Below are 57,671 nucleotides of genomic sequence, written 5' to 3'. Positions count from 1 at the left end.
GCTCGCGATCTGAGTCAGTAACAATGACGTCTCAGCGCCTCAAGATCGTTAAAATCGCCAGGCCTTCTGCGCCTGGCGACATCGCTGTAGCCCCATCTCCTCGGGCGGGCGGGCGGGATACCTTGCCCAAGGCGTAACCCCCTCAGTGCGAGTTTTCGCGACTGTTCTCCAGCGTCTCTAGCAACGCGATCTGCATGCGCGTGTGCACGCGGATAAACCAGCGCCACAACAACGCCACCACCACCGCAGCTACCACGGCAATCACCAGCAGCAATTCGCTGGTGGGCAGAATGCTGGCGGACAATGCCGACAACAGCAGGAAAATCACCAGCAGCGACAACAGCGGGATCACTTCGGCGATCACACGGCGCACGCGCTGGGTATGTCGCCCGGCCATTTCCGGCTTCACGCCCATCTCTGCCAGCAGCATCGAGAGTGCCTTTAGCTTGCGGTACGCAGCGATCAGGAATGGCAGTGACAGCAACAAAGCAGCCCCCCATATGACGGCCTTCTGCTGGCTGACATCGCTGACCCACTCACTGAGCCAATTGCCGATACGCCCTGCAAAGTAGCCGCCACTGAAGAAGATGGCGATCACCAGCGCCAGGTTCACCCCAACCTGCAACAGGATACGCCGGATCATCGCCGCCAGCATGGCACTCTCGCCCTGCGGCTGGATGTTGCGTAACCACTCGCCATACAACGACAACACGCGTGCGAGGCGGGCGGGCACCACATTGCCCAGTTTCTGCGACAACGGGTCAGCCGCGCGGATCAGATAGGGTGTCAGCAACGTGGTGATTGCCGATACCGCCACCGCCACCGGGTAAAGGAAGTCGCTGGTCACCTGCAGGGTCATGCCCAGCGCGGCAATGATGAAGGAGAACTCGCCGATCTGCGAAAGCCCCATGCCCACACGCAAAGACGTACGCCCGTCATTGCCGGCAATGAACGCCCCCATGCCGCAAGACAGCATTTTGCCCAGCACCACCGCCAGGGTGATGACAACGATAGGCCAGGCATAGTCGATCAGTACCTGAGGGTCGATCATCAGGCCGATGGCGACAAAGAAGATGGCACTGAACAGGTCGCGTACAGGCTCGATCAGGCGTTCGATCTTCAGCAACTGGCGTGATTCGGCCATGATCGCGCCAATCAGGAAAGCGCCTAACACCATGCTGTACTCCAGCTTCACAACCAGCAGGCAGAAGCCGAAACACAGGCCCAGAACAGTGATCAGCAACATTTCGTTGCTTTCGAACTTGGCGACATAGGCCAGTAACCGCGGTACCAGCAAAATACCGATGACCAAGGCGACAATCATGAACAGCGACAGCTTGCCGACAGTGGAGAACACTTCGCCCGAACTGACCGTGCCGCTGACCGCGATGCCCGACAGCAGGGCAATGATACCGATACCCAGAATGTCCTCGACGATCAGCACGCCGAAGATCAGCTGGGCAAAGCGCTCGTTCTTCATCTTCAAGTCGTTGAGCGCCTTGACGATGATGGTGGTGGAGGAAATGGCCAGAATGGCGCCCAGGAACAGTGAATCCATGGTGCTCCAGCCAAACCAGCGGCCAATCTCGAAACCGATCCAGATCATCAGGACGATTTCCAGGAACGCTGCGATGAACGCCGTGGCACCGACCTTGAACAGCTTGCGCAAGCTGAACTCGAGCCCCAGGCAGAACATCAGGAAGATCACCCCCAGTTCGGCGAGGGTCTTGATGGTGTCTTCGTCATGAATCAGGCCGAACGGCGGAGTGTGCGGGCCAATGATGAAGCCGGCGACAATGTAGCCCAGCACCACCGGCTGCTTGAAACGGTGAAAAAGAATGGTGACCACGCCAGCGACCAGCATGATGACTGCCAGGTCCTGGATGAAGCTGATGGCATGCATGGCGTGATACTCCTTTTCTCGTCTTGTGAATGCCTGGGCAGACCGCTCCTCTGCCGAGGCAAACCTGAGCGAGCAGCAAGTACATACTGTATTGAATCTGGGAACACCCATGTTGCATGGGCGTACTCAGGTTAACATCGCGCTCCGCCGCAAAAAGCCAGTGCAATATGCAGAAACAGATCGGCTGGAAAAGCGCCGCTGATGGCATGATCAGCGTGACGATGATGCGCCAGCCAACGTCCCGTATCAGCAAGGCACATTCAAAAGAGGGGAACAGCAGTGTCAGCAGATAACGCCCTCCATTCGCCCGATTCAGCGCAACCTCACCGTGAGCACACTATGGAACCTGGAAACGCCCAGCTGAGCATGACCGTCCTGATGACCCCGGACATGGCCAACTTTTCTGGCAACGTACATGGCGGCACCCTGCTCAAGTACCTCGACGAAGTGGCTTATGCATGCGCCAGCCGTTATGCCGGCAGTTATGTGGTGACCCTGTCGGTCGACCAGGTGATCTTCCGTGAACCCGTGCACGTGGGTGAACTGGTGACCTTCCTGGCGTCGGTCAACTACACCGGCAACACTTCGATGGAAGTTGGCATCAAAGTCGTGACCGAGAACATTCGCGAGCGCTCGGTGCGCCATTCCAACAGCTGCTTCTTCACCATGGTCGCGGTCGACGACAACCGCCGCCCGGTGCCGGTGCCACCACGCCAGCCGCACAGCAGCGAAGAAAAGCGCCGCTTCCTGCAAGGCCAGCAGCGCCGGCAGATCCGCCAGGAACTGGAAAAGCGCTATCAGGACTTGAAAACCGACGCCATTTAAAGCGCCAGTAACTGCGCTTCGAAGCGCACCCGTGGGTGCGCAATGCGGTCCTGGGCCCGTACCAACTGCAATTCGTAGCTGGCGCAGGCCTGGGTTTCCAGCAGCACTTCATGCACTGCCGCAGCCGTGAATTCGAATGCCTGCACCCAGCTGTCGCCGAGCAGCACACGCGCCAGGAACAAGCCTGAGGTCAGGTCACCCACCCCCACCGGCTGACGCGGAAACGCCAGCAGTGGGCGGCGCAAGTGCCAGCTGTGCTCGGCGGTCACCAGCAACATTTCGAACTGTTCTTCGGCCCGCCCGGGGTACGCCAGGTGCTTGACCAGTACAACCTGCGGCCCACGCTGCAGCAGGCTGCGCGCCATGTTCACGCAATCCTCCAGCGACTGGGCGCGGCGCCCACAGAAGCTGTCCAGCTCCAACTGGTTGGGGCACAGGATGTCCGCTGTGGCTGCAGCCTCGTCAAGCAGAAACTCACTGACTTCGGGCGGCACGATGCAGCCCTTTTCCGGGTGCCCCATGACCGGGTCGCACAGGTATAACGCTTTTGGGTTTACCGCCTTGATCCGCTCGACGCCGGCCAGGATCGCTCGCCCTTGTTCGGCACTGCCCAGGTAGCCGGAAAGCACTGCATCGCAGTGGCCCAGCTCGCCGATATTGGAAATGCCTTCCACCAACGCAGGAATTTGCGCTGGGGCAAGCACTTCACCCGCCCACTGGCCATACTGTGTGTGATTGGAGAACTGCACGGTATTGAGTGGCCAGGCATTGACCCCGATACGCTGCATGGGGAATACCGCGGCGCTGTTGCCGGCGTGGCCGAACACCACGTGGGACTGAATGGCGAGCAGGTGCGGGGTACGTTTCATGCGGGAGGTTTCCAAAGCTGTTTCTAGGATTGTGCGCAGCGCAGTATGAACTCGATTGCTACCTGTACGACAGGCCAGGAACGCAGTTAAGCTGGATCTACCTGTTTGGAGCATATGCAAATGTTGACCCTGGAGAACCTCTTCGTCCTGATGCTGGTAGCCACGGCAGGCGCCTGGTTGTGGCACAACCATGGGTTGCGTGAAAAGGCCCTGGAACGGGTCAAACAGCATTGCGCCAAACTCGACCTGGAGTTGCTTGACGATGCCGTAGCGCTCAAGCGCATCGCCTTTGTCCGGGATGCCAATGGCCGCAAGCGCCTGGCACGCGTCTATGCCTTCGAATTCACCGTCACGGGTGAGCAACGTCACCCCGGCACCGCGACCCAGTTCGGCGCCCACAGTGTGCAGATCGAGCTGGCGCCCTACCCGTTCGAAATCAAGACCCCACCGCGCGCCGACAACGTCATAGAGATGCAGCAATGGCGCCAGGAGCATAACCGCTGGCGCAACTGATCAACTGACGCGACATTCATCCAACCCGGCTTGCAATGCGGGTTGCGGTTGCGGCTGATCGAAAATCAGCTCGATACGCGTGTCCTTCCGCCAGTCGCTGGGCTCCCAAGCGGGCATATCCCCATTCAGCCCATTGAATGACCACCATCCCTCCATGCTGTGGATAACTCCCTTGGCCCGTCGCCATGGCCAAGCACACAAGAAAGCCTTTAGCCGCTGTGGATAAAACTGTTGGCCGGGGTGCCACCGCCAGCCAATACTCCAACCACCCTCCCCCTGCTGGGCAAGGCAAATCGGTTGACTCGGGTCAGCCCACAGTGCTGCTGGATCGATTCCAGGATTGTCGACAATCCTGTTTTTCAAGAATGGGCTGTCAACAATCTGTGGGGATACCGTCGGGAGGCCGGACAAAGGCAACTGCCCCTGCACGGTCCACATGATCTTCTTTTCTTTAAATTTATTACTTATCAACAACTTATGTATTTCATCCACAGCCTCTGACTTATTGAAAACCACGCTTTCAGAGGCGTTGAAAGCCTGCTGTTGAGCCTCTGGCAGAGGCTCGTTTCGAGCCATGGCCTGGGCATCCACAACCATCATGAGTGGCTGAATTGTCAGCACTCCAACCCAAGGCGCTTGTTGCAGCTGAGCCAGCAGCTGCAAGGGATGGCCCAGGCCGGAAGGTTCGATAAACAGCCGGTCAGGCCGCGATTTGCGCAGCAGTCGTCCCAGGCCCACCTGGAACGGCATGCCGTTGACGCAGCACAGGCAGCCCCCTGCGACCTCGCCGATGGCGATGCCGTCTTCGTCACGGCTGAGTAAGGCCGCATCCAGGCCGACAAGGCCGAACTCGTTGATCAATACCGCCCAGCGCTCGTTGGCTGGGCGCTGAGCCAGCAAGTGACGGATCAGCGTGGTCTTGCCAGCACCAAGCGGGCCGGCAATTACATGGGTGGGAATGTTCTGCAGCATGGGGTGGCTTCAGGCGGCGGTGATGCCTCACTATGCGCCGTCAGGCCAGCCAGTCAAGGCTGAGCAGCAAACGCCCCCGCTGCGTAGAAGGGGACCGATGCACCAGGCCTGCCCCTTCGTTACCCTGCCATTTTTCGCCTTTAAGTACCGCAACCTCGGCGGCCTGCAGGTGTTGGATGTTATCCACAGGTGGCTGAGCTGTGTGTAACTCTCCACGACAGCTATCCCGCTCTTGCAACCACTCACTACCTGGGCCGACGTAAGTGGTGAGCAAGCGCAACGGTACGTTATCCACATGGAAGCGTGGGCACATCGGAGCGTTCAACACGCGCAAGCGCAAACCGACCCGTCGTGCGCCAACCAGACAGGTATAAGCCGCCACCAACCACGTCACATCAGCAACGAAAGCTTCATACCCATGCAAATCCGCCGCTTCACGCAGCAGATCTGGCAATACCGGCTTCTGCTCCTCGTTCACATCAATCACCCGCTGATCAGCCAAGGGCTGGCCAAGGCTGATCACCAGTGCGGCAAAGTCCTCCAGTTGTGCCGGCAAGCGCCGCCGCCAGACGGCCAGGTTCACGCCATCCTGCAGCACTTCGGCCAGCACTTGAGGCGTCTCGCCAAACACCTGAAAGATATCCACAGGTCGGTGAGCCAGGTTCATGCTGCCGCTTCCTCATGCCATGGGCCAAATGGGTCAGGTAAACGCAGCCAGCCCATGTGACCCAAGCCCATTTCTTGATCCGTCAACAGGCATGCATCCAGGGCTGTGGATAATTTTTCGACGTCGATATTCTGCCCAATAAACACCAACTCCTGCCGGCAGTCACCGGTGTCGGTGGTCCAGTGTTTCAAGATCGCATTCGTGTTATCCACATCCTGTGGCCACTGCTCGCGTGGCACGAAGCGCCACCAGCGGCCAGCCAGACCATGGCGCATCATGCCGCCCGCTTGCGACCAGCTGCCAGCTTCCTGATATTTGCTGGCCAACCAGAAAAACCCTTTGGAACGCAGCAGCCTTCCGTTTTCCCAGTCCTTGTGGATAAAGTCGTAAAAGCGCTGTGGATGAAGCGGGCGTCGGGCCTGCCAGGTCATGGCCGCGATTCCGTACTCTTCGGTTTCTGGTACATGTTCACCGCGCAGCTCCTGCAACCAGCCTGGTGCCTGGGCCGCTTGATCGAAGTCGAACAGCCCGGTGTTGAGGATCCGTGCCAGCGGCACTTGGCCCATGACCATGGGTACGATCTGCGCCCGGGCATTGAGGCTGCGCAAAATGGCGATGAGTTCTTCGCGCTCATGTTGGCTGATCAGGTCGATCTTGCTCAGCAGCAGTACATCTGCGAACTCGACCTGTTCGATCAGCAAATCACTGATCGACCGCTCGTCTTCTTCGCCCAACGTTTCACCACGGCTGGCCAGGCTCTCTGCTGCTTGATAGTCGCGCAGGAAGTTCAAGCCATCGACCACGGTGACCATGGTGTCCAGTCGCGCCATATCGGACAGACTGCGACCCAGCTCGTCACGGAAAGTGAAGGTCTCAGCCACTGGCAGTGGCTCAGAGATACCGGTGGATTCGATCAACAAATAATCGAAACGTCCCTCTTCGGCCAGCCGTGCAACCTCCTCAAGCAGGTCTTCGCGCAACGTGCAGCAAATGCAGCCGTTGCTCATCTCGACCAGTTTCTCCTCAGCGCGGTTGAGGCTGACATTGCGCTGCACCTCACTGGCATCGATGTTGATTTCACTCATATCGTTGACGATTACCGCCACCCGCAGGTTGTCGCGGTTGCGCAGCACATGGTTGAGCAGCGTGCTCTTGCCGGCGCCCAAAAAGCCGGACAGCACGGTGACGGGAAGACGATTGGACATGGCGAACCCCTTCAGGCAGACGCATTCGAAGCGATGCATTGCACAATGTTATAAAGTAACAATACAATTTCGCCAAGTGGTTCTCGACGGACGAGTGCTCACAGGGGATGAAAAATGAATCTGCCACGCGTCATGGCATTGCTGGTGCTCACCATGCCTGCCTCGCTGTTGGCCATGCCGCAAAACGGTGCATTGGCCCTTTGTACGCGAAGCGCGACGCTGCTCGCTTGCCAGGACGGCAAAGGCAACTACTACAGCGTGCGCACCGAAGGCAGCACGTTCTACCTTCGCGGCTATGACTTCAGCAGCCGCCGACTATGGGCGCAAACCAACAGCCGCTATGGCACGTTGACTTTTTTTACCGGCCTGGCCAGCAACGGTGAGGCCTGGGTGGGTTACAGCCGCCGAGTAGGCTGGACCACCTTGAACCGCGTATCGAGTTCCAGCGGGGAGCGCTTCAAGCTGCATTGCAGCTTGATCGAGGGCTGCCGTTGATGCCTTCTTTTGTTTTGAAGGCTTTGCCTCTACTGCCGCCTATTCGCACATCAGCTTCGAGCGCTTGCTGAAACGCCTGCCTTGATCAGCCTTTTTCAGGCCGAAAAGCTATGCGGTAACCGCGTCGAGGCTAGGATTGAAAATGAAATGTTCCACGTGGAACTATTCGTTTCCCTACCGACTTCTGGAACTGGCCATGCTCGGCTGCTCGAACGGCAACTGAGGCTGCATGCCCACGACGCGGTTGTCACCAGCCAGTGGCAATGGGACTTCAGCTGCGCGGTTTGACCGTCCCGCAGTCATTGCCTAGCCACACCGCACGCGTGTTCATGCTGCCTTGCTGCTGCACACCCGAAGCGTTGAACGTGCCACTGACCTGGGTGGTGAATTCCCGATCACTGAGAAATGTAGCCTGGCCACTACCCTGTGCCTTCGGGCAGCTGAACTGGAATTTCCACACGTTACCGGTACGGTCGGTAATCTTCTGAGTGCAGCCCGATTTCGGGTCCTGCAGCGGAATATCATTCGTTGCCACCTGTTCTGGTGTCAGGCACGAACGCACACCCTTGCCACCTACACTGACCCCTTGTTTGGCCAACACCCCCTCCATCATTGCGCGCTGCTCTGGCGGCAGGTTCTTCAACTGGCCAAGCATGAATTCCATGTCGGGTAGCGGCTTGCCATCGACCTGCATGTTGCTGGTGGTCAGCTCCCACAACCCCGGTTGCAGCATCTGGGCTTGCACCAGCGGACTGCTCATGCCTAGGGCCAACGCCAACAGTGGCAGACGAATCTTCATGGACGAACGCTCCTGGAAAAAAACCGGTCAAACGGGCCGGACTGAGCCTTAGACGCCAAATCCGCCTGCGGGTTGCAGGCGGACCGGGAACGTGTTCTGTTACCTCAAGTGTACTCGGCAAGCAGGATGCATATGGATTACCACAGCCCCTACTTCTTTGGTTACCTACTCGGCATGATCCATCTGCTGGGTATAGTCGCCGCACTGCATGCGCTGTTCACCGTGCGGACAGCTCAGGGAGCCATTGCGTGGGCGATGCCCTTGCTCTTCATCCCCTACCTCACCTTGATCCCCTACCTGATCTTCGGCGCCCGCTCGTTCTACGCCTACATCAAGGCTCGGCGTCAGGCCAACCAGGAAATGCACGTGGCCATGGCCAACCTCAACTGGCGACCTTGGGTTGAAGAAGCCCTTACCGCCCGCGAGTCCGAAAGCTACGCAGCGTTGCGGGCGATGCCCAAGCTGGGTCGCATGCCATGCCTGGCAAATAACCAGGTAAAACTGCTGATCAATGGCAAGGCCACCTTCGATGCCATATTCGCAGCCATCGAAAAAGCACGCGATGTGGTATTGGTGCAGTTCTTCATCATTCATGACGACACCCTCGGCAAGGCACTGCAGCAACTCTTGCTACGCAAAGCCGCCGAAGGCGTGCAGGTGTTCGTGCTGTACGACCGTGTCGGCAGCCACGCCTTGCCGGCCAGCTACAGCCAGATGCTGCGTGACGGCGGCGTGCAGATCCATGCATTCGCCACCCGTCGCGGCTGGTTCAACCGCTTCCAGGTGAACTTCCGCAACCATCGCAAGATTGTGGTGGTGGATGGCTTGCTCGGCTTCATTGGCGGTCACAACGTGGGAGACGAGTATTTGGGTGAACACCCACAGCTTTCACCCTGGCGTGACACCCACGTACAGATCAGCGGGCCGGTACTGGCCTGCCTGCAAGAGTCGTTCGCCGAGGACTGGTATTGGGCCACGCGCCAGCTCCCGCCGCTGATCCTGCCCGATACGTACCCGGACAACGGTGTGCTGTGTCAGGCCTTGGCCAGCGGCCCGGCAGACCCACAAGAAACCTGCTCGCTGTTCTTCCTTGAGGCGATTCATTCGGCCACCCGCAGGGTGTGGATCACCAGCCCCTACTTCATCCCTGACGAGGCCGTGTTCGCCGCCTTGCGGCTGGCGGTACTACGAGGAGTCGATGTGCGGGTGCTCATCCCGTCACGGCCGGACCACCGCATCGTCTACGCCGCCTCCAGCCTGTTTGCCTTCGAAGCGGTGCGCGCGGGGGTACGTATGTTCCGTTACCAACCCGGGTTTCTGCATCAGAAGGTGGTGCTGGTGGATGATGACGTCAGCGCGATTGGGAGTGCCAACCTGGACAACCGCTCGTTCCGTCTGAACTTCGAGATTACCCTGCTGACAGTCGATCGCGGCTTCGCCGACCAGGTCGAGCACATGCTCCACGAAGACTTCGAACACGCGCGGGAAATTACTGCAGAAGACACCCAAGACACCCATCGACTACAGCAATTGGGGATGCGGATTGCGCGGCTGATATCGCCGATTCTTTAGGCTGAGTACACCCGTTCAAAGCGGCCTTCTCGCGCTAAAGGCCGCTCCTGCAAAGCTGCGACACTTACGATTTCAGCGGTACAAATCTTCCCGCGTCCAAGGCAGGTCATGATGCCCGTCGGCGTATGGCTTCACGGCCAATATCTGGTGCAGGTTGATCCAGCCCTTCTGAAAGGCGTAGGCACACCCGGCCAAGTACAAACGCCAGATCCGCAGGGTCTTCTCAGGCACCAGCGCGGCCGCCTTGTGCAACTGGTTCTCCAGGTTCTCGCTCCAGTGGTGCAAGGTTTTAGCGTAGTGCAGGCGCAGGCTCTCCACGTCCACCACCTCCAGCCCGGCTTCACAGATACTGGCGCTGATCATCGACAGGTGCGGCAGTTCGCCGTGGGGGAATACATAACGATCGATGAACTCACCCGCCCCGCGCCCGACCGGTCGGCCATCGACGTGCTTGGCAGTGATGCCGTGGTTCATCACCAGCCCCCCTTCCCTCACCGCCCCGAACAGCTTCTGGCAGTACAGCGCCAGGTTGGCATGCCCGACATGCTCGAACATACCCACGCTGACAACCTTGTCGAAGCGACCATCCTGGGGTAGATCGCGGTAATCGAGAATCTGCAGGTCGACCTTGTCGGCAAGCCCTTCCGCTTGCACACGCTTGCGGCCGAGCTTCAATTGCTCCTTGCTCAGGGTAATGCCGAACACCTTGGCGCCATATTCACGGGCAGCGAACCGCGCCAGCCCGCCCCAGCCACAGCCAACATCGAGCAGGTAGTCACCGGCATCCAGGCGCAGTTTGCGGCACAGGTGGTCGAACTTGTCCTGCTGCGCCTGGTCGAGCGTATTGTCCGGCTCACGGAAGTAGGCGCAAGAATAGGCCATGTCCTGGTCCAGCCAAAGCTGGTAGAACGCGTTGGACACGTCATAGTGGTAGGAGATGGCTTTGGCGTCGGTGCTCTTGTCATGAGACACACGTGGCGGCGGCGTTTCATCCTCATCCGCCAGCAGCGCTTCGCTCAGCTCGTCGCACACGCGGATGGCCTCACCGATATCGCCTTCCAGCTCCAGCTTGCCTTCGACGAATGCGGTGCCTAGCTGGTCCATGCTTGGGTGGGTCAACTGGCTGATCAGCTGCGGCTCCTTCACCAGAATGGTGACCTGAGGACTAGGCCCAAGATCAAACTGGTTACCGTCCCACAGCTTCAGCCTCAGCGGCAGATGCAAGCTCTGCAATGCAGGTGGAAGTTGAGCAAGCATGAAACACCCCTCCTGTCCGTAATTGGCCACGACGCCTAATATTTCGAACGTCACCGGATCAGAGTAGTTCATCTGTAGGATGTTTCCTCTAAGCAAGACCTTGGTCTAGAACCAACTGATCTTATCCACACAGCAGATTGTATACAATCACTGCATCTCAGCTTAACCTTGTGCCCTCTCGCGCTTCTACATCCTGGAGTTGAACCCATGAAATCCTATGACGTGGTGATCATCGGCGGTGGCCCTGGCGGCTACAACGCAGCCATCCGTGCTGGCCAGTTGGGCCTGAGCGTTGCCTGCGTGGAAGGCCGCTCGACCTTGGGCGGTACCTGCCTGAACGTCGGCTGCATGCCATCCAAGGCGCTGCTGCATGCTTCGGAGCTTTACGAAGCTGCCAGCGGTGACGAGTTCGCCCACCTCGGTATCGAAGTAAAGCCCACCCTCAACCTCGCCCAGATGATGAAACAGAAGGACGAGAGCGTGACAGGCCTGACCAAGGGCATCGAATACCTGTTTCGCAAGAACAAGGTCGAGTGGATCAAAGGCTGGGGCCGCCTGGATGGCATCGGCAAGGTCGTGGTCAAGGCCGAAGACGGTAGCGAAACCGCGTTGCAGGCCAAGGACATCGTCATTGCCACCGGCTCTGAGCCCACCCCTCTGCCAGGTGTGACCGTCGACAACCAGCGCATCATCGACTCGACCGGCGCGCTGTCGCTGCCGCAAGTGCCCAAGCACCTGGTCGTCATCGGTGCTGGCGTGATCGGTCTTGAGCTGGGTTCGGTCTGGCGCCGCCTGGGTAGCCAGGTCACTGTCATCGAATACCTGGACCGCATCTGCCCAGGCACTGACACGGAAACGGCCAAGACCCTGCAGAAGGCGCTCGCCAAGCAAGGCATGGTGTTCAAGCTGGGCAGTAAAGTGACTCAGGCTACCGCAGGTGCCGATGGCGTCAGCCTGACGCTGGAGCCTGCCGCCGGTGGTACCGCAGAATCGCTGCAAGCCGATTACGTGTTGGTGGCTATCGGCCGCCGCCCTTATACAAAAGGGCTGAACCTGGAAAGCGTGGGCCTGGAAGCCGACAAGCGCGGCATGCTCAGCAACGAGCACCACCGTACCTCAGTGCCGGGTGTCTGGGTGATTGGCGACGTCACTTCGGGCCCAATGCTGGCGCACAAGGCCGAAGACGAAGCGGTGGCCTGTATCGAACGCATCGCCGGCAAGCCCCACGAGGTCAACTACAACCTCATCCCTGGCGTGATCTATACCCGCCCGGAGATGGCCACCGTGGGCAAGACTGAAGAGCAGCTCAAGGCCGAAGGGCGTGCCTACAAGGTTGGCAAGTTCCCCTTCACCGCCAACAGCCGTGCCAAGATCAACCACGAGACCGAAGGCTTCGCCAAGGTCATCGCCGATGCCGAAACCGATGAAGTACTGGGTGTGCACCTGGTGGGCCCAAGCGTCAGCGAGATGATTGGTGAGTTCTGCGTGGCTATGGAGTTCTCGGCCTCGGCAGAAGATATCGCCCTCACCTGCCACCCTCACCCGACGCGCTCCGAGGCCCTGCGCCAGGCGGCGATGAATGTGGATGGCATGGCCATGCAAATCTGACGAGCCCCATTCGCTGCGTCAGGCCATGCCCTTGCCTTCGGCATTCGCTTTGCGGGCATACAGGGATAGAGCCGCCTTCAATTCCGGCCGGCTCTATCTTCAGGTATCAAGTCACAGCCAAGCCTTGATCTGCGCGCTCACTGCATCGGTGGAGATACCGTAGCGGTCATGCAGCGTCGGCAGAGCGCCGGCATCGAGGAAGGCATCGGGCAAGGCGATCTGGCGGAATGTCGGCGTTACCCCGTTGCGCAGCAGCAGGCCCGCCACCGCTTCGCCCAGGCCGCCGATGATCGAATGGTTTTCGGCGGTGACCACCAACCGTCCGGACTTGCGTGCCTCAGCCAGAATCGTCTGTTCGTCCAGTGGCTTGATGGTGGGTACGTGCAGTACTGCCACATCGACGCCATCCTTCTGCAACTGCGCTGCGGCCTCTAGCGAACGCATGGTCATCAGACCGGTGGAAATGATCAGCACGTCCTTTCCGGTGCGCAGGGTCTTGGCCTTGCCGATCTCGAACTTGTAGCCATATTCGTCCAATACCAGCGGCACGTTGCCGCGCAGCAGGCGCATGTACACCGGTCCCTGATGGGCGGCGATGGCAGGCACCGCCTGCTCGATCTCCAGAGCGTCGCATGGGTCGACGATCATCAGGTTCGGCATGGCGCGGAAGATTGCCAGATCATCCGTTGCCTGGTGGCTGGGGCCGTAACCGGTGGTCAAGCCCGGCAACCCGCAGACGATCTTGACGTTGAGGTTCTCCTCGGCGATGGCCATGCAGATAAAATCATAGGCCCTGCGCGAGGCGAATACCGCGTACGTGGTGGCGAACGGCACGCAGCCTTCGCGTGCCATGCCAGCGGCTGCACTCATCAGCAATTGCTCGGCCATACCCATCTGATAAAAACGGTCCGGGTGCGCCTTCGCGAAAATGTGCAGGTCGGTGTACTTGGACAGGTCCGCCGACAGGCCGACGATGTCCGAACGCTGTTCGGCCAGTGCCGCCAACGCATGGCCGAATGGCGCTGAACGGGTGGCCTGGCCCTCGGCAGCGATCGAAGCGATCATGGCCGAGGTTGTCAGGCGCTTCTTGCCGGTTTCGGTAGTGTTTACGCGGCTCATACAGTTCTCCCGACCTGAAGGTTTTGCAATGCCAGATCCCACTCGTTTTCATCGACGCGGATGAAGTGGGTTTTTTCACGTGACTCGAGAAAGTCCACACCCTTGCCCATCTTGGTATCGCAGATGATGACCCGCGGCTGTGCCCCTTGATGGTTGCGTGCGGCGTCGAACGCGGCGACCAGGGCGCCGATGTCGTTGCCGTCCACGCGCTGGGTAAACCAGCCAAACGCCTGCCAACGGTCAACGATGGGCTCGAAGGCCAGCACTTCGCTGGAGTAGCCGTCGGCTTGCTGGTTGTTGACGTCGACGATTGCGATGAGGTTGTTCAGTTTCCAATGTGAGGCCGACATCGCGGCTTCCCAGGTTGAACCCTCGTTCAATTCGCCGTCCGAGAGCAGGTTGTAGACAAACGAATCCGAGTTCTTGCGTTTCAGGCCCAGGCAGGCGCCGACCGCTATGCCCAAGCCGTGGCCGAGCGACCCCCCGGTTATTTCCATGCCCGGCGTGTAAGCGGCCATGCCCGACATCGGCAGGCGGCTGTCGTCCGAACCATAGGTTTCCAGTTCCTCCAGGGGGATCACGCCGGCTTCGATCAGCGCTGCATACAGGGCGATGGCGTAGTGACCGATGGACAGGTAAAAGCGGTCGCGTTGCTCCCATTCGGGGTTGTGGGGCTGATAGCGCAGCGCATGGAAGTACGACACGGCCAGCAAGTCAGCGGCGCCGAGGGCCTGGCCGACATAACCCTGGCCCTGGACCTGCCCCATGCGCAGGGCATGGCGGCGAATGTAGTACGCGCGTTCGGCGAGCGCCGAGAGCGAAGTGTCGGGTGCGTTGACAGTCATGGTGACTACTCCAGCGAGTTAACGATTGACCGATGCGGCGGGAATGCGCAGGACCAGCGTGGCCCCCGCGAGCAGCACTGCGGTGATCAGGTACATGCCGATGGCACTGGAACCGGTGGAAGTGGTGATCCAGCCGATCAGGTAAGGCGAGCAGAACCCGGCAAGGTTGGCGAAACTGTTGATACCGGCGATACCTGCTGCGGCTGACACGCCGCCGAGCAGCGTAGTGGGCAGCATCCAGAACAGTGAGGAAGCCGAGAGCACGCCAGCTGCTGCAAGGCACAGGCTGAGTACCGACAGCAGCAGGTTGCCACCCAGCAGCGCCGCCAGCGTCAGGCCGATGGCACCTGCGATCATCGGGGCAACCAGGTGCCAGCGACGTTCGCGATGCTTGTCGCCACTACGGCCCATCAGCAGCATGGCGGCGATGGCGCACATGTAAGGCAGGCTGGTCAGCATGCCGATGTGCAGTGGGTCCGATACCCCGGCATTGCGGATCAGGGTCGGCAGCCAGAAGGTGATCGCGTACTGGCCCATTACGACACAGAAGTAGATGCAGGCCAGCAGCCATAGGCGGCGATCACGGATGAATTCCCGAGGTGAGGCATGAGTGACCTTGTGGGCGTTGTCCTCGGCGAGCTCCTTGGTAACCAGGTCCTTTTCTTCATCGGTCAGCCAAGTGGCCTGATGCACGCCATCTTTGAGATAGCTCAGTACCAACAAGCCGACGATGACGGTTGGAATTGCCTCGATGACGAACATCCATTGCCAGCCCGCCCAGCCATGAAAACCTGCGAACTGATTCATGATCCAGCCTGACAGTGGGCCGCCAATCATCCCCGACAATGGAATCGCGACGAACCACAGCACGGTCATCTTTGCGCGACGGTAGGAAGGGAACCAGTAGGTCAGGTACAACAACAGGCCAGGAGCCAGACCCGCCTCAGCGATGCCAAGCAGAAAGCGCAGGGCATAAAACTGCCAGGCGGTTTCAACGAAGGCAAAGAGGCCGGAAATGATCCCCCAGGAAATCATGATCCGGGCGATCCAGCGGCGTGCGCCGACCCTGTGCAGGATCAGATTGCTGGGCACTTCGCAAAGAAAGTAGCCAATGAAGAACATGCCGGCGCCCAGGCCATAAACGGCCTCGCTTAGGGACAGGTCGCTCATCATCTGCAACTTGGCGAAGCCCACGTTTACCCGGTCCAGATAGGCACACAGGTAGCACAGCATCAGGAACGGCATCAGTCGCCAGGCAGTCTTGCGGTATGCGTTGGAGCGCACGGCCGAAACCGCGTCCAATGACAGGGTGGTAATCATGATGGTCTGATCTCTTGTTTTTATCGATTCAGAACAGCGTCAGCCGCGCGGGCTGACGCAATGTGCATCAGTGAATGAGCATGCCGCCGTTTACATCCAGGGTGATTCCGGTCAGGTAAGTCGACAGATCGCTGGCCAGAAACAATGCGGCGTTAGCGACGTCTTGCGCTTCGCCCAGACGACCCAGTGGAATACCGTCGATGATTGCGTGGCGACGATCGTCCTGCATCAAACCGCCAGTGATGTCCGTGTGAATCAGACCCGGGGCGATGGCGTTCACGCGCACGTTATCCGGCCCCAGCTCTCGTGCCATGGCCTTGGCCAGGCCCAGTACCCCCGCTTTCGCTGCGCTGTAGTGCGGGCCACCGAAAATGCCACCACCACGCTGCGCCGATACCGAGGACATGCAGACAATGCTGCCCGAACGTTGCTCCCGCATCAGGGGAATGACGGCCTGAGACATCAGTAGCGTGCCGCGCAGGCTGACGTCGAGTACCTTGTCGTAGTCGCTGTGCGTGATGTCCAGGGTCTTGAGGGGTTGGGTGATGCCAGCGTTGTTGACCAGCACGTCGATGCGGCCAAAGTGCTCGATGATCTGCGCAACGGCCTGATTTACCTGTGCCTGATCGGCGACGTTGGCGGCCAGGCCGAGATGCCCTTCGCCAAGAGACGCTGCGGCATCGCGGGCAGCGGCTTCATCCAGATCGAGGATCACCACGCGGGCACCTTGAGCAGCGAATGTGGCCGCAGTTGCCCGGCCGATCCCGCGTGCCGATGCGGCGCCAGTGATGATTGCGACTTTGCCTTGAAGAAGCATGGGTGTGACCTCTGATTGTTTTTATAGGGTCGATTCAGCGGAATCGATGGGCCTACTTTGGTCTCGGCCCAGGCCCTGAGCAATAACGCAAAAATCATTGGGTGCTGAAAAAAATTCAGCACTCGTCACCCTGATTGCTAAATGATTGAATGGAGGTCCCAATAAAAATATGCGCTACGAGCGAAGTGACTGATATGCGATCTGTTGACGATACCGCGCCGGCCCTTCCACCCCTGAGAGCGATTCAGGCCTTTGAGCAAACTGCTCGTTTCGGTAATGTTGCCCGCGCGGCGGAAGTGCTGGACCTCACCCCTTCGGCTGTCAGTCATCAATTGGCCAAGCTCGAAGCAATGATTGGTCGACAACTGTTCTTTCGCGCGGCGCGCGGCGTCAGCCTGACTCCCGTTGGCGAGCAGTATCTGAAAGACGTTTCCGGCATTCTGCACAGTCTTTCCGTCGCCACGGAACGGGCCAGCAGCGACGTCAGCCTCGATTGCCTGCGTTTGCATTCGTCACCGAGTTTCGGCCTGCTCTGGCTAATGCCAAGGCTGGAAGCATTTCGGATGGCGCACCCGGATATCCAGATCAACTTGTCGTGCTCCTATGAATCTCTGCATTTCAGTCGCGACAAGATTGACGTAGACATTCGCCATGGCGAACCCAATTGGCCTAGCTACGAGGTGCGCACTTTAGGCAATGAGGCATTTGCCGTGCTGGCCTCACCGAAACTGCTGGCCCGGCATAGGATCGACGACGCGTCGGATCTACTGCGTCGGGACTTGATTCTCTCCGAGGCCACATTGCTGAAATGGCCGGCCTGGTTCGCTCGACACGGCCTCGCCCGCCCGGAAAAGCCCTACGCGTTGAGCTTCGATCGTTCCTACATGTCCCTGGAGGCCGCCAGTCACGGGCTGGGTTTTGCGCTCGAAAGCACGTTATTAGCGCAGAAGTACCTTGCGGCCGGAACACTGGTGGAAGTCGTGCCACACATCTTCAGCGCGCCTGTGGCGGCCCATCATCTGGTATTCCCGAAAGCGCATTCCGGGTTCGAACGGGTCAGGCGTTTCTTGGCGTGGATGGAGAGAGAGCTCGGGCATGGCTTCGTGTTTTAAGCATGCTGATGATCGCGTGCATGTTGACGTCATTGCCCAAAAGCCAGCGTCGAACGAGTGAGGCAACTTCAAGGAGCAGGAACATTGCAGGCGGCGGCGCGGTGGACTCACCGCCTCCTGCGACAGTTTTAGTTATCCTGCGTCAGCTTTAATTCTCTAAATCCACAAGCTGTGAATTTAGAGAATTAAAACTGTCGCATCGGGCCACGAATTCTGTGGCTTGCAGCCTCATTTAAAGAAAATGCAAAACTGTCGCGACCTTGAAAAATGCCGATTCGGGCAGATGCGCTAGAGAATTAAATCTGTCGCAGCCAGAAACGACGCTGCCTCCACGGAATCCAGTATACCCGACGGCTGTTCAGCCGCCGGGTCATAGGATCATCGACGAGGGATGAAATAGGCAACGCGACCGATGGTCATCAACCAGACGTGGGTTGAGCTGTCGACCGGGGTGTCACCTGGAAATAGCAACATGGTGTGCATGGGCTGATTCTCCGATCAGGGGAGAGGTTCAAAACCGGGATTGGCTTGTGCCTGTCCTGACTACGTATTTAGGGGTATCGATCATCAAGTTGACGAATTCAACGAAAAAAAGCCCAAGCTGAAAACCAGTCACTTCATAGAAGCTCCTGGCCTCACGTAGCGACCAAGCCAAGGCCAGACGTGACCCTAGCGAGTACCTAAATTTGAGGGCAGAATCACCAGCTTTGCCTACGTTGCACTGGGTTGAGGGGGATGGTTTGGGAGCAGAGCTAGATCGGCTAAAGGATCGTAAAAGGAGCAGAGCGTTAATCGAAGACCTCTACCTCGACGCGAACCGAGTTTACGTAATCCACTACTCCTGTGAATCGTTTTACGAGAACGACACCGGGGAGTCGAAACGTGTGACATCCATTGCCACACGAAACCTTAAAACCGGCCAGACCAAATCGTGGTCCATCCATAAAGAAGCAGAGCTCAGCAAACAGCTCTCTAGCATGCAAGCAGAACTAGATAAATTCGAAAAGTCGATGCTGAAAGGCTTTTTCCAATGGCTTGATAAGCACAAGGATTGCCGGTTCCTGCACTGGAATATGCGAGACGAAAATTTCGGGTTCTTTGCGCTTGAGCATCGGTTCCGGGTGCTCGGCGGCAAGCCCGTAGAGCTGCCGGATGACAAGAAGGTCGATCTTGCGCGTGAGCTGGTTGCGCTATATGGAAGAAGCTATGCCCCGCATGCCGATAGCAAAGGAAGGAAAGGCAGGATTATGGCATTAGCTGAACTCAACGGTGCTAGCGATCAGGACGCCCTGCCGGGCGCTGATGAGGCTGCAGCATTTGTGAATGCTGAATACATCAAAATGCATCAATCTACCCTAAGAAAGCTCGATATGTTTGCAAATTTCTTCGAACGTACACATGAGAAGTCCTTGAAGACAAAATCGAAATGGTACGAGCGGAACGGGGTGCACCCTGTTGTATTGATTGAAATCATCAAAGACCACCCGATCTACACGACCATTATCGTACTGAGCGCCCTTGCTTTAGCCACCGTCAATTTCAGCCGTTTCTTGGCGCTTTTCCATTAGCTGCCTGCTGCGAAGGGCTGCTTCATAGCATAAGCACCATTTCATGCAACGCGTCTGACAGACGCTGACTGGGATGCAGATACGAGAAAGCCCGCCATGGAAGGCGGGCTGTCAGGGGTCTCCAAGGGGAGGCGATGCGCCAACGAAGTCTCGGAGCCAGCCGTCACAGCATAATACTCAAGCTTACAGATTGAAAGCTCGGCCGAAAACGCCGCTATCTTGACATCACTCTGCAAAGGAATACTCTCGTAAGCCGAATTTCGATGGCTACGGGCATGCGCTGGAAGAACCTACAAATTAACGGCCGAGAGCTTTGCATGGCGCATCTGCAGCCAACGGTGCGAACCTACCAGCTCCCCGTCTGCGACGTGAGCGTTGAGTTCACGTTCGGCTTCCACTGCTTCACCGACAATAAAGAAAACGGCCCACTGCTCCGGCATCCTCGCACCAACGAAGAGCGCTACTTTTGCGCGACACGCTATGACCAGTCCAAGCAGCTGCTGGAGTTCATCGATAAGCGCTTCATCGATGCCAAAGTCAGGACTCACTTCGGTGGCGTGAATAACAGCCGGTATTTCTGTCTGGACACTCACGAGTACGCGATTTTCTTCGAAATCCGCAAACCTGCAAACCAAGACAATTTCCTGAGGCTCAACGTGGTTTCGGCCTATGAGGTCGACCAGTGGGGACGTTCCAGCATGCCCAGCAAAGGCTCGCTCCTCAACGTTCGATACGTCCTGGAGAAGCGAAATCTGGGAATCAAGATCTAGCCGCGACCAGCGCCCAAAACCCTCAGAAGACAGACGCAAAAAAGCCCTGTAGGCGAGAGCCTCAGGGCTTTTTGCTGAATCACAATATCGGCCTAGCCTTTTGAATCCCGCTCACTGGCTGGGAGGAATTTGCCTAAGCATCTTCCCGGCGTCGCTACCCCTCGTACAAGGTTCCGGTCTGCAGCGATGGATTCATAGTATCCAAGCGTGACTGTCACGTCAAAATGTTTTGCGGTTGTGACACGTCACGTTTTTGAGTTTCATGCGAAGCCAGTGCGATGATCGAAATGTGTCTACGCGCGCTGATGCCCTACTACTGCAGGGCTTCGACGGTGGGTCTGCACTGGTTAAGTGAGCGGAAAAAAATCAGATCCGAGCAGAAAAACGAAATTTCTGCGAATGCTCTTGAAGCCGCGAGGCGCTCACCACTGCCTGACATCACGAAGCCGAGCATAAAGCGATTTGCTTGCAGATTGCTGCTTCGCAGACGTTGCATCCTGCTTTCTGTTCGCGCTTCTTGCTCAGCCCCGCAGGTGCGAGAGCTTCCTCATCGAGCCAGCCTAATACCCCGTTCTGCCAAACCGACCCATCGCTCGAAAGACCATTCTGGCGTGAACGCCAGGTGCTCATCCAGCAGAGGAAGCCATGCTTCGCAACAGGGCTGCTAAGCAGCCAAATCAGCAATGCCTATCAAAAGTAGAAATCGCTAGCCCTGGCCTCCCTGATTCGTTGATCTCGCGTCGCCTCTACTTGCTCGAGCGGCTGCAATGAGCATGTCTGCTCCTTGTAGCGATAAACGCCCTCTGCGGGTTCAGCGACCACCACCCCTCCTTTAGCCAACAGCGCCAGTCGTGTGCCAACAGGTAACCCGGTCATAGCGCAGTCCTCAGGCCCGAGGTGGAAGGACGCATACACCAATGACTCGTGCGAAACCCACCGTAACTTGCTGTTGACCACTTCTGAAAACGACAGAAGAATCACGGCGGTATAGATCACCCCCATCACGCACGATCCATGCAGCCACCGGCGCCGTCGCCAGGCTGAGCTGGGTACGAATAAATTCCAACAAATAGCGGTGTCGCGATTACGCCTCATCTGCTGCCTGAAAGTCGGCGCCGTCATGCCGAACACCAATGCACCGATCAACATCACCATCGGCATCAGCACGCTCGTTGCAAAGTACCAAATGTAAACCAAATAGATGAATGTCAGGGTTTTCTGTGCACCGGGAAACTGCCCTGGCTCGATACGCGTCTGACCGAGGATAAAAGCGTCAGCTTGTGCGCTGGCTACGAGCCCCGCCGCTACTGTCAGCAATGCGGCCAGTACCGTCAACCAACCCTTGTGCCGTGCATAGCGCTCTACCAGCCGTAGCAAACGCACAGCCAGCACTGTTGACCCCAGGCTAAGCAACGCAAACAGCCATTTCGCCAACGATTTATTGACTGTGCTGCCCAGCCACTGAAACATCATCATGACTAGCAAGACAACCAAACAAGTCGTGACCAGCGCGCCCAGATACTCGTCAAAGCCCCAGTTTTTCACGCTGAAATTCAGCTTCCAGCGAAAGTGCCGGTTCTTAGTTCGGACGAATAGCGGCCGATGGATACTACGATCCAACCAATAGACGCCCGCTGCGAACAGCACATAGAGCGCAACATATCCCCACATCAGCCTCGGTTCCCTCTCCTGCAAGCGCATCGTGCCCTAGCACATGAATGGGTCATCTTAAATCAACGCTGACTCGCCGTCTGGACGCGGTGATAGAGGTAGCGAGAGCAAAATTGTTCTGTGCGAAAGAAGGCCAGACCGCCAGGGTCGAGGTGACCGCGGTTACGGTGCAGACGATGACCGAGGTCGCCAGGTGGGCGAAGCATCTAGCTTGAACATGATCAGGTCGAAGCTAACACTTTATTTCTGGCTGCTTCGCCTCTCTGTATCGATGCGTTTCCGATACGAAATCGACAAATGCCACCGCTGCAGCGACAGCAAGCCGTGCATGCCTAGGCTGCAGCCCGCGGTGCTGGCCATCCTTCCCATGCCCAGTACCGTACAACCCTCTTAACTGCGTGAGATTGCTGGTTAACTGGGTGAGGTTGCGAAGTACATTCTTGATGTTTTCAGCACCTTTGGCTGCATCACTCACACCATCGGGAACCAGCTGTAAGGCCTTGGTCACCTTCTTCGTCAGGTTTCCAAGGTCATCGGCCTTGGTGAACGGAATTTCTCTTATCGTGAGGATGGATTTACAGCAGCTTTCGATAAGCTCTTTGGCCGTCCCGATCGCCAATTCTGGATCTGACTCGACGGCATATTCCATGCGCTCAATCTGCTTAGCCATCCATCCGGCGCTGAGAGCCTCGACAACTACTTTCGCTCGCATGACAGACCTGCCTGCGTTTGCCTCTGCCGCATCGCTGCTGATCAATCGGTAGGAGAAGCGAGGGCGACCAGCGATCTGCTGCTCTTGGTACAACTCCCAGCCGGCGCCATGCAGCTGATCGTTGAAATGCTCAACAAGCTTGATTGCCTCTTCACGTTGTGGGCGAACGACTGGGTGTACCGTTTCGCAGAGAAACCGGAGAAACGCCTCAGCGCTCCCATCAAAGAGGTTGAATCGGGGGTCGCTGAAGATCCAATCATCCTCCCAATCGTCGTTGTTATAGCGGTGCTGCCAAATGTCGCCGGCGGCATCTTTGTAGCGACTATCGGTGGACGGAAGATTTTCAAGCTCGTACAGCCGACTGAGAAACTCAACATCGTTGAGCTCCCCATGCCACTTAACATTCTCCAGACGTAGGCCATCTGCAATGTTCTGCCGCACTGATTTCGGCAGACTGGAAGATTTCCCGGATCGCCAATCAGCATGGAATTCACGGGCGGGGATGATCAGCGCCGAATAGGCAACGTCTTGCTCGTGCTCACTCACCATCCTCAGCGCAGTCGTGATTTTTTCCTGAAGCGAGGCCCGCTTAAGCCCGAGCTTGGCGTATTCCAATGCAGGAATGGTGAAGTGGATCTCCCAGTAGTTGGTTCCGCCATTCCAATTGTCGTTGCCTGTCATTTCCGCTGTCGCAGGATGGCCGCGGACAATCTCAGCCGCCTCATCAGCCCCCTCTGCCCGCAAAACAGCGTACACCGTCGCCAGAAGCGGCTCGATTTCGGTTTGCTTCATACGGCTTCCAATCCAGATACCTGAGATTCATCGTAGCTAGCACGACGGGCTATCTTCCATCCAAAATTGTTGCGTCGGTGAAAAGGCGAGCCCCGATTCACCGCGAACCTGAATTGCATGTCGCTCACTCGGATTCTAGAGCCATACCCGAATGGACGGTCTGCTCAACCATATCCCGTGCGAACACTTCGATCATCTCAATCAGCTTGGCATGTTTCGGAAACTCTCGTTTCAGCCAGCCGCTGGGCACGTAGTGATGGTCTAGGTGAACTGCGGTGCTCTGGCCCTCGCTACTCGCGCACAGCATCACGTTCATCTCCGTCTCATCACCAGCCATTGCGGCAGGTACGAAAACGACTCCCGCCTCGTCTATGCCGAATGAGCGGCGCCACTCAGGGAAGCGCTTGCCGTCAGGGTTAGACGCAGCGAACCATCGGATATCGTTCATTCATAATTCTCATTGGTAATCAACGTTGGAGGCAGCAGCTCCGGGCTCCGTAGCCACTGCCGGTGCTACTGCCAGGAGCTACACCGGTTCATTCAGAGTATCGATGATGCCATACCGCCAGCAGATGGGTGTACGCGACATGATAGTCATTCAGGCGCCGATGACAGTGAATCACTAATGTACAAAAGCGTAACGATACTCTTGTTATGCGCTACACTCTCGCGCATTTCCGAAACAGTTTACCCTTTGAGCGAATCAATCCGTGGAATACCTCTCTGAAATCCTGAAGATCCTGGATGGGGCTCTAAAGGCGAATGCCAGCATGGCGTCAAACTATGCGGGCCTTCTCGCTGACAAGCTGGAGAGCGACGGCGACAAGCGCCAAGCGCGCATGATTCGCGAGCGCCTTGCGCGCGCACCGGCAGCACTCGCCAGTGCCCAAGATGCCGCCAATGGCTTCAGCTTTTCCAACCTGCCCACCGATGGCGAAAGCCACCTGCACACCGTTGACGTCAGTCGACCTGAGCTGGAGAAAGAGTCTCTGCTGCTCTCAAGTGCAGTGGCCGGGCGAGTCCACGAGTTCCTGGCCAACATTCGCCGGTACGATGACCTGGCCCGTGTAGGTGCTGCCATGTCCAGCCGTCTCCTGACCTATGGTCCTCCCGGTACCGGGAAAACCAGGCTAGCGCGGTATATAGCTGCGCATCTCGAACTGCCCTTGCTGACCGTGCGCTGCGACACCTTGGTCAGTAGCTTGTTGGGTCAAACCAGCCGAAATCTGCGCCGCGTGTTCGAGTTCTCGCAACAGCAGCCGTGCGTCCTGTTCCTAGACGAGTTTGATGCCTTGGCTGGAGCGCGCGGCAACGAGCGAGATGTCGGTGAGTTGCAGCGTGTTGTCATCGCGCTGCTGCAGAACATCGATGCGGTACCAGAGAGCACCATCATCGTGGCCGCGACGAACCACGATCAGTTGCTCGATCCGGCAATCTGGCGACGCTTCAGCTTCCGCATCCCCATGGCAGAACCCGACCTGGACCTTCGCAAGCTCCTCTGGGAGCAGTACCTGCAGCCCTTTAACGCGGATGGGCTGGACCTGGACAACTTGGCGAAGATCTCGAAAGGCATCACAGGAGCCAACATCGAGCAGGTGTGCTTGGACACGAAACGCGCGGTGGTACTCTCCAATGCAACCGCGATTGATGAAGACCAACTTTTGCGGCGACTCGGTTTGAATCTTGCGCTGACTGCTGGCCGAGTGCTATCTACTGTTGAATCTGAAATACGGTGGCTGAATGGATGGGCGCCCAGGTACTTCTCCCTGAGAACATTGGGAAGACTGTACGACCTGTCGACAAGGCAAATAACAAAGATCCTCAAGGAGGAGATCGACAGTGGCAGGCAAGAAGTTACCGCAACGGGAGTCGCTGAATGCGAGGGTTGAAAACCCGTTTATCCACATCCCTTTTCAGTCGAAGGACTTGTCGTCGATCGAGCGCAATGGCGGCGGCGGTGGCAAAGAACTCACCGTCGTAGACACAGCGTACCGGGCTGCTCTTTCCAAGACGCTGATCGAGGCAAGCCAAGCCCTGTCGCACGAGCGAATGCTCCATCCCCAAGCTTTCACCCACCTGGTGCTCAAGCTGCGCGAAACCGGAATTGCCAAAAGTCATCGCCCCATCACGCTAGCGGAAGAAGCCAACCTTGAGCCGGCCGGTCACTCCAGAATTGACGAGATGTTGGTGGGGGCCTCCGCCAGCAGCTTGAACACGTTCAACAACGTAATTTTGCAGCGCAACACCGGGAAAATTCGCTGCAACTTGAGTGCGATAGAATCGATCCAGCCGTGGGACCGTCGGCGCCGAAATCCCCAAGGCACGGACCGCCTGCTGGATCACGGTCGGGCGGTAATGCGGCTGTTCCAGTATCAGCACGCGAGTTTCAACAAGCTCAACTACGAGACGGTGCTGGCCACCTTAAAGTATCTGTCACTGCCCTTCATCGAAATCCAGTTAGGTCGCGGCCTCCCGATCATCGGTATCCAAGACCTGGATGGGATCAAAGACGATGGCCTTGATCAGCTCTTGGACTTTCCCGGCATCCGAACAATCTACGCAGAACCTGTGTATCGCCCACGCAACTCGGTGGTAGTTCCACAGAGTGGCACGAGTGCCGAGCAAGCAGCAGCCCAAGCGGTGACTTTGCCAACGGTTGCGGTGTTCGACACCGGGGTGAGCAGAGAAGCCTTGCCCATCGCCCACTTCGTGAAGTCTCAGGACGTCTACGTCCTCCCTCCCGACACCAACTACGAACACGGAACGGCAGTAGCGTCACTGGTTGCAGCCGGCGCGTTTTACAACGACAAGCATGCCTGGATTCCCACAACACCAGCATTCATCCACGACGTCTGCGCCCTCGAAGTGACAGGTTCGCCCATGAGCGACCTGGAATTGAGGCTGCGTGAGGCTGTGCGCCGCCGGCCGGACGTGAAGATCTGGAACCTTTCCGTCGGGGGTGACCCGTGCGATGAAAGTGTCTTTAGTGATCTGTCGATGACACTCGACGAGCTAAGTGAAAAATACCAAGTGCTTTTCGTGGTCGCCGCAGGAAATTACAACGATCTGCCGCGCCGTAACTGGCCGACACCTGCTTCGCTCACCGACCGTATTTCAACCCCTGGCGAGTCAGTTCTCTCGCTTACGGTAGCTTCGGTTTCCCACATTGACGCAGCTGACGCACTCACTGCCGCAGGGCATCCAGCTCCGTATTCTCGATGCGGACCGGGACCAGTGTTCACGCCGAAGCCCGATCTCACGCATGTGGGAGGTGGTGTCCATGCGCCCTGGGCCGCTGGCTTGTCCAGTCTCAAGGTTCTGGCCCCCAAGGGGCATCTCTACCATTCGTTCGGTACTAGTTACGCCGCGCCGTTGGCCTCCTGTATGGCCGCCCATGCTTGGCAGTCGCTAGCAGGCGGCCCCAACCATAGCCCCTCGCCGGCGTTGGTCAAGGCAGTGATGATCCATGCGGCGCAGCTGGCCTCGCCCGAATATGACGCCTACCAGCGAAGATTCTTTGGAGCAGGACGTCCTGATGATGTCTTGAGAGCTCTGTACGACTCTGACGACAGCTTCACCTTGGTGTTCCAAGCCAACTTGGTGCCTGGAAATATGCGCTGGAGAAAAACGCCATATCCGATGCCAGATGTACTGATGCAGGACGGGAAGTTCCGCGGCGAAATCATCATGACGGCTGTGTATGCACCACCCCTGGATTCGAACGCAGGCAGCGAGTACGTGCGCGCAAACGTAGAGCTGAGTTTTGGCCTCATCGAAGGCAACACCATCACAGGCAAGGTCCCGATGGAGAGCGACGAGGGTCAGAGCGGGTACGAGATCGCCCAGATCGCCAACGGCAGCAAGTGGTCGCCAGTCAAGGTCCATCGCAAAGCCTTCCCGCGCGGAATCAGCGGCACTAACTGGGGCGTGCAAGCCACCGCTCTGCTCAGGGCTTACGAACCCGACCTTACCGAACCGTTACCAGTCCACATCATCGTCACCGTTCGATCTCTGGATGGCGACACTCAGGTACGGGCAGCGGGCATGCGCGCACTTGCGCAACGAAACTGGGTGCAAACACCACTACCTGTGCATGTACCTATCCGTGTTTGAGGAGGGGTAGTCAGCTAAGGGGATACCCCGAGTCAGTTGCTGACGTACGAGACGAGCGATTCGTCGGGTTGGGATTTGGAGAGGCATGGATGAGCGCCGACACAGCGAGGAGCTCATCCAGATCTGGGACGACTCCCGTAGGCCGACCTGTAGCCACTACACACGCTCATTAAAGTTTATTCGAAATGTCCTAGCGTCGCCGGCGGTGCCCACCCTGCTCAATCCAGACCGGTGCATGATCGCTGGCCTTGGCTTCATTGCGCACCCAGGCATCCACGCCTGCGCGCTTCAGGTAAGGCGCCGGGTCCGGGTTAAGCAGCAGGTCCGGCGGCGCCCATGGCCCACATTGCATTCTTCAAAGCTTCAGAACCGCAACTCCAGTAGATCCCACAATAATTTCAGATCTTAGAGACTGATTTACCAAGTGAGTTGTATCGCGCTTGTTCCATTTCTGCCAATGGACAGGACCAATACCCCACGCCTTGCTCATAATTTTCATCGACAAAGTGGGCTGACTCGCTGCCGCCTGACTGATAGGTGCTCCACAGCGATTCAGTAAACCGACCTCGCTGTGCCAATGAGCGGATGTCCGCTTCAAAGTCATCACAGCTCTCATACACTCCCACCACCGCATTGCAGATCCGGGCATTCATATTGGCCATAGTTTGGCCTTGGCCACCGATACGCGCAGTCTCCAGTGCGTTGCGTAAAATCCCGAGTTCGCCGTGCAGTAACTCCATTCTTGCAGCTGCTGCGCCTTTCAGATTAGGGATGAGCGCAGCTGTTCTTTCCCAAGCAGCGCTAGCAGCATGCAAATCGGAAATGTAACGGGTTGATGTGCAAAGCTGGTGATAGATTTTTGCGCGACGCAACGCAGTGGGAGCCTCATTGGGCACCGTGGGCGCGTCAGCGAGGTGCCGGCCACGGCACATTCGCCACATGACATCCAGGTTATGCCCCACACCGTTGAAAGGCTTATCACAGAATGGGCAGAGATTATGAAGGACTGCGTTGTGCTTGAAGCATACGGTAACATAAGGCGCGACGTACCGCCGCCAGTAAGAGAAGCCGCGGTTCTTCAAATCTTCTCGGACACATTCTGGACAGAACGAGGAATCGAACACACTGAAGCGTTCACCCTCGGAAATGTACTGCTTTCCTGAGTAGGCGTGGTCCCAGCGGGCTTTGAAGACGTGAGTCGACGCCATCATGGTGTGGCCGTGAACTAGCCGATTGAAGCCGTAGCATCCTGGCCACCCCATCGCCTCCGCAAGCCGCTTCACCTCAATCGTCTTCAGCACGTGACGGGTGCCGAGCTGATGGAAGGTCAGCGGAACGTCGATGTGCCAGCTGAGGTGCAAGTTACGCCGCACGTATGACGCGAGCGGTTCGTCGGGCTGAATGGGCAATGGCATTGAGGGCGCCGAAGCAGGTTACGTGAAAGGAAACGGGAGAAAGGAAGGCCGTCTAGAGAGAGGGAGCCAGGGGCGGCCCCCTCTCTCTGCGACAGTTTTTAATCTCAGAAACAGTTTTTAATCTTCGAGATCAGCTGATCAACACCTGACTACCCGTTACTCGACAGTCACCGACTTGGCCAGATTACGAGGCTGGTCAACGTCGGTCCCCTTCAGCACGGCCACGTAATAAGACAGCAACTGAAGCGGAATGGTGTACAGGATTGGCGCCAGGGCATCGGCAATGTGCGGCACCTTGATCACGTGGGTGCCTTCGCCATTGGTCATGCCAGCGTGCTCGTCGGCGAACACGACCAGCTCGCCACCACGGGCACGCACTTCCTGCAGGTTGGACTTCAGCTTCTCCAGCAGTTCGTTGTTCGGTGCAACGGTAACCACCGGCATGTCGTTGTCCACCAGAGCCAGCGGGCCGTGCTTCAACTCGCCTGCAGGGTACGCTTCGGCGTGGATGTAGGAGATTTCCTTAAGCTTGAGAGCACCTTCCATCGCCACCGGGTACTGCGCGCCGCGGCCGAGGAACAGGGTATGGTGCTTGTCGGCGAACAGCTCGGCAATTTTCTCGACAGTGGCATCCATGGCCAGGGCTTCGCCCAGGCGGGTCGGCAGGCGACGCAGCTCTTCAACCAGCTCAGCTTCGACACCGGCTTCCAGCGTACCGCGCACCTGACCAAGGGCCAGGGTCAGCAGCATCAGCGAAACCAGCTGGGTGGTGAATGCTTTGGTCGAAGCTACGCCGATTTCAGGGCCGGCCAAGGTCAGCAGGGTCAAGTCCGACTCGCGTACCAGCGAGCTGATACCCACGTTGCAGATCGCTAGGCTGCCGAGGAAACCCAACTCCTTGGCGTTGCGCAGTGCGGCCAGGGTATCGGCGGTTTCGCCGGACTGCGAAATGGAGACGAACAGCGTGTCCGGCTGCACCACCACCTTGCGGTAACGGAACTCGCTGGCCACTTCTACCTGGCAAGGGATGCCGGCCAGGCTTTCCAGCCAGTAACGCGCAACCATACCGGCGTGGTAGCTGGTGCCACAGGCAACGATCTGCACGTTGCGCACCTTGGCAAACAGGTCGGCAGCTTGTGGGCCAAAGGCCTGGACCAGCACGTTGTCCTTGCCCAGGCGGCCTTCAAGCGTGCGCTGAACAACGCTTGGCTGCTCGTGAATTTCCTTGAGCATGAAGTGGCGGTAAGCGCCCTTGTCGGCAGCCTCGGCACCTTCGTGGTACTGCACGGTTTCGCGCTGGACCTTGTTGCCCTGCTGGTCCCAGATAGAGACCTGATCACGGCGGATTTCAGCGATGTCGCCTTCTTCCAGGTACATGAAGCGGTCAGTAACCTGACGCAGCGCCAGCTGGTCGGACGCCAGGAAGTTCTCGCCAAGGCCCAGGCCGATAACCAGCGGGCTACCACTGCGTGCGGCCACCAGGCGGTCCGGCTGCTTGGCACTGATCAGCGCGAGGCCGTAAGCGCCATGCAGGCGCTTCACCGCCGCCTTAAGGGCGTCGGTCAGGTCTGGAATGCTCTTCAGGGTGTGGTGGATCAGGTGGACGATGACTTCGGTATCGGTCTGCGAAGTGAAGACATAGCCCAACCCCTTCAGCTCTTCACGCAGCTCCTCGTGGTTTTCGATGATGCCGTTGTGCACCACGGCCACGTTATTGCCCGAGAAGTGCGGGTGGGCGTTGCCTTCAGTCGGCGCGCCGTGGGTAGCCCAGCGGGTGTGGGCAATTCCCAGCTGGCCTGCCAATGGGTCATCAGCAACAGCAACCTCCAGCTCGCTGACCTTGCCGATGCGGCGGCGGCGCTGCAGTTCACCGGTCTGGGTGAGTACAGCCAAACCGGCGCTGTCGTAACCGCGGTATTCAAGACGCTTGAGGCCTTCGATCAGGATGGCTGTGATATTACGCTCGGCGACAGCACCAACGATTCCACACATGTTTTATTGCTCCTGGCTGATCGCGGCGCAGATCAGGTTGATGCCGCGGGCTTGAATTTGTTCGCGCGCTGCTGCTGGCAGGCGTTCATCTGTAATAAGGGTGTGTACGCTGCCCCAGGGCAGCTCGAGGTTAGGGATCTTGCGCCCCACCTTGTCCGACTCGACCATCACGATCACTTCACGGGCAACTTCGGCCATGACCCGGCTCAGCCCAAGCAGTTCGTTGAAGGTAGTGGTACCCCGGCCGAGGTCGATGCCATCGGCACCGATGAATAATTGGTCGAAATCGTAGGATCGCAGTACCTGCTCCGCGACCTGGCCCTGGAACGATTCGGAATGTGGGTCCCAGGTGCCACCGGTCATCAGCAGCACCGGCTCGTGTTCGAGGTCGCAGATTGCACGGGCCACATTGAGCGAATTGGTCATCACCACCAGGCCTGGCTGGCGCCCCAGCTCGGGGATCATTGCCGCCGTGGTGCTGCCGCTGTCGATGATAATGCGCGCATGTTCGCGGATACGCCCCACGGCGGCACGCGCAATGGCCTTTTTATAAGAAGAGACGGGTTGCGCCGGTTCACCGAGCAACTCTTGCGGCACCGGCACCGCTCCGCCATAGCGGCGTAACAACAAGCCGTTGGTTTCCAAGGCGGCGAGGTCTTTGCGAATGGTCACTTCCGAGGTGGCGAAACGCTTGGCCAACGCGTCCACACTTACCTCACCCTGCTCGCTGAGCAGAGCCAGAATATTGTGTCGCCGTTGTGGTGTGTTTCGTTTCGACATGTGCGTTTAAGTTTCGATTCGAAAGTTATTGGTTGCAATCAAAACCTAAGACGCGCGATTCGTCAAGCTGTCGCTGACCTGTGGATTGTTTGCCTCTGCTTTGACGCGGTCCCTTTAGGCGCGGCAGCGCCAATAAAAAAGCCGACTTATTCACATAAGTCGGCTTTCGATCGAAACGGCTGTGAATAACTCAGCTCTTCTTGATCTTCTCCGGGCGCTTCCAGCCCGAAATGTTGCGCTGGCGCGCACGGGCAACAGCCAGGTCACCCGCTTCTACAGCCTGGGTGATGGTCGAGCCGGCTGCGGTGGTCGCGCCGGCCTTGATTTCCACAGGCGCCACCAGCGAGTTGTTCGAACCGATGAACACGTCTTCACCCATCACGGTCTTGAACTTGTTGGCGCCATCGTAATTGCAGGTGATGGTGCCGGCGCCGATATTGGTGCGCGCACCGATTTCGGCATCCCCCAGGTAGGTCAGATGACCAGCCTTGGCCCCTTCACCCAGGTGGGCGTTTTTCAGTTCAACGAAGTTACCCACATGGGCCTTGGCGTCCAGTACGCTGCCCGGACGCAGGCGGGCGAACGGGCCAGCATCGCTGCCTTCGCCCATCACGGCGCCTTCGAGGTGGCTGTTGGCCTTGACCACCGCGCCTTTGCGCAGGGTCGTGTTCTTGATCACGCAGTTAGGGCCGATCTGCACATCGTCTTCGATGACCACCTTGCCTTCGAGAATCACGTTGATGTCGATCAGCACATCACGACCAACGCTGACTTCACCACGAACATCGAAGCGTGCCGGGTCACGCAGGGTAACCCCCTGAGCCATCAGACGGCGGCCTTCACGCAACTGGTAGTGACGCTCCAGCTCGGAGAGCTGGCGGCGGTCGTTGGCGCCCTGCACTTCCATAGCGTCGTGTGGCTGTTCAGTTGCCACCACCAAGCCATCGGCCACTGCCATGGCAATTACGTCGGTCAGGTAATACTCGCCCTGGGCGTTGTTGTTCGACAGCCGGCCCATCCAGTCAGCCAGACGCGCGGCTGGCAGCGCCAGAATGCCGGTGTTGCCTTCCTTGATCGCTTTTTGCGCGTCGTTGGCGTCCTTGTGCTCAACGATGGCAGTTACCCTGCCCTGCTCGTCACGCACGATCCGGCCATAACCGGTCGGATCGTCGAGGGTGACTGTCAGCAGTCCCAGCTGCTGATCGTTGGCCTTCGCCAACAGACGCTGCAGGGTCTCCACTTCGATCAACGGCACGTCGCCGTACAACACCAGCACGGTATCAGCGGTCAGCGCTGGCAGTGCCTGGGCAACAGCATGACCGGTACCCAGCTGTTTATCCTGCATGACGAAATTCAGGTCGTCAGCGGCCAAGCGCTCGCGAACCAGCTCGGCACCATGGCCAATGACCACATGAATACCTTGCGGCTGAAGTTGGCGCGCGCTGTGGATAACATGGCCGAGCATGGAATTGCCAGCTACCGGGTGCAACACTTTGGGCAGCGCCGAGCGCATGCGGGTGCCTTGGCCGGCGGCGAGAATAACGATATCGAGTGACATTACTGGCTACCAATCCTGGGCGGTCAGTGAAAGACCGGGGGGAGAAAACAGAAAAAGAAAAAGGGTAGCCGAGGCTACCCTTTTACTCAATCGCAACAGAAGTTATCAGCCGGGGCCGATTACTTGCCTTTGCGCATTTGCTGGACGGTACGCAGCTGGGCTGCGGCCTCGGCCAGACGTGCGGCGGCGGCACTGTAGTCGAAGTCCGCGCCTTTCAGATTCAGGGCGTTCTCGGCAGCCTTGAGGGCCTCCTGAGCCTGAGCTTCATCCAGGTCTGTAGCACGTTGCACGGTATCGGCAAGCACCTTGACCATGTTCGGCTGAACCTCGAGGAAACCACCAGAGATGTAGAACACCTCTTGTGCGCCACCCTGCTTGGTCAGCGTGATCGGACCAGGCTTGAGATTGGTGATCAGCGGCGCATGGCCTGGAGCGATACCAAGATCACCCAGGTTACCGTGCGCAACCACCATCTCGACCAGGCCGGAGAAGATCTCTCCTTCCGCGCTGACGATATCGCAATGGACTGTCATAGCCATCTGCTTGCCTCAACCTGATAGCGCCCCTTGCGGGGCGCAGGAATTACAGTTTCTTGGCTTTCTCGATCGCTTCGTCGATGCTGCCGACCATGTAGAACGCTTGTTCTGGCAGGTGGTCGTAGTCACCTTTGAGGATGCCGCTGAAGCCAGCGATGGTGTCTTTCAGGGAAACGTACTTACCTGGCGAACCGGTGAAGACTTCTGCCACGAAGAACGGCTGCGACAGGAAGCGCTGGATCTTACGAGCGCGGGCTACCAGTTGCTTGTCGGCTTCGGACAGTTCGTCCATACCCAGGATCGCAATGATGTCCTTCAGCTCTTTATAGCGCTGCAGAACATACTGAACGCCACGAGCGGTCTCGTAGTGCTCGTTGCCGATCACGTTCGGGTCCAGCTGGCGCGAAGTCGAGTCCAGTGGGTCGACCGCTGGGTAGATACCCAGGGAGGCGATGTCACGGGACAGAACGACGGTGGCGTCCAAGTGGGCGAAGGTGGTCGCTGGCGACGGGTCGGTCAAGTCGTCCGCAGGTACGTATACGGCCTGTACGGAGGTGATCGAACCTTCCTTGGTGGAGGTGATGCGCTCTTGCAGAACGCCCATCTCTTCAGCCAGGGTCGGCTGGTAACCTACTGCAGAAGGCATACGGCCCAGCAGTGCGGACACTTCGGTACCGGCCAGGGTGTAACGATAGATGTTGTCGACGAACAGCAGAACGTCGTTACCTTCGTCACGGAACTTCTCGGCCATGGTCAGGCCGGTCAGCGCTACACGCAGACGGTTTCCTGGTGGCTCGTTCATCTGACCGTAGACCAGCGCTACCTTGTCGAGAACGTTGGAGTCCTTCATCTCGTGGTAGAAGTCGTTACCCTCACGAGTACGCTCACCCACACCAGCGAACACGGAGTAACCGCTGTGTTCCATGGCGATGTTACGGATCAGTTCCATCATGTTTACGGTCTTGCCGACACCGGCACCACCGAACAGACCAACCTTACCACCCTTGGCGAACGGGCAAACCAGGTCGATAACCTTGATGCCGGTTTCCAGCAGGTCGTTGCCGCCTGCCTGGTCCGCGAACGAAGGCGCTGGCTGGTGGATACCGCGACGCTCTTCTTCGCCGATCGGGCCGGCTTCGTCGATCGGGTTGCCCAGTACGTCCATGATACGGCCTAGGGTGGCCTTACCAACTGGAACGGAAATGGCAGCGCCGGTGTCAACGACATCCAGACCGCGCTTCAGGCCTTCGGTCGAGCCCATCGCAATGGTACGAACCACGCCGTCGCCCAGCTGCTGCTGAACTTCCAGGGTGGTTTCCGCGCCTTGTACTTTAAGCGCGTTGTATACACTCGGCACGACGTCACGTGGGAATTCCACGTCGATGACGGCGCCGATGATTTGAACGATACGTCCGCTACTCATAGCTGGATCCTCTGAATATGTGAACCGTTAAACCGCGGCAGCGCCGCCGACGATTTCCGAGATCTCCTGGGTGATCGCAGCCTGACGCGCCTTGTTGTAGATCAACTGAAGCTCTTTGATCAAATCACCGGCGTTGTCTGTGGCGTTCTTCATGGCGATCATCCGGGCCGCTTGTTCAGCAGCGTTGTTCTCGACCACCGCCTGGTATACCTGCGACTCCACGTAGCGCACCATCAAGCCGTCCAGCAGCTCTTTTGCGTCGGGTTCGTACAGGTAGTCCCAGTGATGCTTGAGATCCTGATCCGGGGTTGCCACCAACGGTACCAATTGCTCGACCGTCGGCTTCTGGGTCATGGTATTGATGAACTTGTTCGAAACCACCGAGAGGCGATCGATACGGCCGTCCAGGTAGGCGTCCAGCATCACTTTGACGGAGCCGATCAGATCGTTGATCGATGGCTCTTCGCCCAAGTGGCTGATCGCTGCTACGACGTTGCCGCCAAAGATGCGGAAGAAAGTCGCACCCTTGCTGCCGATCACGCACAGGTCGATTTCCACGCCCTGTTCGCGGTTTGCGCTCATGTCCTTGACCAGGGCCTTGAACAGGTTGGTGTTCAAGCCACCGCACAGACCACGGTCACTGCTCACCACGATATAACCAGCGCGCTTTACAGGGCGCTCGATCATGAACGGGTGGCGGTATTCCGGGTTGGCGTTGGCCAGATGACCGATCACCTGGCGGATACGTTCCGCGTAAGGACGGCTAGCAGCCATGCGCATTTGTGCCTTGCGCATCTTGCTGACCGCCACTTTCTCCATGGCGCTGGTAATTTTTTGCGTGCTTTTGATGCTCGCAATCTTACTGCGAATCTCTTTTGCGCCTGCCATGTATCACCTATCAGGTTAGCAAGCGGGGGCCTGAGCCCCCGCTGCGGCTTACCAGGTCTGGGTGGCCTTGAACTTCTCGATACCGGCTTTCAGGCCTGCGTCGATTTCGTCGTTGAAGTCACCCTTCACGTTGATCTTCGCCATCAGTTCAGCGTGATCACGGTTGAAGAAGGCGATCAGAGCTTGCTCGAAGCTGCCGATCTTGGAGACTTCTACGTCGATCAGGAAGCCACGCTCAGCGGCGTACAGCGACAGAGCCATGTCCGCGATGGACATCGGCGCGTACTGCTTCTGCTTCATCAGCTCGGTAACGCGCTGACCATGCTCCAGCTGCTTGCGGGTCGCTTCGTCCAGATCGGACGCGAACTGGGCGAATGCAGCCAGTTCACGGTACTGAGCCAGAGCGGTACGAATACCACCGGACAGCTTCTTGATGATCTTGGTCTGAGCGGCACCACCTACACGGGATACCGAAACACCGGCGTTCACTGCAGGGCGGATGCCCGAGTTGAACATGGCCGATTCCAGGAAGATCTGACCGTCAGTGATGGAAATCACGTTGGTCGGAACGAACGCAGAAACGTCGCCAGCCTGGGTTTCGATGATCGGCAGAGCGGTCAGGGAACCGGTTTTGCCAGTGACAGCACCGTTGGTGAACTTCTCAACGTACTCTTCCGAAACGCGCGATGCACGCTCCAGCAGACGGGAGTGGAGATAGAACACGTCGCCTGGGTATGCTTCGCGTCCTGGTGGACGGCGCAGCAGCAGGGAGATCTGACGGTAGGCAACGGCCTGCTTGGACAGGTCATCGTAAACGATCAGTGCGTCTTCACCGCGGTCGCGGAAGAACTCGCCCATGGTGCAACCGGCGTATGGCGCCAGGAATTGCAGTGCGGCGGATTCCGAAGCACTGGCAACAACCACGATGGTGTTGGCCAGGGCGCCGGTTTCTTCCAGCTTGCGAACGATGTTGGCAACGGTGGAACGCTTCTGGCCGACAGCAACATAAACGCAGAAAATACCGGAGTCTTTCTGGTTGATGATGGCGTCGATGGCCATGGCGGTCTTGCCGATCTGACGGTCGCCAATGATCAGCTCACGCTGGCCACGGCCGACAGGGATCATGGCGTCGACGGATTTGTAACCAGTCTGTACAGGCTGGTCTACCGACTTACGCCAGATCACGCCTGGAGCCACTTTCTCGACTGCGTCGGTCTGGGTGTTGCCCAGAGGACCTTTGCCGTCAATCGGGTTGCCCAGTGCGTCGACGACGCGACCCAGCAGTTCCTTACCAACCGGAACTTCCAGGATGCGGCCGGTGCACTTGGCGCTCATGCCTTCGGCGAGGGTGTCATAGGCACCCAAGATCACTGCACCTACGGAGTCTTGCTCCAGGTTCAGGGCCATACCGTAGACGCTGCCAGGGAACTCGATCATTTCGCCGTACATGACGTCGGCCAGACCGTGGATCCGCACGATACCGTCGGATACCGAAACGACGGTACCTTCGTTACGGGCTTGGGAGCTCACATCGAGGTTATCGATGCGGCCCTTGATGATTTCACTAATTTCGGAAGGATTGAGTTGCTGCATTGCTCTGCTGCCCCTTCAAACTCAAGATTTCAATGCTTCGGCCAGTTTCGCGATTTTGCCGCGAACAGAGCCATCGATTACCAGGTCACCGGCGCGGATGACGACGCCGCCAATCAGGCTGGCATCCTCCGACGCGTGCAGGCGCACTTCCTGGCCTAACCGTGCACTGAGAACCTTGGCGAGTTTGTCTTGCTGTTCTTGGTTCAACGCGAAGGCACTGGTGACTTCCACGTCCACGGATTTCTCTTGCTCGGCCTTGTACAGGTCGAACAGGGCGGCAATCTCCGGCAGAAGCAGGAGACGGTCGTTTTCCGCGGCAACATGAATGAAATTCTGTGCCTGTGCATTGAACTTGTCACCGCACACGTCAATGAACGTGGCGGCCTTTTCTGCGCTCGTCAGTCGCGGGGCCTTGAGCAGGCGCTGCATGGTGTCGTCTTGCGACACCGCAGCAGCCAGGCCGAGCATGGCTGACCAATTGGCCAGTTGCTGATGGGCCTGGGCATGCTCAAAGGCAGCCTTAGCGTAAGGTCGGGCCAACGTGGTCAGTTCTGCCATGATCGCCCTCGCTTAAATTTCAGCGGCCAGTTTGTTAACCAGCTCCGCATGCGCGTTTTGATCGATTGTGGCGCCAAGGATCTTTTCAGCACCACCAACGGCCAGAGCACCCACTTGGGCACGCAGGGCGTCTTTAGCGCTGTTCAGTTCCTGTTCGATCTCGGCCAGAGCCTGAGCCTTCACACGGTCAGCTTCGACGCGGGCCTGTTCACGGGCTTCCTCGACAAGCTGAGCAGCGCGTTTCTTGCTTTGCTCGATGATTTCGGCTGCTTGTGCTTTAGCTTCACGCAGTTGCTGACCCGCTTTCTCTTGGGCCAGCTCCAGGTCGCGAGCTGCGCGGTTGGCAGCGTCCAAGCCGTCGGCAATCTTCTTTTGGCGCTCTTGCAGAGCAGTGATGACCGGAGGCCATACATACTTCATGCAGAAGAGTACAAAAATCAGGAAAGCAACGGATTGGCCAATCAGGGTTGCATTAATGTTCACGCCAACACCTCGCTCGGTCTTAATTCATACAGCCATCAACTCGTGGTGACGAGTGATTAGCCGGCGATCTGACCAACGAACGGATTCGCGAAGGTGAAGAACAGAGCGATACCAACACCGATCATGGTTACGGCGTCGAGCAGACCGGCAACGATGAACATTTTGACCTGCAGCATCGGAACCATTTCTGGCTGACGAGCAGCGCCTTCCAGGAATTTGCCACCCAGCAGGCCGAAACCAATGGCGGTACCCAGAGCACCCAGGCCGATCAGCAGAGCAACAGCGATAGCGGTCAGACCAACTACAGTTTCCATCTTTCCTCCCGACTTTTACGTCGTATTGGTTAGGTTTTTAGTTTGAAGCGGTAAAACAAATCGTTTGGTACAGCATGCCCTTGCGGACTTTTTAAGCCCTCCCCCCGTACCGGCAGGGAAGGCTATCAGACACGCCAGGCGGTCTTAATGGTTATCTTCGTGAGCCATCGACAGGTAGACGATGGTCAGCATCATGAAGATGAAAGCTTGCAGGGTGATGATCAGGATGTGGAACACAGCCCACGCCCATTGCAGCACCACACCCAGGCCGCTGAGCCACAGCAGGCCGGAGCCGAACATTACAGCGATCAGGATGAACACCAGCTCGCCAGCATACATGTTGCCGAACAGACGCAGTGCCAGCGAGATCGGTTTGGCGATCAGGGTGACGAATTCCAGCAGGAAGTTGACCGGAATCAGCAGGATCTGCACGAAGATATTCTTGCTGCCAAACGGGTGCAGGGTCAGCTCACCGATGAAGCCGCCCAGTCCCTTGACCTTGATGCTGTAGAAGATGATCAGGGCGAAGACGCAGAAGGCCATGGCCAGGGTCGCGTTCGGGTCGGTGGTCGACACGGCGCGGAACGGAATGTGCGGGTCACCGGAAATCAGGATGGCCAGCTGAGGAATCCAGTCGACCGGTACCAGGTCAACGGCGTTCATCAGGAATACCCAGACGAAAATGGTCAGCGCCAGTGGTGCGATTACCGGGCTACGGCCGTGGAAGGAGTCCTTCACGCTGCCGTTGACGAAGTCGACCATCACCTCAACGAAGTTCTGCAGACCGCCAGGTTGGCCGGAAGTCGCCTTCTTGGCCGCCATGCGGAAGATCAACAGGAAGATCAGACCCAGCGCGACGGACCAACCCAGGGTGTCCAGGTGGAACGCCCAGAAGCCCATTGCCTTGGCTTCTGCAGCCGAATGGGCGAAGCCCCAGCTGCCGTCTGGTAGTTGACCGTAGGTCAGGTTCTGCAAGTGGTGCTGGATATAGCCCGAAGCGGTTTCTGCTGCCATGGTTGCCTCAAACGCCCTAAGGTCTCGAAAGTCTTTTATTCATCAGCAGGGGCGCGAACCAGCTGACCAAAAGGGTCAACACGAAGACGCCGAATACTGCTAGCGGCGCCAGTGGCTTCACTCCTGCAAAGGTCAGTGCAAAAAGCACTGCCGTCAAAATCATCTTGCCTGCCTCGCCAGCGTAAAACGACTTGACGATAGCTTGTGCCGCCCGAGCCCCGCTGAAGCGAAAAGCCTTCCAGGCGAAATACACATTGGGCAGCCAGGCAATCAAACCTCCGCAAAGGCCTGAATATCCACTGACCGACCCTTTCCACTGCCACACCACCAAGGTTGCCAGCAGCAGTACGACAAATTGAGCCAGCAGTACCGGAAAAACCGCCCAGCGATGGAAAGGCAGGCGGTTTGGCGTGCGTATTTCCATCACAACTGCTCCTCGGAAGTCGACCAACAAGTCAGCTATGACTTGGCATAATTTGTGCCGACAAAATGCGCGCAGAGTATAGGGGTGGATTAACCCCTATTCAACTCTTCGGTAGTGATTTCCGACTTCGCGCTACAACAGGAATTGTTTCAGCGGATGTGAGCGAGCACGCCTTGCAACTCATCAAGCGAGTTGTAGCGAATAACCAACTGGCCTTTGCCCTTGTTGCCATGACGGATCTGCACGGCCGAGCCCAGGCGCTCTGCGAGCCGCTGTTCAAGGCGTGCGATATCCGGATCAGGTTTGCTCGGTTCGACCGGATCAGGCTTGTCGCTGAGCCACTGACGGACCAGTGCCTCGGTTTGGCGCACGGTGAGGCCACGTGCGACAACATGACGCGCCCCCTCCTCCTGACGATTTTCATCCAGGCCGAGCAATGCACGGGCGTGCCCCATCTCCAGATCACCGTGGGCGAGCATGGTCTTGATCGCATCAGGCAAGGTAATGAGGCGCAGCAGGTTGGCCACAGTCACCCGCGACTTGCCCACTGCGTCAGCCACCTGCTGCTGAGTGAGCTCGAATTCCTGTTGCAGGCGCTGCAGGGCCATGGCCTCTTCCAGTGGGTTGAGGTCTTCGCGCTGGATGTTCTCGATCAATGCCATGGCGATGGCGGCTTCGTCGGGCACTTCGCGGACCATGGCCGGGATCGTGTCCAGGCCGGCCTGCTGGGTAGCGCGCCAACGGCGCTCACCGGCGATGATCTCGTATCGGTTGTCGCCAATCGGGCGTACCACGATCGGTTGCATCACACCATGGTTGCGAATCGAGTGCGCAAGCTCTTCCAGCGCCTCCGGGTCCATGTCCCGGCGAGGCTGATACTTGCCGCGCTGGACCAGCTCGACCGGCAGGTGTTGCAGTTCTTTCTGGTCGATCTTCACAGCCTGCTCTTCGAGCGCGCTGACGGAAGGACCACTGAGCAGTGCATCCAACCCACGTCCGAGACCCCGTTTCTTGACGGCCATACGGATTCCTTAAGTTGTTTGTGCAGTGCGTGATGGACGGCGTTGACGGCGTACCAGTTCCCCAGCCAGGGCCAGGTACGCCAGCGCGCCCCGCGATTGCTTGTCGTAAGCAAGGGCTGGCATGCCGAAGCTGGGGGCCTCGGCCAAGCGAATGTTGCGCGGAATGACCGTGTCGTACAGCTGAGGGCCAAAGTGCTCCTTCAACTGTGCCGAAACATCGTTGTTCAGGCTCAGACGCGGATCGTACATGGTCCGCAGCAGGCCCTCGATCTTCAACTCCGGGTTCAACCGGGCGGCGATACGCTTGATGTTATCCACAAGGTCGCTGAGACCTTCCAGTGCGTAGTACTCACACTGCATGGGGATAATCACGCCATCGGAAGCGACCAGAGCATTCAGCGTGAGCATCGACAGCGACGGCGGGCAGTCGATGAGGATGTAGTCGTAGTTATCGCGAATAGGCGCCAGGGCGTTGCGCAGACGGCTTTCCTTGACCTGCATTTCCAGCAGCACCACCTCAGCGGCGGTCAGGTCACGGTTTGCCGGCAGCAACTGGAAGCCTCCGTGCTCGGAGTAGTGCATAGCTTGGGCCAAGTCGCACTCCCCGATCAGCAGGTCGTAGACCGAATGCTCGAGCTCGTGCTTGTCCACACCGCTGCCCATGGTGGCGTTGCCCTGCGGATCGAGGTCGATCAGCAGGACACGACGCTTGGTCGCAGCCAGCGAGGCGGCGAGATTGATACAGGTGGTTGTCTTGCCCACACCACCTTTCTGGTTCGCGATTGCGAATACCTTAGCCATTGTTGCGAGTGTTCCCAGTCATGCCTTGCGGCGCAGTATCAGCAGATGGCGCTGGCCCTGGCAACCCGGAACGGTCAGGGCCTGTTCGCTTTCCACTGTGAAGTCTGCGGGCAATGCTACCAGTTCATCGGCAGGATGCAGCCCCTTCATTGCAAGCCATTGCGTCCCGGTGTCGCCCAAGTGGCGGGTCCAGTTGGTGAAGTTCTCCATGCTGCTGAAGGCGCGGGAGATGATTCCGTCGAACGGTTGTGCCGGCTGGAAGGCCTCGACCCGGCTGTGGATAACCGTGAGGTTGTCCAGCTTGAGTTCCATTTTCACCTGAGTCAGGAAACGGGTCTTCTTGCCATTGGCGTCCAGCACGGTGACGCGCTTGTGTGGATGCAGGGTAGCCAGCGGGATGCCGGGCATGCCACCGCCGCTGCCAACATCCAGCCAGTTATCACGATCGTTGTGGATAAAAGACATGACGCTAAGGCTGTCGAGCAGGTGGCGCGAAACCATCTCGTCCGGGTCGCGCACAGCAGTCAGGTTGTAGGCTTTGTTCCATTTGATCAACAGAGCCAGGTAGCCAAGCAGCTTCTCGTGCTGCTCGGCAGTCAGCTCGACGCCAAGCTGGCGCGCACCTGTGGATAACTCTTCAGCGTGTTGAGGGGTGACCAGGGAACTCAAGCGCTTTGCTCCAATTCGCGGCCAGCGCCGCGTTTTTTCAAGTGAATCAGCAACAGGGAAATCGCCGCCGGGGTCACACCCGGGATACGCGAAGCCTGGCCCAGCGTCTCCGGACGGGTCTGGCTCAGCTTGCCCTGTATCTCCTTGGACAGGCCGGAAATCGTCGTGTAGTCGATATCCACAGGCAGGCGTGTGTCTTCGCTGGCGCGCAGTCGGGCAATTTCATCCTGCTGGCGGTCGATGTAGCCGGCGTATTTGGTGCGGATCTCGACCTGCTCGGCAACCTGTGGATCGATCGCTTCACCGCCAGTCGCTTCGATCAGGCCGGCGTAGTCGATTTCGGGGCGCGCCAGCAGGTTGAGCAAGCTGTACTCGTGGCTCAGCGGAGTGCCGAATTTATCCACAACGGCCTGACCTTGCTCGGTATTCGGCCGAACCCAGGTCGATTTCAGGCGCTGTTCCTCACGCTCGATACCGTCGCGCTTGGCGCAGAACGCGGCCCAGCGCAGGTCATCGATCAGGCCCAGTTCACGGCCCTTTTCGGTCAGGCGCAGGTCGGCGTTGTCTTCGCGCAGTATCAGCCGATACTCGGCACGCGAGGTAAACATGCGGTACGGCTCCTGGGTACCCAAGGTAATCAGGTCGTCCACCAGTACGCCGATGTATGCCTCGTCGCGGCGCGGGCACCAGCTGTCACGGCCCTGCGCCCGAAGTGCGGCGTTAGTCCCGGCCAGCAGGCCCTGGGCGCCGGCTTCTTCGTACCCGGTGGTGCCGTTGATCTGCCCGGCGAAGAACAGGCCGCCGATAACTTTGGTCTCGAGGCTGTACTTGAGGTCACGGGGATCGAAGTAGTCGTACTCGATGGCATAGCCCGGGCGCACGATGTGGGCGTTTTCCATGCCGCAGATCGAACGGACCAGCTCCAACTGCACGTCGAACGGCAGCGAAGTGGAAATACCGTTGGGATACAACTCATGGGTGTTCAAGCCTTCCGGCTCAATGAACACCTGGTGGCTTTCCTTGTCGGCGAAGCGGTGGATCTTGTCTTCGATCGACGGACAGTAGCGCGGACCGACACCTTCGATCACGCCCGAGTACATCGGTGAACGGTCGAGGTTCGAGGCAATGATCTCGTGGGTGCGCGCATTGGTGTGGGTAATCCAGCAGCTCACCTGACGCGGGTGCATTTCGGCATTGCCCATGAACGACATCACCGGGATCGGCGTATCGCCTGGCTGTTCGGTCATTACCGAGAAGTCCACCGAGCGGCCGTCAATGCGTGGCGGGGTACCGGTTTTCAGGCGGCCGACGCGCAGCGGCAGTTCACGCATGCGGTGGGCCAGGGCAATCGAAGGTGGATCACCGGCGCGACCACCGGAATGGTTTTGCAGACCAATGTGGATAAGGCCGCCGAGGAAGGTACCGGTAGTCAGCACCACCGATTCGGCAAAGAAACGCAGGCCCATCTGGGTCACCACGCCTTTGACCTGGTCCTGGTCGACGATCAGGTCATCGCAGGACTGCTGGAATATCCACAGGTTTGGCTGGTTTTCCAGGATTTCACGTACCACTGCCTTGTAGATGGCGCGGTCGGCTTGCGCACGGGTGGCTCGTACGGCCGGGCCCTTGCGGTTGTTCAGAACGCGGAACTGGATGCCGCTCTTGTCGGTGGCCAGCGCCATGGCGCCGCCGAGCGCATCGATCTCTTTGACCAGATGGCTTTTGCCAATACCGCCGATGGCGGGGTTGCAGCTCATGTGACCGAGGGTTTCCACGTTATGGGTCAGCAGCAGGGTTTTCACACCCATGCGTGCAGACGCAAGCGCAGCCTCGGTACCGGCATGGCCGCCGCCGATGACGATCACGTCAAAACGGGAAGGGAAATCCACCACGCACCTCGTGCCTGTTTTTGCGAATAGAGAAGGTAAGCGGACAAGTATAGGGACTTCACCCCCAGTAAAGAAACCGTCTGAGCAAATTTTGACCAGTCTGTGGATGAGTGGCAAACAACAGAAATCAAAGAGAAGAAATTTAAAAAGCTTTGTTTTTATGTTTATTCTTATGCACAGCGATATCTGTGGATAAAGTCCTGTATCCCAATAATGGCGCTATGTAGAGAGAAATTAAACCCTGTGTCTGGAGTGCCATGAGGCCTATGGATAACGTCTTTTAGCCTGTGGATTAAATGGCTGTTTACCCACAGGCGGGTTTTTCCTCAGAAAAAAAGCCCGCTTATCAACTGAGCTGAAGGCGACTTTTCCACAGGGCTCCTGAGCACAGTTTTCGAGCCGAGCATGGAAAATTCATCTCGCTGGCGGCCAGACATGGTCAGGTTGGAGCGATCGAGCCCGCGAAGGGGTCGGTACATCCACAGAGATCTGGAGCTTGTAAGGGCTTCTTCGCGGGTCCGCCCGCCCCCACAGGTGTTTGGGTCATCGGCCTGCATTCATCTTCTGCAACGAATTTCAGGCAAAAAAAAGCCGCTCCCTAAGGAGCGGCGCTTGGCCTTGCCTGGCTGTGGATTACTTGCCGATGCAGAAGCTGGAGAATATCCGCCCAAGCAGGTCATCCGAGCTGAATGCTCCTGTAATCTCCCCCAGCGCATGCTGTGCCTGGCGTAAGTCCTCAGCCAGAAGCTCTCCCGCGCCCGCCAAGGTCAATTGAGCACGGCCGTGCTCCAGGTGCTCGCTGGCTTGGCGCAAGGCATCCAGATGGCGCCGGCGGGCGCTGAAGCCACTCTCTGCAGTCTGCTCGTAACCCATACAACCCTTCAGATGGTCGCGGAGCAGTTGCAGCCCTGTGTCGTCGCCCTTGGCGCTCAGGGTAATGGTCACATGGCCGTCATCGCACTGTTCCAGCGCTACCCGCTCACCACTCAGGTCGGCCTTGTTGCGAATCAACGTGACCTTGGCCGGGTCCGGCCGCTGAGCGAGAAACTCCGGCCACAAAGCGAACGGATCGCTGGCCTCGGGCGCAGTGGAGTCGACCACCAGCAGCACACGGTCTGCTTCGCCAATGGCCTTCAGGGCGCGTTCCACACCGATCTTTTCCACATGGTCATCGGTATCGCGCAAGCCGGCAGTATCGACAACGTGCAGCGGCATGCCGTCGATGTGGATATGTTCGCGCAGGATATCCCGCGTGGTGCCGGCGATGTCAGTGACGATGGCTGCTTCCCGCCCGGCCAGCTGGTTCAGCAAGCTCGATTTACCGGCATTAGGTCGGCCAGCAATGACTACCGTCATGCCGTCACGCAGCAAGGCGCCCTGCCCGGCCTCGCGCTGCACAGTGGATAACTCGCTGCGCACGGCATCAAGCATCGACAGCACGTGGCCATCGGCGAGGAAGTCGATCTCTTCCTCAGGAAAGTCGATCGCCGCCTCGACGTAAATTCGCAGGGCAATCAACGCCTCGGTGAGGCTGTGCACACGCCTGGAGAATTCCCCTTGCAGCGAGCGCAGGGCGTTGCGCGCTGCCTGGCTGGAACTGGCCTCGATCAGGTCGGCGATGGCTTCGGCCTGCGCCAGGTCGAGCTTGTCGTTGAGGAAGGCGCGCTCGCTGAACTCGCCCGGGCGAGCCAGACGACAGCCGACTTGTACACAGCGCTGCAGCAGCATGTCCAAAACCACCGGGCCGCCGTGTCCCTGCAGTTCAAGCACGTCCTCACCAGTGAACGAATTAGGCCCGGGAAAGAACAGAGCAATCCCTTCGTCCAGCACCAGCCCTTCATCGTCGCGGAACGGACCGTAATGGGCATGCCGCGGGGTCAGGGTGCGCCCAGTGATCAACAGGCCGGCCTTGGCAGCCAGAGGGCCGGACAACCTGACAATTCCCACACCGCCCCGGCCTTGGGCCGTGGCGATGGCGGCGATGGTTTCACGCACAGTGTTCATGCTCGAAAGCCTCTACGACAAAAACGACAGATAGCAAAAACGCCCCACTAGGGGGCGTTTTTTATTCATAGGCTAGCGTATTAGCCCGTCAAGCAGCAGCTTTTTTGGTAGCTGCTTCGATACGGCGAGTGATGTACCACTGCTGCGAAATCGACAGGCAGTTGTTCACAACCCAGTACAGCACCAGACCGGCAGGGAACCACAGGAAGAAGAAGGTGAAGATGATTGGCATCATTTTCATCACCTTGGCCTGCATCGGATCCGGCGGTGTCGGGTTCAGGCGCTGCTGGATGAACATGGTGGCGCCCATGATGATCGGCAGGATGAAGAACGGATCCTTGATCGACAGGTCGGTAATCCACAATATCCATGGGGCCTGGCGCATTTCCACGCTTTCCAGCAATACCCAGTACAGGGCCAGGAATACCGGCATCTGCACCAGGATCGGCAGGCAGCCGCCCAGTGGGTTGATCTTCTCTTTCTTGTAAAGCTCCATCATCGCCTGGGACATCTTCTGGCGATCGTCACCGAAGCGTTCCTTGAGTGCGGCGAGCTTAGGTGCAACGGCACGCATACGCGCCATGGAGCGGTAGCTGGCAGCCGACAGCGGGAAGAACAGGCCTTTGATCAACATGGTCAGCACGATGATCGACCAGCCCCAGTTACCCAGCAGGCTGTGGATATGTTGCAGCAGCCAGAAGATCGGCTGAGCGATGAACCACAGGAAGCCGTAGTCGACGGTCAATTCCAGGCCTGGGGACAACTCTTTCAGCTTGGACTGGATCTTCGGGCCGGCGTACAGCAGGGCACTGGTTTCGACCTTGCCGCCAGCCGGTACGCTGATAACGGGGCCGGTGTAGCCGATGATGTAGTTGCCCTGGCTATCCTTGCGGGTCTGGACAACGTTGTTGTCCGACTTGGCCGGAATCCAGGCGGTCACGAAGTAGTGCTGCAGCCAGGCAACCCAGCCGCCGGACACATTTTCTTTCAAACTACCTTTGTCGATGTCCTTCATCGAGACCTTTTTGTAAGGCTCAGATGCTGTCCACAGGGCTGCACCCAGGTAGGTAGCGGTGCCGGTGGCAGTACTGGAAGACGGATCGCCGCTGGCATCACGCTTGAGCTGGGCAAACATGTTGCCGCTCCAGGCCTGGCCGCTCTGGTTGTCGATCAGGTAGCTGACATTCAGGTCGTACTCACCGCGCTTGAAGCTGAAACGCTTGATGTAGTTGACACCGTTGTCACTGAACTTCAGGTCTACCACCAGTTGTTCCTGGCCGTCGGCCAGCTGGTAGCTCTTCTGCTCGGCGGCATACAGGGGACGGCCGCTGGCGCGGGCATCCGGGCCATCGGTGCCGGTCAGACCACTTTGTGCCAGGTAAACACGCTCACCACCGTTGTCGAACAACTGGAATGGAATGTTCGGGTGGTCTTGACGGCGTGGGTACTTCGGCAGGTTCAGCTGGACGATGTCACCACCGACCGGATCGATAGCCAGTTCCAGAACGTCGGTCTTGACTCGGATCAGGTCCTTGCTGAGTGCGACCGGTGCCAGTTCGGCAGGGCTCGATTCGGCGTTGGCGCTCGGTACATCGGCGCTGGCACCGTTGTTACCGGCCGGCACGCCATCGGGCAAGCCCGGAGCAACAGTGCTGGCAGCAGTATTCTGAGTCGGCAGGGCAGCCTGGCCGTAGTCATCGTTCCACTTCAGGACCATGACGTAGGACACGACTGCCAGCGCGGCGATCAGGATCGTGCGTTTAATATCCATGATTACTCGGCTATCGAAGAAGTTCGGGAGGAAGGAGCGGGTGGAACGGGGTCGAAACCGCCGTCATTCCACGGATGACAACGCCCCAGGCGACGAACGGCCAGCCACCCACCACGCCAGATGCCATGGTTTTCGATGGCTTCATACGCGTAACAGGAGCAACTGGGGAAAAACCGACAGTGATTGGCCATCAGAGGACTAATGGCGTAACGGTAAAACTGGATCGGAACGAGTGCCAGTTTACGCATCTTGGCTGTCTACCCCTGCGGAATTGGCGGTGACTGCTGGTGTCGGCCGGCTGCGCGCCAAGCGTTTCCAGAGCTTGCCAAAGTGTTGGTGCAATTCCGGGTTTTCTATCTCACCCAATCCCTTGCGCGCGACGATCACGATGTCCAGGCCGGCAAGCAATTGCTGGTTCAGACGAAAGGAATCGCGCATCAAGCGCTTGAGGCGGTTGCGTTGAACGGCGAGCTTGACACTCTTCTTGCCGATTACCAAGCCAAGGCGTGGGTGATCGAGGCCGTTCTCGCGAGCAAGGATCAGCAGGTTTTTCCCTGGAACCTTGCCGGTTGGGGAGTCGAAGACCGCTTTGAAATGCCGGGGTGTAAGCAGTCGCTTTTCCCGACTGAAGTCCTGACTCACCACCTGTGCCGAAAAATCAAATGGCCAGACGCTTACGGCCTTTGGCACGACGACGCGACAGAACAGCACGGCCGTTCTTGGTAGCCATACGGGCACGGAAACCGTGGGTGCGGGCGCGCTTGATGGTGCTTGGTTGGAAAGTACGTTTCATGGCGTGTTACCTGGTTTGTCGACGACGGGCCGGGATGGCCCCCTTTTTAAGAGACCGGCGATTCTAGAGAAAGCAAGCCCATAGGTCAATTTCCAACCAGTCTTTCCATATAGAGCATGTGATGGACGGTGCCTGTTGATCAGTGCCCAAGCAGTGCTTGATCGGACACACGGATCGGGGACAACATGAAAAAAAAGAAGAGACATATAAAAAGCTTTTTTGAAGAACTTATAACTCTTAAGTGGATAACCTTCTGTGGATAACCTTCGCCGGCCCATGAGTTACGGGGTGTACAGAGTTTTACAACTTTGTTCTGAACCCGTGCTGCGCTTGTTCCCATCGTGAGCGAAAGCTGTGGATGAAAACACCTGTTATCCACAGTGGAGTTATCAACAGGCTAGGGGTTAGGGTTGTGCATAGCCCTCACGGCCGTTTATCCACAGGGCTTATTCACAGAGGCGAAATGCCGTTTTGGTCGATAAATGGCTGTTTTGTCATGGTTCCTAACGTGTCCACATGTGGATAACTGAACGCTCGACCGGTACAATGGCGGTTTGTTTTTGCCTCATCCGGCTTTCAAACTCAGGGGATATCCGTGTCAGTGGAACTTTGGCAGCAGTGCGTGGAGCTTCTGCGCGATGAACTGCCTGCCCAGCAATTCAACACCTGGATCCGTCCGCTACAGGTCGAAGCCGAAGGCGACGAGTTGCGCGTCTATGCGCCTAACCGTTTCGTTCTCGATTGGGTCAATGAAAAGTACCTGGGTCGCTTGCTCGAGCTGTTGGGTGAGAACGGTAGCGGCATTGCACCAGCCCTTTCCTTATTAATAGGTAGCCGCCGCAGCTCGGCCCCAAGGGCTGCGCCCAACGCGCCGGTCAGCGCTGCCGTTGCGGCCTCGCTGGCGCAGACTCAGGCGCACAAGACGGCCCCGGCAGCAGCGGTTGAACCCGTTGCCGTGGCCGCGGCCGAGCCTGTATTGGTCGAGACGTCTTCGCGTGACAGCTTTGATGCCATGGCCGAGCCTGCTGCGGCGCCGCCCAGTGGTGGCCGGGCTGAACAGCGCACCGTGCAGGTTGAAGGTGCGCTCAAGCACACCAGTTATCTGAACCGGACCTTTACCTTTGACACCTTCGTCGAAGGTAAGTCGAACCAGCTCGCCCGCGCGGCTGCCTGGCAGGTTGCGGACAACCCTAAGCATGGTTACAACCCACTGTTCCTTTATGGCGGTGTGGGTTTGGGTAAAACCCACCTTATGCATGCTGTGGGTAACCATCTGCTGAAGAAGAATCCGAACGCCAAGGTGGTGTACCTGCATTCGGAGCGTTTCGTCGCGGACATGGTCAAAGCGTTGCAACTCAATGCCATCAACGAATTCAAGCGCTTCTACCGCTCGGTGGACGCGTTGCTGATCGACGATATCCAGTTCTTCGCTCGCAAAGAGCGCTCGCAAGAAGAGTTTTTCCACACCTTCAACGCCTTGCTTGAGGGCGGCCAGCAGGTAATCCTTACCTCTGACCGCTATCCCAAGGAAATCGAAGGCCTGGAAGAGCGTCTGAAGTCGCGCTTTGGTTGGGGCCTGACGGTGGCTGTCGAGCCGCCAGAGCTGGAGACCCGCGTAGCGATCCTGATGAAGAAGGCCGACCAGGCCAAAGTCGAGCTCCCGCATGACGCAGCCTTTTTCATCGCTCAGCGCATTCGCTCCAACGTCCGTGAGCTGGAAGGTGCACTGAAGCGGGTTATCGCTCACTCGCATTTCATGGGGCGTGACATCACCATCGAGCTGATTCGTGAATCGCTCAAGGATCTGTTGGCGCTGCAAGACAAACTGGTCAGTGTGGATAACATTCAGCGTACTGTCGCTGAGTACTACAAGATCAAGATCTCCGATCTGTTGTCCAAGCGTCGTTCGCGTTCTGTCGCGCGCCCGCGTCAGGTAGCCATGGCCCTGTCCAAGGAGTTGACCAACCACAGTCTGCCGGAAATCGGCGACATGTTCGGTGGTCGCGACCATACGACCGTGCTGCACGCCTGCCGCAAAATCAATGAACTGAAGGAATCCGACGCGGACATCCGCGAGGACTACAAGAACCTGCTGCGGACGCTGACGACCTGATGGCCGTCTGCGCAGCTAATTGAAGGCAAGGGACTAGACCATGCATTTCACCATTCAACGCGAAGCCCTGTTGAAACCCCTGCAACTGGTCGCCGGTGTCGTCGAGCGCCGTCAGACCTTGCCGGTCCTGTCCAACGTATTGCTGGTCGTACAAGGCCAGCAACTGTCGTTGACCGGTACCGACCTGGAAGTCGAGCTGGTAGGCCGAGTGCAACTGGAAGAGCCGGCCGAGCCTGGCGAGATCACTGTTCCGGCGCGCAAGCTGATGGACATCTGCAAAAGCCTGCCTAACGACGCCCTGATCGATATCAAGGTCGACGAGCAGAAGTTGTTGGTAAAGGCCGGCCGCAGCCGCTTCACCCTGTCGACCCTGCCTGCCAACGACTTCCCGACTGTGGAAGAAGGCCCGGGTTCGCTGACCTGCAACCTGGAGCAGAGCAAGCTGCGCCGCCTGATCGAGCGAACCAGCTTCGCCATGGCCCAGCAGGATGTGCGCTATTACCTCAACGGCATGCTGCTTGAGGTTTCCCGCAACACGTTGCGGGCCGTATCCACCGACGGTCACCGCTTGGCGCTTTGCTCGATGAGCGCGCCGATCGAGCAGGAGGATCGACACCAGGTCATCGTGCCGCGTAAAGGTATCCTGGAGTTGGCGCGCCTGCTGACCGATCCTGAAGGTATGGTCAGCATCGTGCTGGGCCAGCATCACATCCGCGCCACTACTGGCGAGTTCACCTTTACCTCCAAGCTGGTGGACGGCAAGTTCCCGGACTACGAGCGCGTACTGCCCAAAGGCGGTGACAAGCTGGTTGTCGGAGACCGCCAGGCGCTGCGTGAAGCTTTCAGCCGTACTGCGATTCTTTCCAACGAAAAGTACCGCGGTATTCGCCTGCAACTGGCTGCCGGTCAACTGAAGATCCAGGCTAACAACCCTGAGCAGGAAGAAGCTGAAGAAGAAATCAGCGTGGACTACGAAGGTAGCTCGCTGGAGATTGGTTTCAACGTCAGCTACTTGCTGGACGTGCTGGGCGTGATGACTACTGAGCAAGTTCGTCTGATCTTGTCCGATTCAAACAGCAGTGCGCTGCTGCAGGAAGCTGGCAATGACGATTCTTCCTACGTTGTCATGCCGATGCGCCTGTAACCTGTAGCAGGCGAAATGTCCCTTCGACGTATCATGGTCACCGCGGTGCGCAACTTGCACCCGGTGACACTCTTACCCTCCCCCCGCATCAACATCCTTTACGGCGCCAACGGCAGCGGCAAGACTAGCGTGCTCGAAGCCGTGCATTTGCTCGGGCTGGCCCGTTCATTTCGCAGCACCCGCCTGAATCCGGTTATTCAGTACGAACAGGCTGCCTGTACTGTGTTCGGCGAGGTTCAGCTGACGGAGGGTGGTACGAGCAACCTGGGTGTGTCCCGTGAGCGCCAAGGGGATTTTACTATCCGCATCGATGGGCAGAATGCGCGCAGTGCTGCGCAATTGGCTGAGTTACTGCCCCTTCAGCTCATCAACCCAGACAGTTTCCGGCTGCTGGAAGGTGCCCCAAAAATACGCCGCCAGTTTCTGGACTGGGGGGTGTTCCACGTGGAACCTCGTTTTCTGCCAGCCTGGCAACGCCTTCAGAAGGCGCTGCGGCAGCGGAACTCATGGTTGCGTCATGGTACACTTGACCCAGCTTCGCAAGCCGCCTGGGACCGGGAATTGTGCCTGGCTAGCGCGGAAATAGATGAATACCGTCGCAACTACATCAAGGCCTTGAAGCCCGTCTTCGAGCGAACCCTGAGCGAACTGGTCGAGCTGGACGGGTTGACCCTAAGCTACTATCGAGGCTGGGACAAGGACCGGGAACTGCAAGAAGTGCTCGCCTCCTCCCTCCTTCGCGATCAGCAGATGGGCCATACCCAAGCCGGTCCGCAGCGTGCTGATCTGCGTTTGCGGTTGGCTGGCAATAACGCAGCCGACATCCTGTCGCGTGGTCAGCAAAAGTTGGTGGTATGCGCATTGCGCATTGCCCAAGGCCACCTCGTTAGTCAGGCTCGCCGCGGTCACTGTATTTATCTCGTGGATGACTTGCCGTCCGAACTGGATGACCAGCATCGCCGCGCACTGTGCCGCTTGCTTGAAGAATTACGCTGCCAGGTGTTCATCACCTGTGTAGATCACGAATTACTGAGGGAAGGCTGGCAGACGGAAACGCCAGTTGCTTTGTTCCACGTGGAACAAGGCCGTATCACCCAGACCCACGACCATCGGGAGTGAAGGCATGAGCGAAAATCAAACGTACGACTCCTCCAGCATCAAGGTGCTGAAAGGTTTGGATGCCGTACGCAAGCGTCCCGGCATGTACATTGGCGACACCGATGATGGTAGTGGCCTGCACCACATGGTCTTCGAGGTGGTCGACAACTCGATCGACGAAGCCCTCGCCGGTCACTGCGATGACATCACTGTCATCATCCATCCGGACGAATCTATCAGTGTGCGCGACAACGGTCGCGGTATTCCGGTCGATGTGCATAAGGAAGAAGGCGTTTCCGCAGCCGAGGTCATCATGACTGTGCTGCACGCCGGCGGTAAGTTCGACGACAACTCCTACAAAGTATCCGGCGGTTTGCACGGTGTAGGTGTGTCGGTTGTGAACGCCCTGTCCGAGAAGCTGGTTCTGACCGTTCGCCGTAGCGGCAAGATCTGGGAACAGACTTACGTTCACGGTGTTCCACAAGCGCCTATGGCGGTTGTCGGTGACAGTGAAACCACGGGTACCCACATCCACTTCAAGCCATCGGCTGAAACCTTCAAGAACATTCACTTCAGCTGGGACATCCTGGCCAAGCGCATCCGCGAGCTGTCGTTCCTCAACTCGGGCGTTGGCATTCTGCTGAAGGATGAGCGCAGCGGTAAGGAAGAGTTCTTCAAGTACGAAGGCGGTTTGCGTGCGTTCGTCGAGTACTTGAACACCAACAAGACGCCGGTCAACTCCCAGGTGTTCCACTTCAACGTTCAGCGTGACGATGGCGTGGGTGTTGAAGTCGCCCTGCAATGGAACGACAGCTTCAACGAAAACCTGCTGTGCTTTACCAACAATATTCCGCAGCGAGATGGCGGCACCCACCTGGTGGGCTTCCGTTCCTCGCTGACCCGTAGCCTTAACAGCTACATCGAGCAGGAAGGCCTGGCCAAGAAGAACAAGGTGGCAACCACTGGCGACGACGCCCGTGAAGGCCTGACCGCAATCATCTCGGTGAAGGTACCGGACCCGAAGTTCAGCTCGCAGACCAAGGACAAGCTGGTCTCCTCGGAGGTGAAAACCGCCGTGGAACAGGAGATGAACAAGTACTTCGCCGATTTCCTCTTGGAAAACCCGAACGAGGCGAAGGCCGTCGTTGGCAAGATGATCGACGCAGCTCGCGCCCGTGAAGCCGCCCGTAAAGCCCGTGAAATGACCCGCCGTAAAGGTGCGCTGGATATCGCGGGTCTGCCGGGCAAACTGGCCGACTGCCAAGAGAAGGATCCTGCTCTCTCCGAACTGTACCTGGTGGAGGGTGACTCTGCGGGTGGCTCGGCCAAGCAAGGCCGCAACCGTCGTACCCAGGCGATCTTGCCGCTGAAGGGTAAAATCCTCAACGTCGAGAAAGCGCGCTTCGACAAGATGATTTCGTCCCAGGAAGTGGGCACGCTGATCACTGCGCTGGGCTGTGGTATCGGCCGTGAAGAGTACAACATCGACAAACTGCGTTATCACAACATCATCATCATGACCGATGCTGACGTTGACGGTTCGCACATCCGTACGCTGCTGCTGACTTTCTTCTTCCGTCAGCTGCCAGAGCTGGTCGAGCGTGGCTACATCTATATTGCCCAGCCGCCGCTGTACAAGGTGAAACGAGGCAAGCAGGAGCAGTACATCAAGGACGATGAGGCCATGGAAGAGTACATGACCCAGTCGGCTCTGGAAGATGCCAGCCTGCACCTGGACGAATCGGCACCAGCAGTTTCCGGTGTGCAGCTGGACGCGCTGGTGAATGAGTTCCGTAGTGTCATGAAGACTCTCAAGCGCCTGTCGCGCTTGTACCCGGAAGAGCTGACTGAGCACTTTGTCTACCTGCCTGAGGTGACCCTGGAGCAGTTGGGTGACCACGCAGTGATGCAAGCCTGGCTGACTCAGTTCCAGGCGCGTCTGAACTCCAGCCAGAAGTCTGGCCTGGCTTACAACGCCAGCCTGCGTGAAGACAAAGAGCGCAACGTATGGCTGCCTGAAGTGGAAATTACCTCTCACGGTCTGGCCAGCTATATCACGTTCAACCGCGATTTCTTCGGCAGCAATGACTACCGTACCGTAGTCAACATTGGTGCCAAGCTTTCGAGCCTGTTGGGTGAAGGTGCGTACGTGCAGCGGGGTGAACGCCGCAAGGCAATCGTCGAGTTCAAAGAGGGCCTGGATTGGCTGATGAACGAGACCACCAAGCGCCATACGATTCAGCGATACAAAGGGCTGGGGGAGATGAACCCGGACCAACTGTGGGAAACCACCATGGACCCGACCGTTCGCCGTATGCTCAAGGTCACGATCGAAGATGCCATCGCCGCTGACCAGATCTTCAACACCCTGATGGGTGATGCGGTCGAGCCGCGTCGTGACTTCATCGAAAGTAACGCGCTGTCGGTGTCGAACCTGGACTTCTGATCAGGTGTAGGTTCACAGAAAAGCTGCACGCTTTCACAAATAGATGACCGGCCGGGCTTCAACCATGGCCCCTGTCGGTCACCATCAAGCCCGCCTTCGCGGGCTTTTTTTTGGTTCTTCACGGAATCCCGGGAAAGACAGAAACAAGAACGCCGGTTTGATGGATGATGTTCGTGCGAGCAAACACATCAACAAACCGGCGTTCTTGTGCACGATATTAATACGTTTCTGCCCTTTTGGGAGGGCTTTTCTGTCATTGCCATCAGGCCTGACGGCGACGATCTGCTGATCGACCTGATTCCGCAGCCCACTAGGTTCCCCACCTGCAGCGGCTGCCATCAGCCCAGCACCGCCATCCACGAATACTGCCAGCGCTCGATCCGTGATCTCCCCATTCTTGGCCATGCGGTACGGTTGAATGTGGAACTGCGGCGCGTTGGGTGTCGCGCATGCGGCAAGCGGATGGAGTCAGTCAGCTGGCTTGATCGCTATTCGCGTATGACCCAGCGCTTGGCCGAGGCCGTGATCCAGGCTTGCCAGCGGCTGCCTACCCTGCACGTCGCCGAGCTGTTTGACTTGCATTGGGACAGTGTGCGCTTGCTGGAACGACGAGCTCTACAAGCCGCTCTAGAGAAGCTACCAAAGGCCCAGCCCAGGCGCCTGGTGATGGACGAGTTCGCCCTGTTCAAAGGCCATCGCTACGCCAGCGTGGTGCTGGACGCCGATACCCGCCGGGTGCTGTGGATTGGTGAAGGACGTAGCAGAACGGCTATCAGGCCCTTCTTTGAAGAGCTGGGGCCAGAAGGCTGTGCGCGGATCGAAGCAGTGGCGATGGACATGAACACCGCATTTGACCTAGAGGTACGCCAACACTGCCCTCAGGCACGCGTGGTCTACGACCTGTTTCATGTAGTCGCCAAGTATGGGCGCGAGGTGATTGACCGGGTACGGGTCGACGAAGCCAACCGTCTGCGCCATGACAAACCCGCGCGCAGGGTGATCAAGCAAGCACGCTGGCTACTGCTGCGTAATCCGGAAAATCTCAAGCGAGAAGATCAACAGGTGCACCTGAGGGATCTGCTGTCGGCTAACCAATCGCTGATGACGGTTTATCTGATGAAAGCAGAGTTAAAAGCGCTGTGGTCGCCCACCACCGCCTGGGGTTGGCGATCAGCCTGGAAGCAGTGGCTGCGTCTGGCTGATGAAAGCGCGATACCGGCACTGAAGCAGTTTGCTAAACGCCTGAAGGGATACTGGCGCGGCATCTTGAGCAGGGTGCGATGGCCAATGCATACGGGCCAGCTGGAAGGCATCAACAACCGGATCAAGGTGATCAAGCGGATGGCTTACGGCTACCGGGACAGCGAATTCTTTTTCATGAAGATCAAGAATGACTTTCCCGGCAATCCGTGAAGAACC

At 58.1% G+C, this 57,671-nt stretch carries 51 protein-coding genes and 1 pseudogene; 15 read left to right on the top strand and 37 right to left on the bottom strand.

All coding sequences use genetic code 11. The features are described 5' to 3' along the window. Positions 1-142: 142 nt before the first annotated feature. Positions 143-1,903, bottom strand: coding sequence for a cation:proton antiporter (locus tag ACTJJN_RS13175; RefSeq protein WP_003253264.1), 1,761 nt, complete (start codon positions 1,901-1,903; stop codon positions 143-145). A 339-nt stretch (positions 1,904-2,242) separates the two neighbouring features. On the opposite strand from ACTJJN_RS13175, the gene ACTJJN_RS13170 reads away from it, so the two are divergent. Then, positions 2,243-2,728 (top strand): acyl-CoA thioesterase, encoded by a 486-nt coding sequence (locus ACTJJN_RS13170; protein ID WP_003253263.1) that lies wholly within the window; start codon positions 2,243-2,245, stop codon positions 2,726-2,728. Here the strand turns inward: ACTJJN_RS13170 and pdxY are convergent. After that, on the bottom strand, positions 2,725-3,597 hold the full coding sequence (gene pdxY / locus ACTJJN_RS13165; protein WP_003253261.1) for a pyridoxal kinase PdxY: 873 nt from the start codon (positions 3,595-3,597) through the stop codon (positions 2,725-2,727). The genes ACTJJN_RS13170 and pdxY overlap by 4 nt on opposite strands. A 120-nt stretch (positions 3,598-3,717) precedes the next feature. On the opposite strand from pdxY, the gene ACTJJN_RS13160 reads away from it, so the two are divergent. Then, positions 3,718-4,110, top strand: coding sequence for a DUF3301 domain-containing protein (locus ACTJJN_RS13160; RefSeq protein ID WP_003253259.1), 393 nt, complete (start codon positions 3,718-3,720; stop codon positions 4,108-4,110). On the opposite strand, the gene ACTJJN_RS13155 is transcribed toward ACTJJN_RS13160, so the two are convergent. Genes ACTJJN_RS13155 through zigA form a run of 3 tightly spaced genes read right to left on the bottom strand, consistent with a single transcriptional unit; the run spans position 4,111 to position 6,954 of the window. Next, on the bottom strand, positions 4,111-5,082 hold the full coding sequence (locus ACTJJN_RS13155; protein WP_012054129.1) for a CobW family GTP-binding protein: 972 nt from the start codon (positions 5,080-5,082) through the stop codon (positions 4,111-4,113). Positions 5,083-5,122: 40 nt separating this feature from the next. Then, positions 5,123-5,749, bottom strand: coding sequence for a DUF1826 domain-containing protein (locus ACTJJN_RS13150; RefSeq protein WP_012054130.1), 627 nt, complete (start codon positions 5,747-5,749; stop codon positions 5,123-5,125). Then, positions 5,746-6,954 (bottom strand): zinc metallochaperone GTPase ZigA, encoded by a 1,209-nt coding sequence (gene zigA / locus ACTJJN_RS13145; protein ID WP_012054131.1) that lies wholly within the window; start codon positions 6,952-6,954, stop codon positions 5,746-5,748. Before zigA ends, ACTJJN_RS13150 begins: the two co-directional genes overlap by 4 nt. A 114-nt stretch (positions 6,955-7,068) precedes the next feature. Between zigA and ACTJJN_RS13140 the strand changes: the two genes are divergently transcribed. Then, entirely contained in the window at positions 7,069-7,449 is a 381-nt protein-coding gene (locus ACTJJN_RS13140; protein ID WP_004575191.1) for a hypothetical protein, read from the top strand. Between the two features lie 271 nt (positions 7,450-7,720). On the opposite strand, the gene ACTJJN_RS13135 is transcribed toward ACTJJN_RS13140, so the two are convergent. Further along, positions 7,721-8,248, bottom strand: coding sequence for a DUF3617 domain-containing protein (locus ACTJJN_RS13135; RefSeq protein WP_003253248.1), 528 nt, complete (start codon positions 8,246-8,248; stop codon positions 7,721-7,723). A 132-nt stretch (positions 8,249-8,380) separates the two neighbouring features. On the opposite strand from ACTJJN_RS13135, the gene cls reads away from it, so the two are divergent. Continuing rightward, positions 8,381-9,820, top strand: coding sequence for a cardiolipin synthase (gene cls / locus ACTJJN_RS13130; protein ID WP_012054132.1), 1,440 nt, complete (start codon positions 8,381-8,383; stop codon positions 9,818-9,820). A 72-nt stretch (positions 9,821-9,892) separates the two neighbouring features. On the opposite strand, the gene cfaB is transcribed toward cls, so the two are convergent. Then, complete coding sequence (gene cfaB / locus ACTJJN_RS13125; protein ID WP_020190282.1) at positions 9,893-11,077, bottom strand: C17 cyclopropane fatty acid synthase CfaB; 1,185 nt, start codon at positions 11,075-11,077, stop codon at positions 9,893-9,895. Between the two features lie 207 nt (positions 11,078-11,284). Between cfaB and lpdA the strand changes: the two genes are divergently transcribed. Beyond that, on the top strand, positions 11,285-12,685 hold the full coding sequence (lpdA, locus tag ACTJJN_RS13120; RefSeq protein ID WP_004575188.1) for a dihydrolipoyl dehydrogenase: 1,401 nt from the start codon (positions 11,285-11,287) through the stop codon (positions 12,683-12,685). A gap of 111 nt (positions 12,686-12,796) precedes the next feature. Here lpdA and ACTJJN_RS13115 read toward each other — a convergent pair whose 3' ends face one another. From ACTJJN_RS13115 to ACTJJN_RS13100, 4 genes are all read right to left on the bottom strand, one after another. Next, positions 12,797-13,804, bottom strand: a complete 1,008-nt coding sequence (locus tag ACTJJN_RS13115) for a transketolase family protein (RefSeq protein WP_012054134.1) — start codon at positions 13,802-13,804, stop codon at positions 12,797-12,799. Next, positions 13,801-14,649 (bottom strand): transketolase, encoded by an 849-nt coding sequence (locus ACTJJN_RS13110; RefSeq protein WP_440781322.1) that lies wholly within the window; start codon positions 14,647-14,649, stop codon positions 13,801-13,803. Before ACTJJN_RS13110 ends, ACTJJN_RS13115 begins: the two co-directional genes overlap by 4 nt. A gap of 18 nt (positions 14,650-14,667) precedes the next feature. Continuing rightward, positions 14,668-15,969: an MFS transporter gene (locus ACTJJN_RS13105; protein WP_014754901.1), complete on the bottom strand. Its 1,302-nt coding sequence runs from the start codon at positions 15,967-15,969 to the stop codon at positions 14,668-14,670. Between the two features lie 67 nt (positions 15,970-16,036). Next, a complete protein-coding gene (locus ACTJJN_RS13100; protein ID WP_012054137.1) occupies positions 16,037-16,786 on the bottom strand; it encodes an SDR family NAD(P)-dependent oxidoreductase in 750 nt (249 codons plus the stop codon). Positions 16,787-16,980: 194 nt separating this feature from the next. On the opposite strand from ACTJJN_RS13100, the gene ACTJJN_RS13095 reads away from it, so the two are divergent. The 3 genes from ACTJJN_RS13095 (at position 16,981) to ACTJJN_RS13085 (ending at position 20,236) form a co-directional block, all read left to right on the top strand. Further along, entirely contained in the window at positions 16,981-17,898 is a 918-nt protein-coding gene (locus tag ACTJJN_RS13095) for a LysR substrate-binding domain-containing protein (protein ID WP_012054138.1), read from the top strand. Between the two features lie 884 nt (positions 17,899-18,782). Further along, a complete protein-coding gene (locus ACTJJN_RS13090; protein ID WP_440781321.1) occupies positions 18,783-19,466 on the top strand; it encodes a hypothetical protein in 684 nt (227 codons plus the stop codon). A gap of 275 nt (positions 19,467-19,741) precedes the next feature. Beyond that, entirely contained in the window at positions 19,742-20,236 is a 495-nt protein-coding gene (locus tag ACTJJN_RS13085; protein ID WP_440781320.1) for a hypothetical protein, read from the top strand. A 690-nt stretch (positions 20,237-20,926) separates the two neighbouring features. Here ACTJJN_RS13085 and ACTJJN_RS13080 read toward each other — a convergent pair. From ACTJJN_RS13080 to ACTJJN_RS13070, 3 genes are all read right to left on the bottom strand, one after another. Continuing rightward, complete coding sequence (locus ACTJJN_RS13080) at positions 20,927-21,907, bottom strand: hypothetical protein (RefSeq protein WP_440781319.1); 981 nt, start codon at positions 21,905-21,907, stop codon at positions 20,927-20,929. Between the two features lie 232 nt (positions 21,908-22,139). Further along, positions 22,140-23,411, bottom strand: a complete 1,272-nt coding sequence (locus ACTJJN_RS13075) for an abortive infection family protein (RefSeq protein ID WP_440781318.1) — start codon at positions 23,409-23,411, stop codon at positions 22,140-22,142. 124 nt (positions 23,412-23,535) lie between these two features. Further along, on the bottom strand, positions 23,536-23,859 hold the full coding sequence (locus ACTJJN_RS13070) for a hypothetical protein (RefSeq protein WP_440781317.1): 324 nt from the start codon (positions 23,857-23,859) through the stop codon (positions 23,536-23,538). 262 nt (positions 23,860-24,121) lie between these two features. Here ACTJJN_RS13070 and iteA point away from each other — a divergent pair, with 262 nt between their 5' ends. Next, entirely contained in the window at positions 24,122-25,300 is a 1,179-nt protein-coding gene (gene iteA / locus ACTJJN_RS13065; RefSeq protein ID WP_440781316.1) for an anti-phage ATPase IteA, read from the top strand. Continuing rightward, entirely contained in the window at positions 25,251-27,524 is a 2,274-nt protein-coding gene (gene iteS / locus ACTJJN_RS13060; protein WP_440781315.1) for a S8 family anti-phage peptidase IteS, read from the top strand. The genes iteA and iteS overlap by 50 nt, the downstream gene beginning before the upstream one ends. Before the next feature lie 190 nt (positions 27,525-27,714). Here the strand turns inward: iteS and ACTJJN_RS13055 are convergent. The 23 genes and pseudogenes from ACTJJN_RS13055 to rpmH all read right to left on the bottom strand — a co-directional run. After that, positions 27,715-27,846: pseudogene (locus ACTJJN_RS13055) on the bottom strand (exodeoxyribonuclease III); the annotation flags it as partial. A gap of 76 nt (positions 27,847-27,922) precedes the next feature. Beyond that, positions 27,923-28,939 (bottom strand): hypothetical protein, encoded by a 1,017-nt coding sequence (locus ACTJJN_RS13050; protein WP_440781314.1) that lies wholly within the window; start codon positions 28,937-28,939, stop codon positions 27,923-27,925. 156 nt (positions 28,940-29,095) lie between these two features. Continuing rightward, a complete protein-coding gene (gene glmS / locus ACTJJN_RS13045; protein ID WP_440781313.1) occupies positions 29,096-30,931 on the bottom strand; it encodes a glutamine--fructose-6-phosphate transaminase (isomerizing) in 1,836 nt (611 codons plus the stop codon). A 3-nt stretch (positions 30,932-30,934) separates the two neighbouring features. Continuing rightward, positions 30,935-31,711: a DeoR/GlpR family DNA-binding transcription regulator gene (locus tag ACTJJN_RS13040; RefSeq protein ID WP_003253204.1), complete on the bottom strand. Its 777-nt coding sequence runs from the start codon at positions 31,709-31,711 to the stop codon at positions 30,935-30,937. A gap of 190 nt (positions 31,712-31,901) precedes the next feature. Further along, entirely contained in the window at positions 31,902-33,269 is a 1,368-nt protein-coding gene (gene glmU, locus ACTJJN_RS13035) for a bifunctional UDP-N-acetylglucosamine diphosphorylase/glucosamine-1-phosphate N-acetyltransferase GlmU (protein WP_003253201.1), read from the bottom strand. 119 nt (positions 33,270-33,388) lie between these two features. Then, on the bottom strand, positions 33,389-33,808 hold the full coding sequence (locus ACTJJN_RS13030; RefSeq protein WP_003253199.1) for a F0F1 ATP synthase subunit epsilon: 420 nt from the start codon (positions 33,806-33,808) through the stop codon (positions 33,389-33,391). A gap of 43 nt (positions 33,809-33,851) precedes the next feature. After that, complete coding sequence (atpD, locus tag ACTJJN_RS13025) at positions 33,852-35,228, bottom strand: F0F1 ATP synthase subunit beta (protein WP_003253197.1); 1,377 nt, start codon at positions 35,226-35,228, stop codon at positions 33,852-33,854. Between the two features lie 27 nt (positions 35,229-35,255). Further along, a complete protein-coding gene (gene atpG, locus ACTJJN_RS13020; RefSeq protein ID WP_003253195.1) occupies positions 35,256-36,116 on the bottom strand; it encodes a F0F1 ATP synthase subunit gamma in 861 nt (286 codons plus the stop codon). Between the two features lie 48 nt (positions 36,117-36,164). Further along, positions 36,165-37,709, bottom strand: a complete 1,545-nt coding sequence (gene atpA, locus ACTJJN_RS13015) for a F0F1 ATP synthase subunit alpha (RefSeq protein WP_010955887.1) — start codon at positions 37,707-37,709, stop codon at positions 36,165-36,167. A 21-nt stretch (positions 37,710-37,730) separates the two neighbouring features. Beyond that, entirely contained in the window at positions 37,731-38,267 is a 537-nt protein-coding gene (locus tag ACTJJN_RS13010) for a F0F1 ATP synthase subunit delta (RefSeq protein WP_003253191.1), read from the bottom strand. Between the two features lie 12 nt (positions 38,268-38,279). After that, entirely contained in the window at positions 38,280-38,750 is a 471-nt protein-coding gene (locus ACTJJN_RS13005; RefSeq protein WP_003253189.1) for a F0F1 ATP synthase subunit B, read from the bottom strand. A gap of 56 nt (positions 38,751-38,806) precedes the next feature. After that, entirely contained in the window at positions 38,807-39,064 is a 258-nt protein-coding gene (gene atpE / locus ACTJJN_RS13000) for a F0F1 ATP synthase subunit C (protein ID WP_003097235.1), read from the bottom strand. A 144-nt stretch (positions 39,065-39,208) separates the two neighbouring features. Further along, entirely contained in the window at positions 39,209-40,078 is an 870-nt protein-coding gene (gene atpB, locus ACTJJN_RS12995; RefSeq protein WP_003253188.1) for a F0F1 ATP synthase subunit A, read from the bottom strand. A 16-nt stretch (positions 40,079-40,094) separates the two neighbouring features. Continuing rightward, complete coding sequence (locus ACTJJN_RS12990) at positions 40,095-40,502, bottom strand: F0F1 ATP synthase subunit I (protein ID WP_003253187.1); 408 nt, start codon at positions 40,500-40,502, stop codon at positions 40,095-40,097. A 149-nt stretch (positions 40,503-40,651) separates the two neighbouring features. Next, positions 40,652-41,524 carry a ParB/RepB/Spo0J family partition protein gene (locus ACTJJN_RS12985; protein ID WP_003253185.1) on the bottom strand — a complete coding sequence of 291 codons (873 nt, stop codon included), beginning with the start codon at positions 41,522-41,524 and terminating at the stop codon, positions 40,652-40,654. 9 nt (positions 41,525-41,533) lie between these two features. Next, positions 41,534-42,325, bottom strand: coding sequence for a ParA family protein (locus ACTJJN_RS12980; RefSeq protein WP_003253182.1), 792 nt, complete (start codon positions 42,323-42,325; stop codon positions 41,534-41,536). An 18-nt stretch (positions 42,326-42,343) separates the two neighbouring features. Then, the gene (gene rsmG / locus ACTJJN_RS12975) at positions 42,344-42,994 is read right to left on the bottom strand and encodes a 16S rRNA (guanine(527)-N(7))-methyltransferase RsmG (protein ID WP_440781312.1); all 651 of its coding nucleotides are present in this window, start codon (positions 42,992-42,994) and stop codon (positions 42,344-42,346) included. Continuing rightward, positions 42,991-44,883 carry a tRNA uridine-5-carboxymethylaminomethyl(34) synthesis enzyme MnmG gene (mnmG, locus tag ACTJJN_RS12970; RefSeq protein ID WP_440781311.1) on the bottom strand — a complete coding sequence of 631 codons (1,893 nt, stop codon included), beginning with the start codon at positions 44,881-44,883 and terminating at the stop codon, positions 42,991-42,993. The genes rsmG and mnmG overlap by 4 nt, the downstream gene beginning before the upstream one ends. A 633-nt stretch (positions 44,884-45,516) precedes the next feature. Next, positions 45,517-46,887 carry a tRNA uridine-5-carboxymethylaminomethyl(34) synthesis GTPase MnmE gene (gene mnmE / locus ACTJJN_RS12965; protein ID WP_010951424.1) on the bottom strand — a complete coding sequence of 457 codons (1,371 nt, stop codon included), beginning with the start codon at positions 46,885-46,887 and terminating at the stop codon, positions 45,517-45,519. Between the two features lie 88 nt (positions 46,888-46,975). Next, positions 46,976-48,658: a membrane protein insertase YidC gene (yidC, locus tag ACTJJN_RS12960; RefSeq protein WP_003253171.1), complete on the bottom strand. Its 1,683-nt coding sequence runs from the start codon at positions 48,656-48,658 to the stop codon at positions 46,976-46,978. A gap of 2 nt (positions 48,659-48,660) precedes the next feature. Continuing rightward, the gene (gene yidD, locus ACTJJN_RS12955; protein WP_003253169.1) at positions 48,661-48,906 is read right to left on the bottom strand and encodes a membrane protein insertion efficiency factor YidD; all 246 of its coding nucleotides are present in this window, start codon (positions 48,904-48,906) and stop codon (positions 48,661-48,663) included. Continuing rightward, positions 48,899-49,303 (bottom strand): ribonuclease P protein component, encoded by a 405-nt coding sequence (gene rnpA / locus ACTJJN_RS12950; RefSeq protein WP_003253166.1) that lies wholly within the window; start codon positions 49,301-49,303, stop codon positions 48,899-48,901. The genes yidD and rnpA overlap by 8 nt, the downstream gene beginning before the upstream one ends. A 13-nt stretch (positions 49,304-49,316) precedes the next feature. Further along, complete coding sequence (rpmH, locus tag ACTJJN_RS12945) at positions 49,317-49,451, bottom strand: 50S ribosomal protein L34 (RefSeq protein ID WP_003253163.1); 135 nt, start codon at positions 49,449-49,451, stop codon at positions 49,317-49,319. Between the two features lie 595 nt (positions 49,452-50,046). Here rpmH and dnaA point away from each other — a divergent pair. The 5 genes from dnaA to ACTJJN_RS12920 all read left to right on the top strand — a co-directional run bounded on the left by dnaA (position 50,047) and on the right by ACTJJN_RS12920 (position 57,665). Beyond that, on the top strand, positions 50,047-51,564 hold the full coding sequence (gene dnaA / locus ACTJJN_RS12940) for a chromosomal replication initiator protein DnaA (RefSeq protein WP_003253158.1): 1,518 nt from the start codon (positions 50,047-50,049) through the stop codon (positions 51,562-51,564). Positions 51,565-51,604: 40 nt separating this feature from the next. Then, the gene (dnaN, locus tag ACTJJN_RS12935) at positions 51,605-52,708 is read left to right on the top strand and encodes a DNA polymerase III subunit beta (protein ID WP_003253156.1); all 1,104 of its coding nucleotides are present in this window, start codon (positions 51,605-51,607) and stop codon (positions 52,706-52,708) included. Positions 52,709-52,723: 15 nt separating this feature from the next. Then, on the top strand, positions 52,724-53,827 hold the full coding sequence (gene recF, locus ACTJJN_RS12930; protein ID WP_440781310.1) for a DNA replication/repair protein RecF: 1,104 nt from the start codon (positions 52,724-52,726) through the stop codon (positions 53,825-53,827). Positions 53,828-53,831: 4 nt separating this feature from the next. Next, positions 53,832-56,252 carry a DNA topoisomerase (ATP-hydrolyzing) subunit B gene (gene gyrB, locus ACTJJN_RS12925; protein WP_440781309.1) on the top strand — a complete coding sequence of 807 codons (2,421 nt, stop codon included), beginning with the start codon at positions 53,832-53,834 and terminating at the stop codon, positions 56,250-56,252. 207 nt (positions 56,253-56,459) lie between these two features. Then, positions 56,460-57,665, top strand: coding sequence for an ISL3 family transposase (locus ACTJJN_RS12920; RefSeq protein ID WP_080580331.1), 1,206 nt, complete (start codon positions 56,460-56,462; stop codon positions 57,663-57,665). Positions 57,666-57,671 lie beyond the last annotated feature (6 nt).

It is taken from the genome of Pseudomonas sp. 22515 (assembly GCF_052044625.1).
Taxonomy (GTDB): domain Bacteria; phylum Pseudomonadota; class Gammaproteobacteria; order Pseudomonadales; family Pseudomonadaceae; genus Aquipseudomonas; species Aquipseudomonas alloputida.
This window is presented reverse-complemented; position numbering and strand designations above follow the sequence as displayed.

Excerpts from the sequence above, each read along its gene's own strand:
- ACTJJN_RS13070 (WP_440781317.1), bottom strand. The coding sequence starts at position 23,859 with ATGAACGATATCCGATGGTTCGCTGCGTCTAACCCTGACGGCAAGCGC.
- cls (WP_012054132.1), top strand. The coding sequence starts at position 8,381 with ATGGATTACCACAGCCCCTACTTCTTTGGTTACCTACTCGGCATGATC.
- yidD (WP_003253169.1), bottom strand. The coding sequence starts at position 48,906 with ATGCGTAAACTGGCACTCGTTCCGATCCAGTTTTACCGTTACGCCATT.
- ACTJJN_RS13140 (WP_004575191.1), top strand. The coding sequence starts at position 7,069 with ATGAATCTGCCACGCGTCATGGCATTGCTGGTGCTCACCATGCCTGCC.
- rpmH (WP_003253163.1), bottom strand. The coding sequence starts at position 49,451 with ATGAAACGTACTTTCCAACCAAGCACCATCAAGCGCGCCCGCACCCAC.
- ACTJJN_RS13085 (WP_440781320.1), top strand. The coding sequence starts at position 19,742 with ATGCGCTGGAAGAACCTACAAATTAACGGCCGAGAGCTTTGCATGGCG.
- ACTJJN_RS13160 (WP_003253259.1), top strand. The coding sequence starts at position 3,718 with ATGTTGACCCTGGAGAACCTCTTCGTCCTGATGCTGGTAGCCACGGCA.
- zigA (WP_012054131.1), bottom strand. The coding sequence starts at position 6,954 with ATGTCCAATCGTCTTCCCGTCACCGTGCTGTCCGGCTTTTTGGGCGCC.
- ACTJJN_RS12980 (WP_003253182.1), bottom strand. The coding sequence starts at position 42,325 with ATGGCTAAGGTATTCGCAATCGCGAACCAGAAAGGTGGTGTGGGCAAG.
- pdxY (WP_003253261.1), bottom strand. The coding sequence starts at position 3,597 with ATGAAACGTACCCCGCACCTGCTCGCCATTCAGTCCCACGTGGTGTTC.
- ACTJJN_RS13150 (WP_012054130.1), bottom strand. The coding sequence starts at position 5,749 with ATGAACCTGGCTCACCGACCTGTGGATATCTTTCAGGTGTTTGGCGAG.
- ACTJJN_RS13010 (WP_003253191.1), bottom strand. The coding sequence starts at position 38,267 with ATGGCAGAACTGACCACGTTGGCCCGACCTTACGCTAAGGCTGCCTTT.
- atpA (WP_010955887.1), bottom strand. The coding sequence starts at position 37,709 with ATGCAGCAACTCAATCCTTCCGAAATTAGTGAAATCATCAAGGGCCGC.
- atpB (WP_003253188.1), bottom strand. The coding sequence starts at position 40,078 with ATGGCAGCAGAAACCGCTTCGGGCTATATCCAGCACCACTTGCAGAAC.
- ACTJJN_RS13050 (WP_440781314.1), bottom strand. The coding sequence starts at position 28,939 with ATGCCATTGCCCATTCAGCCCGACGAACCGCTCGCGTCATACGTGCGG.
- ACTJJN_RS13155 (WP_012054129.1), bottom strand. The coding sequence starts at position 5,082 with ATGCTGCAGAACATTCCCACCCATGTAATTGCCGGCCCGCTTGGTGCT.
- lpdA (WP_004575188.1), top strand. The coding sequence starts at position 11,285 with ATGAAATCCTATGACGTGGTGATCATCGGCGGTGGCCCTGGCGGCTAC.
- ACTJJN_RS12990 (WP_003253187.1), bottom strand. The coding sequence starts at position 40,502 with ATGGAAATACGCACGCCAAACCGCCTGCCTTTCCATCGCTGGGCGGTT.
- mnmE (WP_010951424.1), bottom strand. The coding sequence starts at position 46,887 with ATGAACACTGTGCGTGAAACCATCGCCGCCATCGCCACGGCCCAAGGC.
- dnaN (WP_003253156.1), top strand. The coding sequence starts at position 51,605 with ATGCATTTCACCATTCAACGCGAAGCCCTGTTGAAACCCCTGCAACTG.
- ACTJJN_RS13080 (WP_440781319.1), bottom strand. The coding sequence starts at position 21,907 with ATGTGGGGATATGTTGCGCTCTATGTGCTGTTCGCAGCGGGCGTCTAT.
- glmS (WP_440781313.1), bottom strand. The coding sequence starts at position 30,931 with ATGTGTGGAATCGTTGGTGCTGTCGCCGAGCGTAATATCACAGCCATC.
- recF (WP_440781310.1), top strand. The coding sequence starts at position 52,724 with ATGTCCCTTCGACGTATCATGGTCACCGCGGTGCGCAACTTGCACCCG.
- ACTJJN_RS13100 (WP_012054137.1), bottom strand. The coding sequence starts at position 16,786 with ATGCTTCTTCAAGGCAAAGTCGCAATCATCACTGGCGCCGCATCGGCA.
- glmU (WP_003253201.1), bottom strand. The coding sequence starts at position 33,269 with ATGTCACTCGATATCGTTATTCTCGCCGCCGGCCAAGGCACCCGCATG.
- ACTJJN_RS13040 (WP_003253204.1), bottom strand. The coding sequence starts at position 31,711 with ATGTCGAAACGAAACACACCACAACGGCGACACAATATTCTGGCTCTG.
- ACTJJN_RS13105 (WP_014754901.1), bottom strand. The coding sequence starts at position 15,969 with ATGATTACCACCCTGTCATTGGACGCGGTTTCGGCCGTGCGCTCCAAC.
- ACTJJN_RS12985 (WP_003253185.1), bottom strand. The coding sequence starts at position 41,524 with ATGGCCGTCAAGAAACGGGGTCTCGGACGTGGGTTGGATGCACTGCTC.
- ACTJJN_RS13175 (WP_003253264.1), bottom strand. The coding sequence starts at position 1,903 with ATGCATGCCATCAGCTTCATCCAGGACCTGGCAGTCATCATGCTGGTC.
- ACTJJN_RS13135 (WP_003253248.1), bottom strand. The coding sequence starts at position 8,248 with ATGAAGATTCGTCTGCCACTGTTGGCGTTGGCCCTAGGCATGAGCAGT.
- ACTJJN_RS13075 (WP_440781318.1), bottom strand. The coding sequence starts at position 23,411 with ATGAAGCAAACCGAAATCGAGCCGCTTCTGGCGACGGTGTACGCTGTT.
- ACTJJN_RS13115 (WP_012054134.1), bottom strand. The coding sequence starts at position 13,804 with ATGAGCCGCGTAAACACTACCGAAACCGGCAAGAAGCGCCTGACAACC.
- yidC (WP_003253171.1), bottom strand. The coding sequence starts at position 48,658 with ATGGATATTAAACGCACGATCCTGATCGCCGCGCTGGCAGTCGTGTCC.
- ACTJJN_RS13110 (WP_440781322.1), bottom strand. The coding sequence starts at position 14,649 with ATGACTGTCAACGCACCCGACACTTCGCTCTCGGCGCTCGCCGAACGC.
- atpG (WP_003253195.1), bottom strand. The coding sequence starts at position 36,116 with ATGGCAGGCGCAAAAGAGATTCGCAGTAAGATTGCGAGCATCAAAAGC.
- ACTJJN_RS13170 (WP_003253263.1), top strand. The coding sequence starts at position 2,243 with ATGGAACCTGGAAACGCCCAGCTGAGCATGACCGTCCTGATGACCCCG.
- atpE (WP_003097235.1), bottom strand. The coding sequence starts at position 39,064 with ATGGAAACTGTAGTTGGTCTGACCGCTATCGCTGTTGCTCTGCTGATC.
- ACTJJN_RS13030 (WP_003253199.1), bottom strand. The coding sequence starts at position 33,808 with ATGGCTATGACAGTCCATTGCGATATCGTCAGCGCGGAAGGAGAGATC.
- ACTJJN_RS13095 (WP_012054138.1), top strand. The coding sequence starts at position 16,981 with ATGCGATCTGTTGACGATACCGCGCCGGCCCTTCCACCCCTGAGAGCG.
- gyrB (WP_440781309.1), top strand. The coding sequence starts at position 53,832 with ATGAGCGAAAATCAAACGTACGACTCCTCCAGCATCAAGGTGCTGAAA.
- atpD (WP_003253197.1), bottom strand. The coding sequence starts at position 35,228 with ATGAGTAGCGGACGTATCGTTCAAATCATCGGCGCCGTCATCGACGTG.
- cfaB (WP_020190282.1), bottom strand. The coding sequence starts at position 11,077 with ATGCTTGCTCAACTTCCACCTGCATTGCAGAGCTTGCATCTGCCGCTG.